The 47,995-nt window shown below is 60.7% G+C and carries 45 protein-coding genes; 20 read left to right on the top strand and 25 right to left on the bottom strand.

What is annotated here, in order from left to right; translation table 11 throughout:
- From PV407_RS18265 to uvrA, 3 genes are all read left to right on the top strand, one after another.
- On the top strand, window positions 1-1,297 hold a 1,297-nt coding region (locus PV407_RS18265; RefSeq protein WP_332091383.1), incomplete at its 5' end, for a YhgE/Pip domain-containing protein.
- Between the two features lie 135 nt (window positions 1,298-1,432).
- Window positions 1,433-2,365 carry a hypothetical protein gene (locus PV407_RS18260; RefSeq protein WP_332091382.1) on the top strand — a complete coding sequence of 311 codons (933 nt, stop codon included), beginning with the start codon at window positions 1,433-1,435 and terminating at the stop codon, window positions 2,363-2,365.
- Window positions 2,366-2,441: 76 nt separating this feature from the next.
- Window positions 2,442-5,369, top strand: coding sequence for an excinuclease ABC subunit UvrA (gene uvrA / locus PV407_RS18255; protein ID WP_332091381.1), 2,928 nt, complete (start codon window positions 2,442-2,444; stop codon window positions 5,367-5,369).
- A 132-nt stretch (window positions 5,370-5,501) separates the two neighbouring features.
- Here the strand turns inward: uvrA and PV407_RS18250 are convergent, their stop codons facing one another.
- The gene (locus tag PV407_RS18250) at window positions 5,502-7,520 is read right to left on the bottom strand and encodes a penicillin-binding transpeptidase domain-containing protein (RefSeq protein WP_332091380.1); all 2,019 of its coding nucleotides are present in this window, start codon (window positions 7,518-7,520) and stop codon (window positions 5,502-5,504) included.
- Window positions 7,521-7,663: 143 nt separating this feature from the next.
- Entirely contained in the window at window positions 7,664-8,170 is a 507-nt protein-coding gene (locus tag PV407_RS18245) for a hypothetical protein (protein ID WP_332091379.1), read from the bottom strand.
- Window positions 8,171-8,324: 154 nt separating this feature from the next.
- Between PV407_RS18245 and PV407_RS18240 the strand changes: the two genes are divergently transcribed.
- Window positions 8,325-8,522 carry a hypothetical protein gene (locus PV407_RS18240; RefSeq protein ID WP_332091378.1) on the top strand — a complete coding sequence of 66 codons (198 nt, stop codon included), beginning with the start codon at window positions 8,325-8,327 and terminating at the stop codon, window positions 8,520-8,522.
- A 123-nt stretch (window positions 8,523-8,645) separates the two neighbouring features.
- Here the strand turns inward: PV407_RS18240 and PV407_RS18235 are convergent, their stop codons facing one another.
- Complete coding sequence (locus tag PV407_RS18235) at window positions 8,646-9,005, bottom strand: winged helix-turn-helix transcriptional regulator (protein ID WP_332091377.1); 360 nt, start codon at window positions 9,003-9,005, stop codon at window positions 8,646-8,648.
- A gap of 160 nt (window positions 9,006-9,165) precedes the next feature.
- On the opposite strand from PV407_RS18235, the gene PV407_RS18230 reads away from it, so the two are divergent.
- Window positions 9,166-10,104 carry an aldo/keto reductase family protein gene (locus tag PV407_RS18230; RefSeq protein WP_332091376.1) on the top strand — a complete coding sequence of 313 codons (939 nt, stop codon included), beginning with the start codon at window positions 9,166-9,168 and terminating at the stop codon, window positions 10,102-10,104.
- A gap of 181 nt (window positions 10,105-10,285) precedes the next feature.
- Window positions 10,286-10,585, top strand: coding sequence for a hypothetical protein (locus tag PV407_RS18225; RefSeq protein ID WP_332091375.1), 300 nt, complete (start codon window positions 10,286-10,288; stop codon window positions 10,583-10,585).
- Here the strand turns inward: PV407_RS18225 and PV407_RS18220 are convergent.
- The 4 genes from PV407_RS18220 to erpA form a co-directional block, all read right to left on the bottom strand.
- Window positions 10,580-11,182: a GNAT family N-acetyltransferase gene (locus tag PV407_RS18220; protein WP_332091374.1), complete on the bottom strand. Its 603-nt coding sequence runs from the start codon at window positions 11,180-11,182 to the stop codon at window positions 10,580-10,582. The two genes, PV407_RS18225 and PV407_RS18220, sit on opposite strands and share 6 nt — an antisense overlap.
- Before the next feature lie 149 nt (window positions 11,183-11,331).
- A complete protein-coding gene (locus PV407_RS18215; RefSeq protein WP_332091373.1) occupies window positions 11,332-13,239 on the bottom strand; it encodes an LTA synthase family protein in 1,908 nt (635 codons plus the stop codon).
- 248 nt (window positions 13,240-13,487) lie between these two features.
- Window positions 13,488-14,285, bottom strand: a complete 798-nt coding sequence (locus PV407_RS18210; protein ID WP_332091372.1) for an alpha/beta hydrolase — start codon at window positions 14,283-14,285, stop codon at window positions 13,488-13,490.
- 1,403 nt (window positions 14,286-15,688) lie between these two features.
- Window positions 15,689-16,048 (bottom strand): iron-sulfur cluster insertion protein ErpA, encoded by a 360-nt coding sequence (erpA, locus tag PV407_RS18205; RefSeq protein WP_332091371.1) that lies wholly within the window; start codon window positions 16,046-16,048, stop codon window positions 15,689-15,691.
- A gap of 223 nt (window positions 16,049-16,271) precedes the next feature.
- On the opposite strand from erpA, the gene mqnE reads away from it, so the two are divergent.
- Window positions 16,272-17,375, top strand: a complete 1,104-nt coding sequence (mqnE, locus tag PV407_RS18200; protein WP_332091370.1) for an aminofutalosine synthase MqnE — start codon at window positions 16,272-16,274, stop codon at window positions 17,373-17,375.
- An 89-nt stretch (window positions 17,376-17,464) separates the two neighbouring features.
- Window positions 17,465-18,529, top strand: coding sequence for an NAD(P)/FAD-dependent oxidoreductase (locus PV407_RS18195; RefSeq protein WP_332091369.1), 1,065 nt, complete (start codon window positions 17,465-17,467; stop codon window positions 18,527-18,529).
- Window positions 18,530-18,544: 15 nt separating this feature from the next.
- Here the strand turns inward: PV407_RS18195 and PV407_RS18190 are convergent, their stop codons facing one another.
- Window positions 18,545-18,799, bottom strand: a complete 255-nt coding sequence (locus PV407_RS18190) for a YuzB family protein (RefSeq protein ID WP_332091368.1) — start codon at window positions 18,797-18,799, stop codon at window positions 18,545-18,547.
- A 97-nt stretch (window positions 18,800-18,896) separates the two neighbouring features.
- On the opposite strand from PV407_RS18190, the gene PV407_RS18185 reads away from it, so the two are divergent.
- The gene (locus PV407_RS18185) at window positions 18,897-19,142 is read left to right on the top strand and encodes a NifU family protein (protein ID WP_332091367.1); all 246 of its coding nucleotides are present in this window, start codon (window positions 18,897-18,899) and stop codon (window positions 19,140-19,142) included.
- An 85-nt stretch (window positions 19,143-19,227) separates the two neighbouring features.
- On the opposite strand, the gene PV407_RS18180 is transcribed toward PV407_RS18185, so the two are convergent.
- Window positions 19,228-21,492: an excinuclease ABC subunit UvrA gene (locus PV407_RS18180; RefSeq protein WP_332091366.1), complete on the bottom strand. Its 2,265-nt coding sequence runs from the start codon at window positions 21,490-21,492 to the stop codon at window positions 19,228-19,230.
- Between the two features lie 94 nt (window positions 21,493-21,586).
- On the opposite strand from PV407_RS18180, the gene PV407_RS18175 reads away from it, so the two are divergent.
- From PV407_RS18175 to PV407_RS18150, 6 genes are read left to right on the top strand one after another with little or no spacing between them, the layout of a single operon-like run.
- Window positions 21,587-22,534, top strand: a complete 948-nt coding sequence (locus tag PV407_RS18175) for a helix-turn-helix transcriptional regulator (protein ID WP_332091365.1) — start codon at window positions 21,587-21,589, stop codon at window positions 22,532-22,534.
- Window positions 22,535-22,594: 60 nt separating this feature from the next.
- Complete coding sequence (locus PV407_RS18170; RefSeq protein WP_332091384.1) at window positions 22,595-22,840, top strand: spore gernimation protein GerQ; 246 nt, start codon at window positions 22,595-22,597, stop codon at window positions 22,838-22,840.
- A 16-nt stretch (window positions 22,841-22,856) separates the two neighbouring features.
- A complete protein-coding gene (locus tag PV407_RS18165) occupies window positions 22,857-23,243 on the top strand; it encodes a spore coat protein (RefSeq protein WP_332091364.1) in 387 nt (128 codons plus the stop codon).
- Complete coding sequence (locus PV407_RS18160) at window positions 23,240-24,376, top strand: zinc-dependent alcohol dehydrogenase (RefSeq protein ID WP_332091363.1); 1,137 nt, start codon at window positions 23,240-23,242, stop codon at window positions 24,374-24,376. The genes PV407_RS18165 and PV407_RS18160 overlap by 4 nt, the downstream gene beginning before the upstream one ends.
- A 26-nt stretch (window positions 24,377-24,402) precedes the next feature.
- Complete coding sequence (locus PV407_RS18155; RefSeq protein ID WP_332091362.1) at window positions 24,403-24,612, top strand: hypothetical protein; 210 nt, start codon at window positions 24,403-24,405, stop codon at window positions 24,610-24,612.
- Window positions 24,609-24,905: a spore coat protein gene (locus tag PV407_RS18150; RefSeq protein ID WP_332091360.1), complete on the top strand. Its 297-nt coding sequence runs from the start codon at window positions 24,609-24,611 to the stop codon at window positions 24,903-24,905. The genes PV407_RS18155 and PV407_RS18150 overlap by 4 nt, the downstream gene beginning before the upstream one ends.
- Before the next feature lie 66 nt (window positions 24,906-24,971).
- On the opposite strand, the gene PV407_RS18145 is transcribed toward PV407_RS18150, so the two are convergent.
- The 5 genes from PV407_RS18145 to PV407_RS18125 all read right to left on the bottom strand — a co-directional run bounded on the left by PV407_RS18145 (window position 24,972) and on the right by PV407_RS18125 (window position 30,348).
- Complete coding sequence (locus PV407_RS18145) at window positions 24,972-25,784, bottom strand: SDR family oxidoreductase (RefSeq protein WP_332091359.1); 813 nt, start codon at window positions 25,782-25,784, stop codon at window positions 24,972-24,974.
- A 37-nt stretch (window positions 25,785-25,821) separates the two neighbouring features.
- Window positions 25,822-26,526 (bottom strand): Cthe_2314 family HEPN domain-containing protein, encoded by a 705-nt coding sequence (locus tag PV407_RS18140; protein ID WP_332091358.1) that lies wholly within the window; start codon window positions 26,524-26,526, stop codon window positions 25,822-25,824.
- Window positions 26,527-26,554: 28 nt separating this feature from the next.
- Window positions 26,555-28,321: a UbiD family decarboxylase gene (locus PV407_RS18135; protein WP_332091357.1), complete on the bottom strand. Its 1,767-nt coding sequence runs from the start codon at window positions 28,319-28,321 to the stop codon at window positions 26,555-26,557.
- 81 nt (window positions 28,322-28,402) lie between these two features.
- Entirely contained in the window at window positions 28,403-29,362 is a 960-nt protein-coding gene (locus PV407_RS18130) for a COX15/CtaA family protein (protein ID WP_332091356.1), read from the bottom strand.
- A 644-nt stretch (window positions 29,363-30,006) separates the two neighbouring features.
- Window positions 30,007-30,348 carry a thioredoxin family protein gene (locus PV407_RS18125; protein WP_332091355.1) on the bottom strand — a complete coding sequence of 114 codons (342 nt, stop codon included), beginning with the start codon at window positions 30,346-30,348 and terminating at the stop codon, window positions 30,007-30,009.
- An 855-nt stretch (window positions 30,349-31,203) separates the two neighbouring features.
- Here PV407_RS18125 and PV407_RS18120 point away from each other — a divergent pair.
- The 3 genes from PV407_RS18120 (at window position 31,204) to PV407_RS18110 (ending at window position 33,230) form a co-directional block, all read left to right on the top strand.
- Window positions 31,204-32,043, top strand: a complete 840-nt coding sequence (locus tag PV407_RS18120; protein ID WP_332091353.1) for an SPFH domain-containing protein — start codon at window positions 31,204-31,206, stop codon at window positions 32,041-32,043.
- Between the two features lie 13 nt (window positions 32,044-32,056).
- The gene (locus tag PV407_RS18115; protein WP_332091352.1) at window positions 32,057-32,266 is read left to right on the top strand and encodes a hypothetical protein; all 210 of its coding nucleotides are present in this window, start codon (window positions 32,057-32,059) and stop codon (window positions 32,264-32,266) included.
- Window positions 32,267-32,405: 139 nt separating this feature from the next.
- Window positions 32,406-33,230: a CPBP family intramembrane glutamic endopeptidase gene (locus PV407_RS18110; RefSeq protein ID WP_332091351.1), complete on the top strand. Its 825-nt coding sequence runs from the start codon at window positions 32,406-32,408 to the stop codon at window positions 33,228-33,230.
- 29 nt (window positions 33,231-33,259) lie between these two features.
- Here PV407_RS18110 and clpP read toward each other — a convergent pair whose 3' ends face one another.
- From clpP to PV407_RS18095, 3 genes are all read right to left on the bottom strand, one after another.
- Complete coding sequence (clpP, locus tag PV407_RS18105; RefSeq protein ID WP_332091349.1) at window positions 33,260-33,838, bottom strand: ATP-dependent Clp endopeptidase proteolytic subunit ClpP; 579 nt, start codon at window positions 33,836-33,838, stop codon at window positions 33,260-33,262.
- 64 nt (window positions 33,839-33,902) lie between these two features.
- On the bottom strand, window positions 33,903-34,196 hold the full coding sequence (locus PV407_RS18100; RefSeq protein ID WP_332091348.1) for a hypothetical protein: 294 nt from the start codon (window positions 34,194-34,196) through the stop codon (window positions 33,903-33,905).
- Window positions 34,197-34,201: 5 nt separating this feature from the next.
- Complete coding sequence (locus PV407_RS18095; protein ID WP_332091347.1) at window positions 34,202-34,846, bottom strand: winged helix-turn-helix domain-containing protein; 645 nt, start codon at window positions 34,844-34,846, stop codon at window positions 34,202-34,204.
- A 151-nt stretch (window positions 34,847-34,997) separates the two neighbouring features.
- Here PV407_RS18095 and PV407_RS18090 point away from each other — a divergent pair, with 151 nt between their 5' ends.
- A complete protein-coding gene (locus tag PV407_RS18090) occupies window positions 34,998-36,299 on the top strand; it encodes a DUF2515 family protein (RefSeq protein WP_332091346.1) in 1,302 nt (433 codons plus the stop codon).
- Between the two features lie 224 nt (window positions 36,300-36,523).
- On the opposite strand, the gene PV407_RS18085 is transcribed toward PV407_RS18090, so the two are convergent.
- From PV407_RS18085 to PV407_RS18050, 8 genes are all read right to left on the bottom strand, one after another.
- Entirely contained in the window at window positions 36,524-38,143 is a 1,620-nt protein-coding gene (locus PV407_RS18085; protein ID WP_332091345.1) for a putative polysaccharide biosynthesis protein, read from the bottom strand.
- A gap of 329 nt (window positions 38,144-38,472) precedes the next feature.
- Window positions 38,473-39,330 carry an SDR family NAD(P)-dependent oxidoreductase gene (locus PV407_RS18080; protein ID WP_332091344.1) on the bottom strand — a complete coding sequence of 286 codons (858 nt, stop codon included), beginning with the start codon at window positions 39,328-39,330 and terminating at the stop codon, window positions 38,473-38,475.
- A gap of 188 nt (window positions 39,331-39,518) precedes the next feature.
- Window positions 39,519-40,568 carry a succinylglutamate desuccinylase/aspartoacylase family protein gene (locus PV407_RS18075; RefSeq protein ID WP_332091343.1) on the bottom strand — a complete coding sequence of 350 codons (1,050 nt, stop codon included), beginning with the start codon at window positions 40,566-40,568 and terminating at the stop codon, window positions 39,519-39,521.
- Window positions 40,569-40,622: 54 nt separating this feature from the next.
- Window positions 40,623-41,357 carry an MBL fold metallo-hydrolase gene (locus tag PV407_RS18070; RefSeq protein WP_332091342.1) on the bottom strand — a complete coding sequence of 245 codons (735 nt, stop codon included), beginning with the start codon at window positions 41,355-41,357 and terminating at the stop codon, window positions 40,623-40,625.
- Window positions 41,354-42,367 (bottom strand): Gfo/Idh/MocA family protein, encoded by a 1,014-nt coding sequence (locus PV407_RS18065; protein WP_332091341.1) that lies wholly within the window; start codon window positions 42,365-42,367, stop codon window positions 41,354-41,356. Before PV407_RS18065 ends, PV407_RS18070 begins: the two co-directional genes overlap by 4 nt.
- A 20-nt stretch (window positions 42,368-42,387) precedes the next feature.
- A complete protein-coding gene (locus PV407_RS18060) occupies window positions 42,388-43,593 on the bottom strand; it encodes a threonine synthase (RefSeq protein ID WP_332091340.1) in 1,206 nt (401 codons plus the stop codon).
- Between the two features lie 101 nt (window positions 43,594-43,694).
- Window positions 43,695-44,375 carry a FadR/GntR family transcriptional regulator gene (locus PV407_RS18055; RefSeq protein ID WP_332091339.1) on the bottom strand — a complete coding sequence of 227 codons (681 nt, stop codon included), beginning with the start codon at window positions 44,373-44,375 and terminating at the stop codon, window positions 43,695-43,697.
- A 1,319-nt stretch (window positions 44,376-45,694) separates the two neighbouring features.
- On the bottom strand, window positions 45,695-47,152 hold the full coding sequence (locus PV407_RS18050; RefSeq protein WP_332091338.1) for an arylsulfatase: 1,458 nt from the start codon (window positions 47,150-47,152) through the stop codon (window positions 45,695-45,697).
- A gap of 155 nt (window positions 47,153-47,307) precedes the next feature.
- On the opposite strand from PV407_RS18050, the gene PV407_RS18045 reads away from it, so the two are divergent.
- Window positions 47,308-47,973: a FadR/GntR family transcriptional regulator gene (locus PV407_RS18045; RefSeq protein WP_332091337.1), complete on the top strand. Its 666-nt coding sequence runs from the start codon at window positions 47,308-47,310 to the stop codon at window positions 47,971-47,973.
- Window positions 47,974-47,995: the final 22 nt, after the last annotated feature.

Here is a 47,995-nt window from a genome sequence, read left to right as displayed (position 1 = left end):
CACGCTGCGCGACGGTCTCGCCGATCCGGCCGCATCGTCGGCGGCGCTGGCGCAGCTGTCGCGGCGGCTCGCCGTAGCCGCGGACGCGACCGGCACGCTGCTCGCCCTGTTCGAGCGGCTGGACGGCTTCGCCGGGGCGGACCGGCTGAAGCCGGCGATCGCGAAGCTCGGGCAGGCGCGGGACCGGCTGCAGCGGCTGAAGGCGATCGCCGACACGGCGTCCGCGGCGGCCGCCGCCGGCGACAAGCTGTCCGACGCGCAGCTCGCCGAGCTCGAACGGCTGGCCGGGGAAGCGTCCGCCGCGCTCGGCGACTTGGCGGGCCGCTACGAGCCGGAGCTGCTGCCGGCGATCGTGCAAGGCTTCGCCGCGGCGAAGCAAGCCGCCGACACGGCCGCTTCCGCCCTGCGGCAGGCGATCGCCGCCCTCCCGGACGTCCGGCGCATCGTCGACGACGCGGCGCAAGGGCTCGCCGCCGCCGACCAGGCGCTGCAGGAGACGATCGCCCGCCTGCCCGACGCGGCGGCGAAGCTGCGCGAGCTGGCGGACCGGATTCGCGCGCTGGAACGGCAGGGCAGTCTCGAGGAGCTCATATCGCTGCTGCGGAAGGATGCGACGAAAGAGAGCGAATTTTTCGCGGAGCCGGTCGTGCTGAGCGAACACCGGCTGTTCCCGATCCCGAACTACGGGTCCGCGATGTCGCCCTTTTTCAGCACGCTGTCGCTGTGGGTCGGCGCGCTGCTGCTCGTCTCGCTGCTGACGGTCGACGTTCACGCCGCCGATGCCGATTCGCCGCAAAGCCATCACGTCTATTTCGGGCGCTTCCTGACGTTTTGGACGATCGCCCTGCTGCAATCGCTGTTCGTCACGGTCGGGGATATGGCGCTGCTCGGAACGTACGTGGCGGATCCGGCGCCGTTCGTCCTGTTCGGAGCGCTCATCAGCACGCTGTTCATGCTGATCGTCTACACGCTCGTTTCCGTATTCGGCAACGTCGGCAAGGCGCTGGCGATCGTGCTGCTCGTCCTGCAGCTGTCCGGCTCGGGGGGAACGTTCCCGATTCAGGTGACACCGGCCTTTTTCCAGGCGATCTACCCGTTTCTTCCGTTCACCTACGCGATCAGCCTGATGCGGGAAGCCGTCGGCGGCATCGTGCCGGACATCGTCGTCCGCGACCTGTGCTTGCTCGGGGTGTACGCGGCGCTGGCGCTCATCCTGGGCGTCACGCTGAAACATTGGATCAACCGCGTCAGCGCCAAGCTGGTGAAGAAGGCGAAGCAAAGCGGACTCCTCCATTGATGCGAACGTTTTTCCGCGGACGGGGCCAAGCTTGAAAAATATTTCCATGGAACCGATTTACATGCGAACAAATGTACGGTATATTGGAAACATGCTTGGCAAAGTCCGCCTATCGCAAAGGAGCTAGGGATCCCCATGGAAAGCGCCGTCAATACCGCCTATCGGGAAGCTTTGCACGCCTTCGTGGAACGGCTGAAGCAGGACGATCAGATCGTGGCCGCCATCCTGCTCGGCAGCTTGTCGTACGACCAGGTTTGGGAAAAGTCGGACATCGACATGAAGCTGATCGTGCACGACCAGAAGCTCGTCCGGCACGGCATGTGCTTCGTCCAGAACGGCATTCCGATCAACGCGACCATCCAGACGCGCGACGAATTCAAGCGCTGGGTCGAGAAATCGGTGTCGACCTCGTTCAACCATTCCTACTTGCTGCGCGGAACGCTGCTGTTCACGCGGGACAAGACGCTCGAGGACTATTTCGACAACATTCGTTACGTCGGCGAGCGGGACCGCCGGCTGCAGCTGCTGCAGCTCGGCTGCCATATTCTCGGGATGCTGGCCAAGGCGGAGAAATGGTTTTACGTCAAGCGCGACGCGGCTTACAGCGCCTTCTGGATCGTCAAGACGATCGACGCGCTCGCGCAGATCGAAGTCATTCGCGCCGGCGACGTGCCGATGCGGGAATGCGTGCAGCAGGCGGCCGCGCTGAACCCCGACTTTTTCCGCGACATCTACGACGGACTCGTTCGCGAAGCGGTCGATGCGGACAAAGTCCGGAACGCGCTCGATCGGATCGCGGACTTTATGCGGGAGCGGGAGCTCGAGCTGTTCCGCCCGATTCTCGACTATTTGAAGCAGGAAGGCGACGCCCGCTCCGTATCGGAAATGTCCGACAAGCTCGGGGCGATCGTACGGCTGGACGCAGGCCTGCTCGAAATGGGATGCAGCTGGCTCGTCGAACGCGAATATATCGTCCAAATCCCGATGAGCGTCAAGCCGACGCCGAAAAGCCGTCTGTTTCTCGACGAGCCCGGGTATATGCTGCCGGAGGAAGACGAATTCGTTTAAACATTGCGGAGGCTCCCCGAAAGCGGCCGGAACGGCTTCGCATTCGGGCGAACCGGGAAGGAGCGAACGCCGTTTCATGAAAACGAGCATCGAAGTGAGAGGCGCCAGACAAAACAATTTGAAAAATATCGACGTCAACATCCCCCGCGACCGGATGACCGTCATTACGGGCGTCAGCGGCTCGGGCAAGTCGTCTCTCGCCTTCGAGGTCATTTACGGGGTAGGCCAGCGGCGGTTTCTCGAATCGCTGTCGACGTTCGCCAAAAGCCGGATGAACCAGCTGAAGAAGCCGGACGTCGACTTCGTGTTCGGCCTGTCGCCGGTCATCGCGATCGAGCAGAAGAAAGGCATTCAAAATCCCCGCTCGACGGTCGGCACGATGACCGACCTGTACGACTTTTTGCGGCTGCTGTTCGCCTCGAGCGGCGAAGCGTGCTGTCCGTTTTGCCGCCATCCGATCGAGACGAAGACGGTCGGCCAAATGATCGACCACGTGCAGGCGCTGCCGAACGGCACCGAGCTGGAGGTGCTCGCCCCGATCTTCAAGCTGTACGACGAAGATTACCAGACGCTGTTCGACGAAATTCGCTCCAAAGGGTTCCGCACGGTCAAAATCAACGGAACGCCCCACCATCTCGGCGATCCGGTCGAGCTGGACGAGGAAGCCGATTACCGGATGGAGGTCGTCGTCGATAAAGTCGTCGTCTCGCCGAGCTTGTTCAAGGCGCTGGCCAAAACGATCGAAAACAGCTTGAGCCTGATCGGCGACGGATTCATCCGGTTCGAAATAACCGGAACGGCGGACGGCAAGCCGGCCGACATGAAAGCGTTTTATCGCGATTTCGGCTGTCCGACGCACCATCTCGTGCTCGGCGAGCTGCATCCGTCCTACTTCTCGTTCAACGATCCGAACAGCGCCTGCCGGACGTGCGGCGGCATCGGGACGTACTTGCGGACCGAGAAGCGCTTCCTGATCCGCAACCCGGAGAAAAGCGTCGCCAAAGGCGCGCTCGACCATTCCCTCTACGGACCGAGCACGAAGAAGTCGTACCGCGGCATGATCATGCAAAGCTTGTTCGCCCATTACGGCTGCAGTCTCGATACGCCTTTCAACGAGCTGCCCGAGCACTTTATCGATATTTTGTTCAACGGAACGAGGGGCGAGCAGTTTCCGCTCATCATGACCGAAACCGACTCCCGCCACGCGAAACGGCAGGTCGGGCAGCTTCGGCGGTACCCGGGGCTCGTCGCCGAGGTGAACCGCTGGTACAAATGGTTCGTCAAGAAACGGGCCGGAAGCGGCGGCGACAACGAGTTTTTCAAACGGGTGATGGTCGAGAACACGTGTCCGGACTGCGAAGGGAAAAAGCTGAAGCCGCAGCGGTTTTGCGTGCGCATCGGCGGCAAAGACATTCACGAGCTGTGCAGCGTTCCGCTGAAGGAGCTGAAATCGTTTCTGGACGGCGTCGCGTTTCCGGAGCATAAGCGGCAGGTCGGCAAGCAAATCGCGTCCGAGATCGAGACGCGGCTGTCGCTGCTGATCGACATTGGCCTCGAATATTTGAATCTCGGCCGAAGGTCGGACACGATATCCGGCGGCGAGGCGCAGCGCATCCGGCTGTCGACGCAGATCAGCTCCGGGCTGATGGGCATGCTGTACGTGCTGGACGAGCCGAGCATCGGGCTGCACGCCCGCGACAGCCTGAAAATCGTCCAGACGCTGCAAAAGCTGCGCGACATCGGCAATACGATCATCGTCGTCGAGCACGACATCGATACGATCCGCAGCGCCGATCACATCATCGAGATCGGACCCGGACCCGGCGAGCGGGGCGGGCAGGTGATCGCGCAGGGGACGGCGGCGCAGCTGCGCAGGTCGAAGCAGTCGCTCACCGGCTCGTTTTTGTCCGGAGCGAGACGGATCGAGGTGCCGTCCAAGCGGCGCGTTCCCTCCGGCTTGTATTTGCGCATTCGCGGCGCGCGCGCCAACAATTTGAAAAACGTCGACGTCGATATCCCGCTGGGCGTTTTGACGTGCGTCACCGGCGTGTCCGGCTCGGGCAAAAGCACGCTGATCAACGAAGTCATGTACAAGCAGCTGTACGCCGTATTCCAGGATCAGCGAATCGTGCCCGGCGAGCACGATTCGATCGAAGGCGCCGAACATTTGACCGGCATCATCAACATCGACCAGTCGCCGATCGGACGGAGCACCCGCTCCAACCCGGCCACGTACGTCGGCTTCTTCGACCGGATCCGCGAGCTGTTCGCCGAATCGGACGAAGCGAAGGAGCGCGGACTCGGCAAAAACGAGTTCAGCTTCAACCAGAAGACGGGCCGGTGCGAAAGCTGCCAGGGCGAAGGCATCGTCACGACGCAGCTGCAGTTTATGGCCGACATCGAATCGGTATGCCCGGCGTGCAAAGGCGCCCGGTTCAACAACGACGTGCTGGAGGTGCGGCTGAAAGGCAAAAACATTTCGGAGGTGCTCGACATGAGCATCGAAGAAGCGATCGCCTTCTTCACCGACCAGCCGTACATTTTGCACAAGCTGAACGTGCTGAACCAGCTCGGGCTCGGCTATTTGAAGCTCGGCCAATCGTCGACGACGTTGTCCGGCGGCGAGGCGCAGCGCATCAAGCTGGCGACGGAAATCGGCAAGCTGAAGCGCGGCTCGCACAACCTGTACATTCTCGACGAGCCGACGACGGGCCTCCACCTGCACGACATCCAGAAGCTGATCGACTGCTTGAACCAGCTCGTCGAAAACGGCCATACCGTGCTCGTCATCGAGCACCATCTCGACGTGATCAAAGTATCCGATCATTTGATCGACATGGGGCCGGAGGGCGGCAAGGACGGCGGCAGCGTCGTGGTGCAGGGGACGCCGGAGCAGGTCGCGGCGGTCGAACAGTCGCATACCGGGAAGTTTTTGAAGGCGGTGCTGAATACCGACAACCGGTATTGGGACGAGCGCGAGAAAGTGCTGCAGACGAACGGCTAGAAGCGCGTTCTTGGCGGAAGCAATTTCCGTTATTCGCGAGAAATGATGCGAAATCGCGGGCATTGCGGCATCATTTTCCGCTATTTGCAAAATCGAACGGACCGGCACTCGCTGCCGGTCCGCTTTCGCCGTTTATCGCTTCATCGCAAACTGAAAGACGCGTTTCGCTTTGGCCGTCACATACCCGCTCCCGCCGCGGCCTTTGACGTCCTCGACCATGACCGCCAGCAAAAGCTGCGGACCGGCGGCGTCGAAGCCGACGAACCAGCCGTTTTCGAGGCCGTCCTCCTCCTTGCTCCGCTTGAATTCGGCCGTTCCCGTCTTGCCCGCGATCGAAGCTCCCGGTATGTAAGCGCCGTGACCGGGGGCCCCCGGGCCGGCGACCGCCTGCACCAAATCGCGTCTCAGCAGCTCCGCCGTTTCCGGCGCCATCGCTCCCGGCTTCCATCGTTTCCCGCGACCCGCCGCCTCCTCTTCCGTCAGCACCGGATACGCCATATCCCCTTCGTTCACGAGCGCGGAAAAGACGAGCGCGGCGTGCAGCGTCGTCATCGTCACTTCCCCTTGGCCGTAGCCGGAATCGGCAAGCTGAATGTCGCTGCGAATGCCGGTATTGGAAAGCTGCGACTTTTGAAACGGGTACGAAACCGGCAGCCGCTCGCCGATGCCGAACTTGGCCGATCCGGCGGCAAACGTCTGCCGCCCGAGCTCCAGCGCGACCTGCGCGAAATAGATGTTATCCGAGTAAACGAGCGCTTTTTGCAGGTTGACCGGGCTCGTCTCGTTGACGCGCTTGACATAGTAGTTTCCCCACGACCCGTCCTTGCTCCACTTCAGCCCGGTTATCGGCTTCTCCTCGGCCGGATCGAGCACGCGCGAATCCAGGCCGATCGCGGCCGTTACGAGCTTGAAGGCGGAGCCCGGCGCGTACGCTTTCGTAAACCGGTTCAAAAACGGCTGCTTCGGATCCCGGTTCCACGCGTTATACCGCTCCGCGGACAAGCCGCGCTGAAACGCGTTCGGGTCGTAGGCCGGACTGCTGACGAGAGCCAAAATGTCGCCGGTCGCCGGCCGGATCGCCGCGGCGGACGCCGCATCCTGCTTCAGCTCGTCGTACAGCGCCCGCTGCACGTCCGCGTCGATCGTCAGCCGGATCGTTTCCCCGGCCGAGGCGTCCTTCCGGGCGATCGTTTCCTTCGTTTTGCCCGCGCCGTCGACAATGGAAATGCGCGCCCCGTCCTTGCCTCGCAGCCGCTCCTCGAACAGCTGCTCCAGCCCGGCTTTGCCGATCAAGTCTCCCGCCGCATAGCCTTGCTCTTTGCGGCGTTCCAGCTCCTCGGCGCTGATCTCGCCGATATATCCGGTTACATGCGCCGCCGACTCGCCGTACGGATAGACGCGAACGTCTCTGCTCTGCACGTCCGCGCCGGGAATGGCCCGGAACTGCTCGGCGGCCGATTCGGCCACGAACGCGAGCGGGACGAACGAATCCGGCTTCACCCATTTGGCGCCCAGCATGCCGTTGATCGCCTCGACGCTGAAGCCGAGCTTGTCCGCGAGCGTCGCCTTCGTCCGTTCCGCCGCGTCGCCGAGCCGGCCCGGCACGATCCCGACCTGCGGCGCCGTACCGTTCACGGCGAGTCCGTTCCCGTTCCGGTCGACGATTTCGCCGCGCACGCCTTTCGCGGTCGTCACCCGAACTTTATCCCCGTCCGCCATATGCGGAAACAGCAGCGACGGCTCCCAGGCGATCGTCCATCTCGGCCCGTCGGCGGTCTCGGCTTTGACCAGCTTCGCTTGATGGTCGAACCGCAGCGGACCCGCCACCGTTTCCATCGCGACGCGGTACGGAATCGTCACCTCGCCTTTGTCCAGCTCTTCCTTCGCCGGCTCCTTCGGCATGATGTCGACGGCCAACCCGCTCGCTTCGATCCCTTCATAGATGGCGCCGTACCGTTTCGCGAACTCGTCTTCGGTTATGCGCGCCTGCGCATCCGGCGACAAAGCGCCGTACATGCCGGCATAATTCAGCTGCCGCCAGGCCGATACGTACGCTTCCATTACGGCCGCGGGCGGTTCCGCCTCCTTTTGGCAGCCGCCCAGCGCCGCGGCGAAAACGACGGCGGCGATATACCCGATCCATCTGTTCATGATGCATCCCCTCTTCCGAAACCGATTCGGGCACGACCCGCTTTCGCGGTCACGTTTCATCTTAGTACGGCGCGCCGGGCCGTTCAATGAACGGACGCTCATCGTCCGGTGACGGCTTCCTGTTGAAGGGGGATGAAGGTCGTTTATTTCCGGGAGGCGAGGTCGGAGGGGGACGGCGGTATGGAACGTGCGCCGTTCTTGGTCCAATAGCCGGTCATGGCCGATTGAACGAAAACGGCGGCGGACAGAAGCGCGCCCGCAAGCAGGATAGCGGGATGCGTCTGGTACCCGATCGCGATACCATGCATGTCCGTCGGAAAGAGGCGCGCCAAAGCCGACGCAATCGCTCCCTCGAAAACCAAGACGACCCAACCGAGCGCCGTCAAAACGGAGCCCGCCGTTATCGCCGCGATCGCCGTCGCACCGATGCCCGGTCTGACGCGGGCATACAGGGCGGTCAGCGGCGAGGTAGCCAGAACGGACAGCCCAGTCACCCACAATCGCAAGTCCAGAATGGAGAGGCGCACCGCATGAAAGATTTCGCCGGACGTACGAACGCCGTGATAAATCGCCCCGAACGAATACATGCAGACGAGCGTCGATATTCCCAATAAGGCTCCCAAGAGCAGCGGATAGCCGAACGGTTTCATTCGCGGCCCCCTTTTCGCAACATATGATCGGCATTCCGGACTTCCCGAATCGTTCGAATGTTCGTTTTTAAGCCGCCGCTTCGAAACGGCAGGAATCGATCCGCCCGGACGAGAATAATAAAGATACGATACCAATGGAAACGGAAGGTTCTTTATGGTCGAAAAGTATCCGCTCCTGGAGGAGCCCGGCAAGACGATGTTCGTGTTCGCCGCGAACGGCAAATATTACGGTCATATTATTAAAGACCGGACCGATAAAGGGCCGGCCAAATTTTTGTTCGAAACGCCGCGCTACGAATCGGTCGAAGCGCTCAAAAGCGACTATCCGCCGGCGACCGCGTCCGGCGGTTGAGCCGCGTAAATTTTCCGCGATGCTTCGCCGGAACGATGCGTCTTGTCCGGTACCCGTCTCCGTCCTCCGCTTCCTTCGAAACGGCCGTGCGCCCCGTCCGCGCGAAGCGGCGGGGCCGTCCGGCTACGCCCATTTGGCCGCCCACAGCTTCATGCTTTTAATAATCGGGTGCAAATCTTGCCCTTTCGGCGTAAGCGTATATTCGACCGTCACCGGCACGGTCGGGTATACCTTCCGCTCCAGTACGCCCTTCTCCTCCATATGGCGCAGCGTGTTCGTTAGCGCCGTCGGACTGATATGATGAATGCTCCGCTGAAGCTCGCCGAACCGCTTCGTCCCGCCGAACAGCTCGCGAAGGACGAGAAACGCCCATTTGCCGCCGATGACGTCGAGCGTTTTTTCGATCGAGCATTCGATGCATACCGGTTCTTTCGGGATATAGCCTTTTCGGTGAGGCGCCTTGTCTTCGCTCAATTTCTCCATGTCGATCCTCTCTTTCGTCACATAGTTAGTTAACTGGACTTGAGTAACTCGTTCCGATTTCACTTCTTTTAAAAGTGTACCAGCTTTTTTTATAATAGAAAAGTATCGTTCTACAGGCGGACGACAAGTCCGCTTCATTTTGCTACGGGGAGTGAGTTGCATGAAATACCGCAAACTGGCGAAAACCGGATTGAAAGTGAGCGAAATCAGCCTCGGCAGCTGGCTGACTTACGGAGGCTACGTCGAACGCGAAAACGCCGTCGGTTCGATTCGCCGCGCATACGACCTCGGCATCAACTTTTTCGATACCGCGAACGTCTACGAGCGCGGCGCGGCCGAGCTTGTCGTGGGCGAAACGCTGAAGGAATATCCCCGCGAGTCTTACGTGCTCGCGACGAAAGTGTTTTGGCCGATGGGCGACGGTCCGAACGACCGCGGCTTGTCGCGCAAGCATGTGTTCGAGCAGCTGCACGCGAGCCTGAAGCGGCTCGGCACCGACTACGTCGACATTTACTATTGCCACCGGTTCGATCCCGAGACGCCGGTCGAGGAAACGCTGCGGACGATCGACGATTTCGTCCGGCAGGGCAAAGTGCTGTACGTCGGCGTCAGCGAATGGACGGCGGCGCAAATGGCGCAGGCGCTCGGCGTGGCCGACCGGTACTTGCTCGACCGCATCGTCGTCAACCAGCCCGTTTACAACATGTTCAACCGCTATATCGAAAAAGAAGTGATCCCGTTCGGCACGCAGAACGGCATCGGCCAAGTGGTGTTTTCGCCGCTCGCCCAAGGGCTGCTGACGGGCAAGTATAAATCGGCCGCGGACATTCCGTCCGACAGCCGCGCCGGCAAGCTGGAAGGCGTGCGCAAGTCGATCACCGAAGAAAAAATCGCCAAAGTCGCCAAGCTGACCGACATCGCGAATGAGCTGAACATTACGGTCGGCCAGCTGGCGATCGCCTGGATTTTGCGCCAGGCGAACGTCGCCAGCGCGCTTGTCGGCGCGAGCCGCCCCGCCCAGGTGGACGAAAACGCGGCGGCGTCCGGCATCGAGCTGAGCGCGGACGTCATCGAGCGGATCGAAACGATTTTGCAGTAAGATCGAAAAAAAGAAGAAAGCGCCGGGAGAACACCCGGCGCTTTTTTCGCATTATGCAATGGGATAGCACCCAACGATTGGAAGGGGCCGCTCCTGTTCGATCCTACATTTCCGCGAATCCGCCCCGCTTTGCTATAATGAAACAATGAACGCTGTCCGCACATTGCAGGGGGGATTCGACATGGCTTTCGGCATTACCCGCGACGAGCTGAACCGCTGGAAGGAAACGGTAGCCCGCGGCGAAATCGCGTTTTTGACCCATTATTGGCTGGACCCCCGCTTTCCGGGCAGCCGTACGGTGACGAAGGTCGGCTGCGCCGACCTGGAGCGGCTGACCGCCTGGTGCGAGGCCCATGGTCTGAATCCGCGCTACATCCATAACCGTCCGCCGTTCCCCCATTTCGATCTGATCGGCCGGAAGCAGGCCGACATTTTGCGCCGGGAGCGGCTGTGGGACCATTTGGAACGGTTCCGGCTATAGCGCTTTGTCGACCGTTTTTCGCATGTACAGTCTGGCGTTGAACCCCGTCCGCTTGCGGAACAGCCGCTGTTTTTTCGTGCGGAATACGGCGAACCCCTGCTTTTCGTACAGGCGGATCGCCCGCTCGTTCGTATCCGTCACTTCCAGCGTAAATACCCGGTACGGCAGCCGCTCGAGCAACTGATTCAACAGCGCGGTCGCCACGCCCTTTCCCCTCGCATTCGGATCGGTAGCGACGGCTTCGATATAGCATTCGCCGTCCGCCAAACGAAGCGGCGCATGAAGCTCCCGGGCGAAGAGGGCGTGCAGCAGCCGCCCTTTCACGGCCCCGGCGATCTGCATCATGTCGCGCTTCTCGAACCGGATCGCGCGCGTCCGGTTCGTCGAGTAGGCCGTAATGCCGACAACGCGTCCCTCGCTGACGGCCGCGAAAAATTGGGCGCGGATGAACGATTTTCGGATAAGCCCGACCAGCGCGTCCCTATCGCGCGACAAGTAGGAGAGCGAATCGAAATAGCTGTCCACGAATACGCCCGCCGCCTGCTCCAAGCCGGCATCGTCCAATTCGTCCATCCGTTTGATCGCTAACGCCTTCACAGGCAACACCTCCGCTAGCCCGACTATACCCGAATCCGATGCGAACGTCATACTGGCTGCGGAACGAAACGCGCCTCGTTCCGCGGACCGATTTTTGATGCAGCCGCCTGTCGGAAAAACGACCGAAAGCTGACGCATCCCTTCGAAGCTTATTCCGTTTCCCGCTTCGGCAGAACTTTCATATACTCGTCCGACGATTTCATCAGCGCCATCGTATAATAATAGTCTTTTTTGTACGGCGTCACGTCGGCGACCGGCTCCAGCGTATCCAACCGGACGGCCGTACCGTCCTCGAAGCTTTCGCCGGGAATGAACAAAATGTCGTCGTTGATGAACGAGCCTGTCGGCAAATAGTAGCGAATGCCGAAAACGTTCCGTTCGATGTTCAGCAAGTCGCTGCCGAAGTGGACGAAATTCCGCTCGCCCAGCGATATGCCGAGCAAATTCGCCACTGTCGGCATCATGTCGAGCTGACCGCCGGCCTGGCCGATCGTTTCGCCCTCCGTCTGTCCCGGCACGTGCACGATGAACGGAACGTTGAAGCGCGTCACATATTCGTGATACGGGATGCCGAGCAGCCGGGTGAGCTCATCCGGATCGTTGTACTGCGGCTTCAGCCCGGAATGGTCGCCGTAAACGACCAAGATCGAATTGTCCCACAGCCCGGTCGCCTTCAGTTGGTCGATGAACGTGCCGAGCGCATAGTCCGCGTAATTGACGGCCTCCAAATATTCGCCGACCTGCGTGTTTTTGTACTTGTCCGCGGGCAGCCGTATTTTTTTCTTATCGTCCGGTATGACGAACGGATGATGGCTCGATGCAGTGACGAACTGCGCGTAAAACGGAACGTTCGCGTCGCGCAGCGCCGTCAGCTGCTTGATTCCGGCACGGTACAGCTGCTCGTCGGAAGCGCCGAACGCGTTGAATTCGTCGTTCGTAAAGTACGGCTTGTCGAAATAGCGGTCGAAGCCGAGAGCCGGGTACAGCTCGTCGCGATCCCAAAACGTCACGTCGTTGACATGGAACGTCATCGTTCTGTAGCCCTGCTCCCGGAGCAGTTTCGGGAAGCTCGGCAGCTCGCGGTTGCCGAAGCCGGTCGACATCGGAATGCTGCCGGCGGGATAGAGCGACGTATTGAACATAAATTCCGCGTCGGACGTGTTGCCCTGCCCGATTTGCTGGTATACGTTGTCGAAGTAGAAGCTTTGCTCCGCCAGCCCGTTCAGCACCGGAGTGAGCGGCTGTCCGTCGACCGTATAGCCGATCGTAAAATTTTGCAGCGATTCGATCTGCACGACGATGACGTTTTTCCCTTTCTGGGAGCCGAACAGCCTGGACTCCGACGCCGTCTCCGCGTCGTCCGGCTGCGGACGGTACGGAAATTTGGACCGGATTTTTTTAATCGTGTCGGCCGCCTGCTCCGTACTTGCAAATTTCGTTTCGCGGCTGTTTTCCCACGCTTCCAACGCGAACGAGCTTTGGTAGTTGAAAAAGCCGAGCTTTTCCGCGCGGACGAGCTCGTTGCGCACTTTGCCTTCGACGCGGATCGACAGCGCCGAAACGGCGACGGCAATCAGCACGACCGCGGCAATGGAAGCTTTGCCCGGGGAAATGCCGCTCCAATGCGGGAGACTGCCGCGCTTTTTCCGATACAGCCACAGCAGCGCGGCGATCGCCATGTCGATGAAAAACACGTAATTTTCCGGGTGCATCGCCCGCTTGACGCTGCTCGACACTTGGAGTACCTGCTTTAAGCCGTACAGCGACGTGTACGTGACGATCGATCCGAAATGCGTAAAATAAAGCGTCGCCGCGAACAAAATGAGCGAGCCGAGCGCGTTAAGCCCCCAAAACGCCGCCTTTTTCACCTTGCGCGGCACGAGCAGCTCGACCGCTCCGGCCGCCGCGAGCACGGACGCCAAATCGAGCGCCGCGCCGCTCCAATCGATTTTATGATAGATGAAGACGCGCAGCACGATGAGCTTGAGCCAAAGCAACAAGGCGATGCGGAAAAACATGCTTTTCCAAAACGACGATGCGGCTCTGTCGTTCTCCATCCCCGACTCCTCCTGTTCCGGAAAGAAGCTTGGAACCCGCGGCCCCCGTTCCCGTTCCCGTTCCCGTTCCCGTTCCCGTTTCCGTCCGGCAAATTATTCATCGGGGTATTGTAACCTTCAAACCTTAAAATAAGATGAAAGAATGCGCGGTAAATCGTTCCTTCGGGAAAAAAAGAAACGCTCTGGACGAATATGTTCGTCCGAGCGTCTCCCGTTCCATGCCGTTTCCTTCTCCGCAGCCGCGCCGATCACCAGATCCCCGCGAAAAACCGCTCGATGGCGGATATCGCTTCGAGCTGCGCCGGAGTCGACGCGCCGTAGCCGAAGCCGTGACGCACGCCGGGCAATACGCAAAGCTCGGCTTTGACGCCATGGCGGACGAGCTTGTCGTAATAACGCCGCGAATGGTCGACGGGAATCGTTTCGTCGGCGTCGCCGTGAATGAGCAGCGTCGCCGAAGCGCGCCCGTCGATCCGGTCGTAAGGCGATCCCAACGCATACGACTCGGGGATTTCCGACTCCGGGCGGCCAAACAGCTTTTCGATCGAAGGCTTCAGGCTGTCGACGTTGTCCGCGAGGCGCAGATTCGTCGCGGCGCAGTACAGCACGGCCGCGGTCGGTCTCGTCTCGCGGATGCGCACCTCGGACGTATAGCCGAGCTCGTCCTCCGCCGGTATCGTCGCCAGCATGGCGGCCAGATGGCCCCCGGCGGACGAACCGATCGCGGCGGTCCGCTTCCCGTCGAAGCGGAACCGGTCCGCGTTTTCGAGAAAATACGACATCGCCAGCCGCACGTCCTCGACGGGCGCCGGGTAATGCCAGTCCGGGGCGAGCCGGTAGCCGACCGAAGCGCAGCTGTAGCCAAGCCCGCAAAAGCGTTCCGCCACCGGGTGCCAAGCCGTGCGGCTGCCGGCATGCCATCCTCCGCCGTGAATAAACAGCAGCCCGATCCCGTTCGCGTTGTCGCCCGGCACAAATACGTCCATTTTTCGCCGCTCCGCGTCGTTTTCGCTATACGCGACGTCCGGCCATCGTTCCATCGTCATCGTCATCGTCTCCATTCGTTTCGCAGCTTCGTGTCACCGCATTACTTTCAACGCGCCCGGTTCGAAATCCTGTTTGCCGATGCGTCCCGGACTACGATCCTGTAAAGGAAGAAACATTGACAACACGGACGATTGCGTGTATAATTACAAAATGTGTTATTCGAGTCACCCTTCGGACATCCTCGAAAGTCCCCGCAGCAACCTGCGAATATTCCATGAACGACAATATCCCGAAGATTGGCATGAACCTGATTCACACTGGCGCGATCAAGGAGTCGTAAGGATGAAAGAGAGGCAGGGCTTTCATTGTTTTAGGTTTATCATGGCTTGTACCGTTTGCGAGCTTGCTGCAACATGTAAGGTTGACGATATCTTGAGAACCCCATGACCGACAAGGTCAGTCAGATATAGGTATAACACAGCAACTTAACGCCGCTTCCGCGACAACGAATGTCGCAGGGCGGCGTTATTCCGTTTCGCGGCGAAAGTACGAATAAACAGTAAGAAAAACGTCTATCGTCGACGTATTTCGGGATGAACGAAACAGCGGCTTCCGAAACGTAACGGACACCACGGCGCTTATTTCGCGAGAATCGGCCGTTTTCCAATCGTAACGGACACCATTGCTCCTATTTGCCCCGAATTGCCATCCAAAAGGTTTTTTTTCGCCAAATAGCTGCATCTGTGTCCGTTACAAAAAAAAATAGGCCGAAATGAGGCTCCATAGCGGCCGCCATGTCCGTTAGACGCATGGGCCAGTCCCGCCGCCGCCCCATGCTCGCCCCCGGCTCCTACTCTCGACGACGCCGGCGCAGGTCATACGAGCCGGAATCGCCGTTTCCCGCCCGCCGTCAGCAGAAAACCCGCTCCGGTTTTGACGCTTAAGCGAAGGGCGGGACGAACGATTTTTCGTGCAAACCGATCCTTGTTGCATGCCGAAACGGCAGCAGAGCGGGGATCGAGATGGAAATGATCCCGCTATTTTCGGTCGTTTCTCGTTTCCGGGTAAAACAACGGGAAAACATCCCGCTAAAATCGTCCATACCGTGCATTTCGCCGATACAGCGCCATTTTATCGGGAGCTTCTCCCGGTATTTCGACACTATGCCACTAGGAGAGCAAGTTAGCAGGAGGTTTTCCCGTCCGGTTGTATTCCAATGGCTCGGCAGGATTCGGACACGCCGGTCGTGGAAACGAAAGGCCCCGCGCTCGCCCCATGCTTAAGCGTTCTTTTCGTTTGCTCTTCGAAAAAGCTTCATAAGGCTCGCATCCATACCACGGGAAGATCAAAAAAGAGCCCGAACAGATATAAACCCTTTACTACCGAAAAAAACGCCTTTTTGCTTGGACGGCCTTGGGAGGCCCCAGTCAAAAAGGCGTTTTGGCGTTCGTCGAGGAAGCGATCAGCATTGCTCCGGATTCGGCTTGCCGGCTTCTTCCTTCGTGCGGAAGCTGCTGCCGCAGCCGCAGGTTGCGATGGCGTTCGGATTGTGGATGGTGAACCCGCCCCCCATGGCCGCATCCTTGAAGTCGATCTCGAGACCGCGCAAATATTTCGTGCTGTCGGAATCGACGACCACCTTCAACCCGTTAATAGTCAGCACTTCGTCGTTGCCGTGCTCTTCGTCGTCGAAGCCCATTCCATATGAAAAACCGCTGCAGCCGCCTTCCTTCACGCCTACGCGCAAAAACAGGTTCGGCGTTTCCTCGGCCGCAAGCATCTCTTTGATTTTATCGACTGCTTCATCCGTAATGGTAATCATTAACGTTCCCCTCCTTCGATACGTTCTATTTTCAGTATACTCCTATTCCTATCGCTCCTCAAGAGGGATGCGGCCCGGCCGGGCGCGCGCCGCACGGACGAAAACCTGCCATGACTGTTGCCCGCAAACCGGAGTAGGTTTATAATAGATAAGTCATCGAAACGGTACGGTCAAGCTCGGCAACCGACACAAGCAGTTCAATCGACAACCGAGGAGGAGCATCATGCAAACGATAATGACGAACCCGGACAACCGTATGGCCGAAATCGCCGAGAAGGTGGAACACGGCGAGCGGCTTACGCTCGAGGACGGCGTCTTCCTGTACGAATCCGACGACCTCCTGACGATCGGACAAATGGCCAACAAGGCGAACATGCGCAAAAACGGACGGAACGTGTATTTTATCGAAAACATGAGCCTGTATTTCACGAACGTATGCGAGGACCGCTGCGCTTTTTGCCATTTCCGCCGCGACGAAGGCGAAGAAGGCGCCTATACGCTGTCGCCGGATGAAATGCTGGAATACGTCGCGAAGCATTTTCGCCCGGGGATGCGCGAATTCCACATTACCGGCGGCCATAATCCGAACGTCCCGTTCGACTATTACGTCGAATCGATCCGAGCGCTGAAGAAGCATTACCCAGACGTGACGATCAAAGCGTACACCGGAGCGGAAATCGACTTTTTCTCGCGCATCAGCGGCCTGTCGTACAAAGAGGTGCTGCAGCGGCTCATCGACGCCGGTCTCGGCACGCTTCCGGGCGGCGGCGCGGAAATTTTGACGGAACGGTACCGCTCGAAAATGAACGTGGAAAAAGCGACGTCCGAGCAATGGCTCGATGTGCACCGGACGGCGCACAAGCTCGGGCTGCGGACGCACGCCACCATGCTGTACGGATCGATCGAGACGAAGGAAGAACGAATCCGGCATATGATGCAGCTGCGCGAGCTGCAGGACGAAACGAACGGCTTTATGGTATTTATTCCGAACGCGGTGCAGCCGCCCAACACCGGCATGGGCATCAAACGGAGAACGTCGGCGTTCGACGATCTGAAGACGATCGCGATCAGCCGCCTGATGATGGACAACGTCCAGCACGTCAAAGCGTATTTCATCAACCTCGGCACCCAGCTCGCCCAATTGGCGTTTACGTTCGGCGCCTCCGACGCCCACGGCACGATCGTGCAGGAACGGATCAGCCATTCCGCGGGCGCTCTCTCCCCGGAAGGACTGACGCGGGACGAGCTGATTCATATGATTAAGGGCGCGAACCGGATACCGATCGAGCGCGATACGTTTTACAACGAGATTCGGGTGTACGACTGACGGGATCGCTTATAAAGTTCCCACCGGCGTGACATTCTAATACAACAACCTTTAACTTTAAGGATTACGGAAAGGACCGCTATTTTCGAATGAGCAGATTCGTCATATTGGGCGGAGGGTACGGCGGGCTGACGCTGGCCCTCCATTTGTTGGAGCAGGAGCCGCCGGCGGGTACGGAAATCGTGCTTGTCGACCGAATGCCTTATCAAGGACTGAAAACGGAATATTACGCTTTGGCGGCCGGGACCGTGTCGGAAGCGGAAATTCGCGTCTCGTTTCCGAACGATCCGCGGCTGCTGCTGAAGTACGGCGAGGTGACCGGCATCGATCTGGAGCGCAAGCTCGTGCTGATGGACCAGAACGATCCGCTTGCGTACGACTGGCTCGTCATCGCGCTCGGCTGCGTGGACAAATACCACGGCATCGCGGGGGCCGAGCTGCATTCGCACAGCATCCAGACGCTGTCCGGATCGCGCAAGGCGTATCAGGCGATCAACGATTTGAACCCGTACGCCCAAGTGTCCGTCGTCGGCGGCGGGTTAAGCGGCGTCGAGATCGCTTCCGAGCTGCGGGAAAGCCGTCCGGATTTGAACATACGGATTATCGACCGCGGACCGAGCATTTTGTCGTCGTTTCCGCCGAAGCTGGTAGACTATGTACGCGATTGGTTCATCGAGCACGATGTGGAGATGCTTTCCCGCGTAACGCTCCAAAGCGTGGAGCAAGGCGTGCTGCAAAACGGGAACGAACGAATTTTGACCGACCTGACCGTATGGACGGCCGGCATTCAGCCGAGCCCGATCGTGCAGAAGCTTCCCGTGCCGAAGGACGGGCAAGGCCGCGTGCTGCTGAACGAGTATCATCAAATTCCCGCCCATCCCGACGTATTCGTCGTCGGCGACTGCGCCAGCCTGCCGTTCAGCCCGAGCGCCCAAGCGGCGGAGGAGCAAGGCAAGCAGGTGGCCGAGGTGATGCATGCGCTGTGGAAAGGCGAAACGCCCCGGCTCAAGCCGATCAAGCTGAAGGGCGTGCTCGGCTCGCTCGGGAAAAAAGCCGGCTTCGGCATGATGGGCAAAAAAACGGTCATTATGGGAAAAGTGCCGCGCGTACTGAAAAGCGGCGTGCTTTGGATGTCCAAACATCATTTCGGCTGAAGCCGCCCCGCCCGTTTATTCGGGAGGCCAGGCGAACTGCGCTTCCCACTCTTCGATTTTGGCCAATATCGCTTCGTACAGCTCGTCCGGAGACGATGCGGCGACGATTTCCCCGTTTACGAGCGCATAGGGCTCGACATAGCACTGTCCGCAGTTGCCCAGACAGCCGTACTCGATCACGTCCAGCTCGGGGTTCTCCTCCAGCTTGCGCATCGTCTCGTCGGTACCGTGGTGCATATTGTTCGTGCAAAATTCGACGATCGGTCTCATTGTTCGTTCACCATCCGGCCTACGCAGTGTCTAGTGTCGCACCGTTTTATTTTTGTTTATAATGTACTATAATAATACGTGAAGGGAGATGAGGCAAATGAGCAACGCACAGCAAGAAGCCGTTTACGACGAAGTGCTTGAGGTGCTGGATAAATTGCGTCCGTTTCTGCAGCGGGACGGCGGCGACGTCGAGCTCGTGGACGTCGAGGACGGAATCGTGAAGCTGAAGCTGATGGGAGCTTGCGGAAGCTGCCCGAGCTCGACCATAACGCTGAAGGCCGGCATCGAACGGGCCCTCCTCGAAGAAGTGGAAGGCATTACCGAAGTCGTGCAAGTATTTTGATGATGACAAGAGCGGCCATGCCCAAAGGCAGGTCGCTCTTTTTTTTGTTCCGCGGGCTCGAGAACGATGTCCCGGGGCGTTCCCTCTACGCCCGGTTTACCGCCTCTTGTAAATAAGCGCCGGTTATGGAGTCGCGACAGTCGACGATCCGGTCCGGAACCCCCTCGTATAAAACGCGGCCTCCATCCTCCCCCGCCCCCGGTCCCAGGTCGATCAGCCAGTCGGCCTGGCAAATGACGTCCACGTTATGCTCGATGACAATCAAGGTGTTGTTCCTTTCGACCAACCGATTCATCATGCGGAGCAGCCGCTCGACGTCGGACAGGTGAAGACCGGTTGTCGGTTCGTCCAGCACATAAACATTCCCGTTCGTTTCCAGCTCCGCCGCCAGCTTGACCCGCTGCAGCTCGCCGCCCGATAACGTGCTGAGAGGCTGTCCCAACGACAAATAACCGATCCCAACCTCGTGAAGCCGTTTCAGCGCATCCGTTATATGGGTATCGTGGAAAAAATCCAACGCCTCGTCGACGGTCATGGACAACACATCGCTGATCGTTTTCCCGCGATACGTCATCGACAACACATGCGGCGTGAACCGCTGTCCTTGACATACCTCGCATACGGTCGCAACGGTATCCATAAAGGCGAAATCGGTATAGAGCATTCCCAGCCCTTTGCAAGTCGGACAGGCTCCCCGCGAGTTAAAGCTGAATAGCGCGGCGTCCGCGCCGTTTTCCTTTGCAAACGAGCTTCGGATCGCATCGAAGATGCCGGTATAGGTCGCCATATTGGAGCGGTTGGAAGCCCCGATCGTCCCTTGATCGATGAAAATCGCTTCGGGACAATGCTTCGGCAGCTCATGACGGATCAAGGTGCTTTTCCCCGAGCCGGCCACGCCCGTCACGACGGTAAGGACGCCTGTAGGAATGCGAACGTTGATCCGTTTCAAATTATGACGGTCGGCGCATTCGATCGCGATCCAACCGGCGGGAGTTCTTACCTCGTCCTTGAAGGCGGGCCGTCGATTCAGCGCTTTCGCCGTCCAAGTATTTGCCGCCCGCAGCCGGTGCAAATCGCCTTCATAGACGATTGTTCCGCCCATCGTTCCCGCACCCGGTCCCAACTCCACGATATGGTCCGCGATTCGGATGACGTCGGGATCGTGTTCCACGATCAACACCGTATTGCCTTTATCCCTCAGCTGCCGCATCAACCGATTGATGGTGCGGACGTCGTGGGGATGGAGCCCGATACTCGGTTCGTCGAATATATAGACGATGTCCGTCAGGCCGTTTCCGAGCTGGCGCACCATTTTGATTCGCTGCGATTCGCCCCCCGATAAAGTGGACGTTTCGCGATTCAGGTGCAAATACCCCAGTCCGATCGATTCCAGATGACTCAGCCGTCTCGCAATCGCCTCGGTGATCGTCCGCGCTCCCGGTTCGTCGACGGCTTGAATAAACCGGATCAACTCGTTAATCGGCATGCCGCAGCAGTCCGCGATGCTTTTCCCGTTTAAGGTGCAGGACAGCACCGTCCGGTTCAGCCGGCCGCCGTCGCACACGGAACAACGCTCCTCCGTCACCACGCGGTCGATGGCCTCTTTGTACCTCGCGGAATCCCGCGAGTCCTTGTCCAAAAAAGTGCGTTTGATTCGCGGGACGACGCCTTCGTACAGCGAGGTCGGCGGCCAGTCCTTGGTCGGATGCGGAGGCTTGAATCCGGATTTATACAGCAGCGTGTCCATTTCCTCTTCCGTGAAATGCTTCAGCTTTTTGTCGTTGTCGAACAGGCCGGAGCTTACATATCTTTTCCAGCGGAAGTCGCCGGGACGAAAAGTAGGGAACAAAATCGCTCCCTCATGGAGCGACTTCTCCTTATCGAGCAGCCGATCGACGCGGACGGCCTTCGCTTTGCCCAATCCTTCGCATTCCGGGCACATCCCTTGCGGATTGTTAAACGAAAACGCGTCCGAATACCCGACGAAAGGCGTTCCGAAACGGGAAAACAGCAAACGCAGCAAAGCATAGATGTCCGTCGCCGTACCGACGGTCGATCTTGCGTTTCCTCCGATTCGTTTCTGATCGATGACGATAGCCACCGGCAGCCGTTCGATCGACTCCACTTCCGGTTGCCCGTAATGCGGCAGCCGGTTGCGGACAAAGCTGGAATACGTTTCGTTCAGCTGCCGCTGCGATTCCGCCGCGATCGTGTCGAATACCAGCGCCGATTTCCCTGAACCGGATAAGCCCACGAATACCGTAATCTTTTTTTTCGGGATCGTCACGTCAACGCCTTTTAAATTTTTTTCGGTTGCGCCGGTCACTTGAATGGAATCCTCTTTTCCCATAAACGGTCTCTCTCCTCCTTTGTCAAGCTGCCGTGAACATTGTACACTTTAACCATGCCAATACCTGTCATGGTTTCGAGAAGGGGAGAATCCGATGTCCAAAGCCAAAATGTTGTTCGATCTGATCTTATACGTCAACGCCAAACGAAACTTTACGGCTCAGGATGTCGCCAACGAATTCGGAATTTCCGTCCGAACGGCCCACAGATATTTGACCGATCTGGCCGAAATGGGCGTTCCGCTGTATACCGAACCCGGCCGGGGCGGCGGTTATCGGATTCTGAACAACCGGCTGCTGCCGCCCGTTATTTTTGACGAGCATGAAGCGTTCGCTATTTTTTTTGCTTTCCAATCGCTGAAATATGTTCGAACGCTCCCTTTCGACATCAATATCAGCTCGGTTTCCAGGAACCTGTATGCCGGTCTTCCCGACGACACGAAACGGAAAGTGGATCGTCTCGATTCCGTAATGTCGTTTTGGAATCAAAAAAGAAGCGTCCCGTCGCCGCATCTCGAAGAAATGATCGAGGCCGCCGCCGAGAACCGGGTGCTGGTTATGGAATACGTCTCGAGGTCGGAAAATACGATCAGGGAAATCGTTCCTCTGGGCGTATATGCGTACAAAGGCTTTTGGTACATGCCCGCCTTCGAGCCGGTGTCGGGCGAAATCCGACAGTTTCGGACGGACCGGATCGTGTCGGTGGAACAAACGCAAACCATCGTCGAGCCCCCCATGAATCTGACCGACTGGTTGAATCGTCTGACCGCTCAGGACCCGAAAGCTCCGGTGCGGTTATATGCGGAGCTGACGCGGGAGGGGCTGCGGCAATGCCGCAGCCAGCCTTGGCTCGAGCCTCATATCGTGACGATCGATTCGGAACGGGGCTATGTCGACGCCGTTATCGACCGAAGCGAATTCGAATTCGTGTCCGACTATTTTTTTCAGCTGGGCACCGCGGCCAAAGTCATCGAGCCCGGCGAGATGGCGGATCGGATCGGCAGGAAGGCCCGGGAGCTGTCCGTCCATTACGGGAGAGAATAAGCCGGCCGCAAGAGGTAACCCTATCACTGACCGCCGCGGTCGGAGGAGGTGATGCGGATGGTGCAAGCGCAGCCGCTCGCGCCGCACGAGGCGCTGGACATTCACGAGGCGATCAATTTCAAGACGTTATGCCTGGCCAAGTCGAAGCTGATGCAAGGTCTCGTATTCGACAAGGAGCTGAAGCAGCTGCTGCAAAAAGACGTGGAGCAATCGACCCGGGCGCTCGACGACCTGAAGGCCGTATACGCGAGAGCGCCGTTTCAGGCGCCCGTGCCGGATCGTCGGCCGACCCCCATCCTCAATTAAAAGGCGGATACCTATTATGAAAATGGACGAACTGGACCCTTCCGGCGCATTGAACATGCCGGAGACGGCCGACATGACGCTGGCGATGGATTTTCTCGTCCGCGCCAAGGAAGGCGTCCGCAACACGGCCGTCGCTTTGACCGAAACGGCTTCGCCGGACGCCAGAGCGCTGCTCCGCGCCCAGCTTCATCAGGGGATCGCGCTCCATCAAGAGATCGCCGAGCTGATGATCCGCAAAAAATGGTTTCATCCGTACGAGCTGCGCGAACAGTTCAAGCTTGACCTGCTCGGGGCGGAGCAAACGGCGCAAATCGCGCAAATGAACCTGTTCCCGGAAGACACGTCGCGCAAAGGCATGTTCGATCGGACGCCGGACGAGCGCACCGGAGGACATGACGCATGAAAGCCGTAACGTATCAAGGCGTCAAAAACGTCGCCGTCAAAGAAGTGCCCGATCCGAAAATCGAAAAGCCGGACGACATGATCGTGCGGCTGACGACGACCGCCATATGCGGCTCCGACCTCCACTTGCTTCACGGCATGATTCCGAACTTGCAGGAGGACTATGTGATCGGCCACGAGCCGATGGGCGTCGTCGAGGAGGTCGGCCCGGGCGTCGCCAAGCTGAAAAAAGGCGATCGCGTCGTCATTCCGTTCACGATCGGCTGCGGCGAGTGCCGGTATTGCCGGAGCCGCCTCGAAAGCCAATGCGACAATGCGAACGAAAACGGCGAAATTGGCGCTTACTTCGGCTATTCGGGCACGGCCGGCGGCTATCCCGGCGGGCAGGCGGAATTTTTGCGCGTGCCGTTCGCGAACTTCACCCATTTCAAAATTCCGGAAAGCTGCGAGCTGCCCGACGAAAAGCTGTGCCTGATCTCCGACGCGATGCCGACCGCGTTCTGGAGCGTCGACAACGCCGCGGTCAAGGACGGGGACACGGTCATCGTGATCGGCTGCGGTCCGGTCGGGCTGCTGACGCAAAAGTTTTGCTGGCTGAAGGGCGCGAAGCGGGTCATTGCCGCCGATTGTTTGAGTTATCGGCTGGACCACGCGAAACGGACGAACAACGTGGAAACGGTCAACGTCGAAGAGCACGAAAACGCGGGCGCGTATATGAAAGAGCTGACGAAGGGCGGCGCGGATGTCGTCATCGACTGCTCGGGGATGAGCGGCAAAATGACTCCGATGGAGACGCTGGCGTCCGGCCTGAAGCTGCACGGCGGCGCGATGGGCGGCATCGTCATCGCCTCGCAGTGCGTTCGCAAAGGCGGCACGATCCAAATTACCGGCGTTTACGGCGGCCGTTACAACGCGTTCCCGCTTGGCGATTTGTTTATGCGCAACATTACGGTGAAGACAGGGCAGGCGCCCGTCATCCACTATATGCCCCATATGTACGAGCTGATCGCCACGGGCAAGGTCGATCCGGGCGACGTGGTGACGCACGTCCTTCCTTTGACCGAAGCGAAACGCGGCTACGAGATTTTCGATACGAGGCAGGACAATTGCATTAAAGTCGTGCTGAAACCGTAACGTTTGACGACAGGAGGATGCGCCGTATGGAATACGCGTGGCACGAAGCGCTGGAGGTTCATGAACTAGCCGCCTTCAAGACGGTATGCATGACGAAATCGAAAACGATGCAGGCGCTCGTTTCGGACCCGGCTCTGAAACATATATTGCAGCGCGACGTCGATGTGTCGACCCGGCAGCTGCGGGAGCTGGGCACAATTCTAAGCAAAGCCGTCGGACAGGAGCAAAACGGATGAATACGATCGTCGAATATTTGACGGGCATGAACAAGCTGACCGATCAGGTCATCGCGATGGACTTCCTGATCGCCGCCAAAACCGGCGTGCGCAACTACGCGATGGCCGCGACCGAAGCGATAACGCCGGAGATCAAGGCGACGCTGACGAAGCAGCTCGACGAGGCGATCGATACGTACGAGCAAATCGCCGCGTATATGATCGAACGGGGATGGTACAAGCCGTGGAATGCGGTGGAGCAGTTCCGGATGGACGTGCAAAACATCGAGACGGCGCTGACACTGCCGGGCTGAAATCAGTAAAAGCCTCCGGGCCGCCGCGCGTATGCGGGCGAAGCCGGAGGCTTTTTTCGAGCATGTTCATGTCTTCTCGCCGCTTCGGACATGATCGTCCCGCCTCCGCAGCCCGGACAAGCTGCGGATCGGATCGAAGCCGCCCGATATGTCCATGACGTTGCCGGTCAAAAAGTCGGACTGCGGCAGGCACAGAAAGGCGATGACGCGCGCGACGTCTTCCCCGCTTCCTTGTCGGACGCCGGGAAATTCGTCGTCGTCCAGGTGAGCGACCTCGGCGATCGATTTCTCCTTGTTGACGCCGCGAATGTCGCCCGGGCATACCATGTTAACGGTTACACCGAAAGCGGCCTGCTCTTCCGCGAGCGTCTTCGTCAGCGAAACGAGACCGACCTTGGCCGCCGCATAGACGGCCCGGTGCGGCCAGCCTCTCGCTTCCGCCGCCCGGCCGAAGCCGAAATGGATAATGCGCCCCCATTTGTTCCGGCGCATGCCGGGCAGGACGAGACGGTCGAGCTGCATGACGCCCAGCAGGTTGCCGCGCATCAAATAGTCGATTTCGTCCGGCTCGTATTCGTCGAACGTCCGCCGCTCCCGCACGAACGGTCCGGCGTTGTTGACGAGAATATCGACGGCGCCCCACGCGCTGCCGATCGTTTCGATCATCCGCTCGATATCGCCGCGGTCGGCGATATCGGCCCGGACCGCCATCGCCCGGACGCCTTTCGCCTGCAGCGCCTCCGCAAGAGCGTGCGCCTCCCGCTCGCTGTTTACGTAGTTGACCGCCACAGCGCAGCCGAGCTCGGCCAGCGCGAGCGCCGTCCGTTTGCCGAGCCCTTTCGCGCTTCCCGTGACAAGCGCGATTTTGCCGTGAAGCATCGGAGCGCCTCCTTCTTCCTCTCGTTTGGCCGCCGGGCTAAACTCGTTTTTTCTTGTGCGCGTACGCGAAAAACGTCGCGATCGTTTCGCACGCCATCGCAAGACCCAGCCGCAAATCGTCCATGCTCGCGTCCAAATCTTCGATGTACGTCCGGTCCGTGCGGCATGCGTCGATATGGAGCAGGTCGTCCAGCATTTCGGCGTTGACGAGATGAATGTCCATATTGCGTTTATGGCGAAGCCGGGATAGCGGCTCGCGGTACCGCTCCTTGATGTCCAGAAGCGGACCGGCAAGCGCCGGATCGGCGTGCAGATGCTGCATTTGCCGCAGCACCGTGAAGTACGAAAACTTCCGCTTCACCCGCTCCGTGCGGAGCCGCAGCAAGTCGTTCATCAAATAGCCGAGCTTGTCGAGAATCGAGAACAGCCGAATGAAGCCGTTTTTCGCAAAATAGACGTGACGCCGGTAATTCGCCAGCTCCTCGCCGTCCATCCTCTCTTCCTGACGGTGCGTGACGAGCGCGCCGAACCGGCCGGCGCAGTAAACGCTCTCCTCGAGCTCGTCCAGCGCGTTTCCGAGGCCGCGCGACCAAAGCTCGTACCGGGTGTAGGTTTCGCATTGCGGCGTCTGTTTCTCGATCAGACCCGCCAGCAGCGCGCGATAGTCGCTTATGGCGCTGAACGCTTGCCGCAGCGTGCCGGAATCGATCCGCTCCGGTTCGCCGAACCAACTTCTGAACATGGTTCACCGCCTTCTATCCCGAAAATAGTTATACGGTCGCAAAATATTCGCTCCACCGGTCGGATACGAGCTTCACGATGTCGTCCCGCGGAATAAGCTCGTCCGGATAGCCCGGTTTCATGCGCGCATCGATGACGATCGGCAGCTCGTAGCCGAGATGATGATGCTGCACCCGGCTTTCCGCATAAATGTCGGTCGCCGGATTGAACCGCGTGAAAACCGTCCACAGAAACGGCGTTTGTCCGCTTGTAATGGACGTATCGTCGGCGAGCACGACGAGCGGCCAGCGCTTCAGCCGTTCGGCATGAAGGCTGACGATCCGCTTCGCCAGCTCCGGGTCTTCCTCATAGGATGCGCCGGAGACGACCAAACAACCCGCGCAGTACGGCACGGCGTCCGTAATGCCGTCCAGCTGGCCTTCCGCGTATGCATGCGGCAGCTCGCGGACCGGATCGCCGACGCCGAGCAGCACGGCTTTGCTGCCGTGGTTCAGCTTAAGCCCGGTATAGTCGAGCGTATCGTGCGACGTATGGTTGAAGATGAACAGGTCGGTCCGCGGATCGAACCGCTCCAGCACGGTCGTCAGCAGCGCGCGGAAATCGGCCAGATCGACGGAACGGTCGGTCAAGATCAAAAACTTCGTCAGCGACAGCTGGCCTTCGCCGAGAATGCGGAACGCCGAGCCGAGCGCCTCGCGCGAATAGCTTTCGCGGACGACGGCCGCCGCCAGCGGATGAAAGCCGGTTTCGGCGTATGTCCACAGCTCTTTGACGGCCGGCATGACGAGCGGAAACGCGGGCGAAAGGAGCCGCTGCAAAAACTCGCCCAAATAGTAATCTTCCTGGCGCGGCTTCCCGACGATCGTGGCCGGGTAAATCGCGTCTTTGCGGTGAAACATATGCTTCACCTGGAAAACCGGAAAATCGTGCTGCAGCGAGTAATAGCCGTAATGGTCCCCGAACGGCCCTTCCGGCCGGCGCACATGCGGCGGCACTTCGCCGCAGATGGCGAATTCGGCTTCGGCGACGAGCCGATGCCCGCCGAGCGGATTGTCCGCCATCGGCAGCTTTTGCCCGAGGATGAGCGACGTCAGCAGCAGCTCCGGCAAATGCTCCGGCGCCGGGGCGATCGCCGAAGCGATGAGCGCGGGCGGGCCGCCGAGAAAGACGGTCACCGGCAGCGGGCGGCCCCGCTTCTCAGCTTCGTGGTAATGGAAGCCGCCGCCCTTCTGAATTTGCCAATGCATGCCGGTCGTGCTGCCGTCGAATATTTGCATCCGGTACATGCCCAAATTGTGATCGCGGCCGTCGACATGCTCCGTATAGACGAGCGGCAGCGTGACGAACGGTCCTCCGTCCTCCTGCCAGCTCGTCAAAGCCGGCAGCTTCGACAGCGGATCGGTGCGGTCGCACACCTCCAGCACGGGCGCCTGCGCGTGCGACACCGTTTTCAGGCCGACCTTGAGCAGGTCGAACAGCAAATCTTTTTCGTTCCAGAGCGCCTTCGGCGTCGGCGGGATGAGCGTGTCCTTGGCCGCCATAAGCCGGTTCATGATCGCTTCCGGCTTCGGGCCGAAGGCGAGATCGACGCGCCGGCTCGTGCCGAACAAATTCGTCGCCACCGGAAACGGGCTGCCCTTTACGTTCGTAAACAGCAAAGCCGGCCCGCCCTCTTCGATGACGCGCCGGTGAATTTCGGCGATTTCCAAATACGGGTCGACCGGAGCGGATATGATCGCGACATCCCGCTCCGCGCGAAGCGTATCGATAAACGTGCGCAAGTTCGGAAAATTCATGTTCTCTCCCCTTTTAACGGCCTGTCCTCCAAACTTCGATTCCGGCTCCCCCGTCTTCGCGGCGGCGGGCGTGGCTTTCGGTCAGGCCGACGCTCTGGCGGACCGCCAAGCCAGCACGCTCATGTAGCAGAGCACGCCGAACATCCCGGATACGAGCACGACGTGGATGAGCGCGGTCAACAAGTACCAGTCCGTGGCGAGCGTCCAGACGACGGTCGCTCCGCTGAACACCTGCAGCACGGTGAGCAGCAGCGCCCATAGCGACGCGAGACGAAGCTGGACCGACGAATTGGACGGCCGCGTCGCCTTATGGGCGATGACGGCGATGACGACCAGCAGCAGCGCCGCCGCCACCCGGTGGGCGAAGGCGATACCGGTCGCCCCGTGAAGCCCGGGCACGACTTCCCCGTTGCAGAGCGGCCAGCCGAGGCAGCCGCCGGACGATTCCGTATGGCGGACGAAGGCGCCGACATAGACCACGATATAGCTGTATACGGTCGCTCCCCAAATCCATTTGCGCATGGAGGGAGCGATTGCCGGCTTCGGGACGGCGGAATGGATCGCGCCGCCGTTACGCCCGTTCGTTTTCGCCGAACGGGGAACGTAAGCTCCCGTCTTCAGCCCGATGCTGAGCAAAAGCGCGCTCGAAAAAGCGATCAGCGAAAAACCGAAATGAAGCGCCATGACGGCGTCCGACTGCGGAAATACGACGGCGAGCGCCCCCAAAATCGCCTGAAGCACCGTGAAAAACAGCGTGCCGTAAGCGAACAGCAGCGCTTCCTTGCTGTGGCGGAGCAGCATGTAGGCACCGACCGCGGCGCCGAGCACGAACAGGCCGACGACGCCGGTGACGAAACGGTGGCTGTATTCGATCATCGATTCGATCGTATAGGCCGGAACGAATTTGCCGTTGCATAGCGGCCAGTCCGTCCCGCAGCCGTCGCCCGAGCCCGTCTTGGTCACGAGCGCCCCCATAAACAGGACGAGCCCCATGCCGATCGCGGAAGCAAGCGCCAGTCCATACATCCGTTTTCCCATCATGATGCACCTTCTTTATGTTCAATCGCGCCCTCGAAAAAGTCGATAAATGCGTCAAACCAATTATAGCGGTTATCGACATGCAAATCCATTTCGGAAATGTGAACGTGGGCCGAATCGCGTGGCGAAACGATGACAATTCGGACGAGGGGGCGGGTATACAAGTTCGTCGGCAATTAGCGGTCTTTTGCGACTCTTATTTAAGTTCAAAACGGCTATGTTGGAAACATAGCGGACGTTCGAGACTCGGCCGTGATCGTTCCGCGCCAGTGCCCATTCTCTCCGAACTCCCGAGCTCGCTGATTCCGACTTTCATTCGGTTCTTCCGGTTTTCGGACATAAGGCTAGCGAACCGAGTCATCGTTATCGGAGCCGAATCCGGGAGAGTGAATGGGTTTACGAACTCCAGTATCGCTATTGCCGGGAAATCGGATCGTTTCCTGCCATTTTCGGCTTAATAGCGATGTCCGGATTCGTTAGCCTGAAAAACGGACGTTTTTTCCGCCGATAAGCATACTACGATTCGTTCCGACGCTTAAGCGAAGGGTAAACTATCTTTTTCGATAAAAAAATCCTTATCCGCACGAAACGGATAAGGATTTATGGCGGCTCGTCCGTCCGGAGAGGCGCCGCCCTGCTTCAAGTCGTTACGCCTTCGCGCCGGCGGCCTGCACGACCCCGTCGAGAAATTGCTCGATTTCTTCGCGCGTCTTGCGCAGCTTGCTGACGAAGCGGCCGATCTCTTCGCCTTTGCGGAAGCCGAGGAAGCTCGGAATGCCGAGAATATTGTACGTTTCGCACAAATCCGGCAGCTCGTCGCGGTCGATCTGGACGAACGTCAGCCGGTCGGCGTACGCCTTCTCCACATCCGGCATAAACGGCTCGATATAATGGCAGTCTTTGCACCATGTCGTCTTGAAAACGGCGACGGTCGGCTTGTCGCTGTTTATCGCTTCTTGGAACGATTGTTCCGTACGGATCTGTTCCATGCGCGGACACCTCCTTCGAACCTCGTTGCCGGGGCTTTGTATTAAAGCTTGTTATAGCACGCTGCGGCCGACTTGTCAATGCGCTCAGCGCGGGGCGCAGCGAGGGCGGCGGGAGCGGGCGGGAGCGCGGCGGGAGCGCGGCGGAAGCGCGGCGGGAGCGCGGCAGGAGGCAAGCCGGGAGCACGGCGGGAGCGCGGCAGGAGGCAAGCCGGGAGCGCGGCGGGAGCGCGGCAGGAGGCAAGCCGGGGAACCGCATCGGTACCGACCGGGAGCTTGTTTGCCGGACCGCGTGCAGCCCCCAACGTGCGGTTTTGGCATCGCGCAAGCCGCCGGTCAACCCCATGCCTTCGATAACACGTCCGGCTTTTCCCTTCCTACCGCCCAGTTCGAAAGTAACCGGAATTCCTCCTGTTGGTTCGTGCCCGAAAAAGCATCGGTTCGCAATAACGGGATAAGCTCCGATAAGCTCCCGATAAATCCGCTTACTTTCGGCCTTAAGCGGGGTTGGCCCAAGGTACCGGGAGGTTTTCCCGCTACATGTACCTGCGTGAGGGGAACCGGCAAAATTAGCTGGAGGTTTTCCCGTCATGCCGAGCCTTTTCAGACGTTACAGCGAACCGCGGCCCCACCGCCCACCGAGCCGAAAACAGGCTGCCGCTGAAACACGGGCGTACTCCATCGGCAGGCCTCGATCCCGCTTTCCGACTGCACGCAGCAGGCTTTCTCCCTGAACTCCGCGATCTTCCCCGCCCGGCATGCGATCCAAAAAAATGGATTTTACATTAAATAGAAAAAGTGATATCATATAAATATCAAAACAACATCAACACAGATCACGGCAAAGGAGAACTGCACATGAAAGAAACGAAAACTTGGCGCTTGAACGGATTTGTCGGCTTGGTGCTGCTGCTGGGCTTGATCGCGCTGGCCGTCTACGCCTTTGCGAACGACCGTCCCGCGATCGGAGTGCCGCTTGTGGTCGCAGCCGTTTTGCTGCTCAGCTCGATTACCGTCATCCAACCGAATCAGTCGAACGTCGTGACGTTTTTCGGCAAATATTTGGGAACGGTGCGCGAAGGCGGATTTTGGCTCGTCACTCCGCTCAGCAGCCGCCGCAAAGTGTCGCTGCGCGTCCGCAACTTCAACAGCGCGAAGCTGAAAGTGAACGACATCGACGGCAATCCGATCGAAATCGCCGCGGTCGTCGTCTTCCGCGTCGTCGATACGGCGAAAGCGCTGTTCGACGTGGAAAACTACGAGCAGTTCGTGGAAATTCAAAGCGAGACCGCGCTCCGTCACGTCGCCAGCAAATACCCGTACGACAGCCTGGACGCCGTCGGCTATTCGCTTCGCGGAAATACGGAAGAAATCGCGGCCGAGCTGGCCAAAGAGCTGCAAAGCCGATTGTCCGTCGCCGGAGTCGAAGTGATCGAAGCGCGGCTGACGCATCTCGCCTATTCGACGGAAATCGCCAGCGCGATGCTTCAGCGCCAGCAAGCCGCGGCCATCATCTCCGCAAGGGAAAAAATCGTCGAAGGGGCGATCGGCATGGTGCAAGCCGCCATCTCCCAATTGGAAAGGGACGGCTTGCTGCTCGACCCGGAGCGCAAAGCCGCCATGGTCAACAATTTGATGGTGTCCATCGTGTCCGACCGGTCCGCGCAGCCGGTCGTCAACACGGGCTCGCTGTACTGACTTTCAGGGCGCCATGTCCGGGAAAAAAAGCTTCCCGCTGCGCATCGATCCGAAGCTGTACGAAATATTGGAGCGATGGGCGGCGGACGAATTCCGCAGCGTCAATGCGCACCTGGAATATTTGCTGCGGGATGCCGCGTATCGGGCGGGACGGATGGCCGGCGGCCGGCCGCAGCAGGCCGCGCCTCCCCCGGCCTCTCCGTCAGCCCCGCCGGAAGAATGAACCCGCTTAACGCAAACGAGCGCAACCCGAATGGGCTGCGCTTCGTTTTGAACGGCCGGCTGTTTCGGCCCGGCCGACCGGGCGGACGGACCGCGCACGAACTCACGTGCGTGCAACGAAAGACGAAGGGAGAATGCAAATGTCCAACTTTGAACGAACAAACGCGCCGGACGCGGCGATCCCCCCGCCGAGCGCCGCGAAAAAGGGCCGGCTCGTCGGGCTGTTCACGCTGTGCGGCGTGCTGGCCGTCGCCGCGATGACGCCGTACCAGCTGCAGGCGGGGATGCTCCAATCCGTTTCGAACGCCAGCGGCGTTCCCGTTGCCGCGCTGATCGCCGCAACGGCGGCCCAAACGGCCGTTTTTTGCTTGATTGCCAGCTGGATCGGCTTGACGCTCGCCTCGCGAGTCGGATTGGGCGCGCCTTCCTTGACCGCCTGGCTGTACCGCGGCGGCCGGACCAAGCTGTCCGGAGGCTGGCTCGCCGCGGCCGCGATCGGCAGCTTGATCGGCACCGCGATCGTCGTGCTGCTGGAAGTCGCCGTGTTTCAGCCTCGGCTCGGCGGGATCGCCGCCGCTCCCCGCGTCGACGCCTGGAAGGCCGCGCTCCTGATGTTTTACGGCGGCATCGTCGAGGAGGTGCTGATCCGGCTCGGCCTGATGACGTTCGTCGTCTGGCTGCTGTCGATCCCGCACCGCCGCCGGCAGCGGCCGATTCCGCCTGCCGTGTACGGGACGGCGATCGTGCTCGCAGCGGTTTTGTTCGGTCTCGGCCATCTGCCGGCCACGCTGCAGCTGTTCGGCGAGCTGAACGGGCTGCTCGTCATGCGGGCGATCGCGCTCAACGGCTTGCTCGGCGTGTTTTTCGGCTACTTGTATTGGCGAAAAGGGCTCGAATACGCCATATTCGCCCATATGATCGCGGACGTGCTGCTGCATGTCGTACTGCCTGCGCTAACCGCCTAGCGTCCGGACAGCCGGCGAGCGGCGTACGGTTATCGAATGATTTTATCGATCAGCCCGTAGGCGAGCGCCTCTTCCGCGGTGAAAAATTTGTCGCGGTCGGTATCCCGCTCGATTTTTTCGAGCGGCTGCCCGGTCCGCTCCGCCAAGATCGAATTCGTGACGGCGCGGGTGCGCAGCATCCACTCGGTACGGATTTTAATATCCGCCGCTTGCCCCTGCGTTCCGCCCCACGGCTGATGAATCATCACCTCGGCATTGGGCAGCGCCGCCCGTTTGCCTTTCGCCCCGCCCACCAAAATGATCGAGCCCGCCGAAGCGGCCATGCCGACGCAAATCGTGGCGACGTCGGGCTTGATGAACTGCATCGTATCGTAGATCGCCATGCACGCCGTCGTCGATCCGCCGGGCGAATTGATGTACAGGCTGATATCCTTCTCCGGGTCGTCCGCCGCCAAAAACAACAGCTGGGCGACGATCGCGTTCGCCATCTGGTCGTTGAATTCGGTTCCGACGAAAATGATCCGGTCTTTCAGCAGACGGGAGTAAATGTCGTACGACCGTTCCCCCCGGCTGCTCTGTTCGATTACGATCGGCACATAATGACTCATGCCGCGCACCCCCTGTTCGAATTAGGCGTAACCGCCATGCTCCCGCCCAACAAAATTTAAAAATTTATGCCGCCATACGCGGAGCCCCGCCGCCGGAAACGATTCCGCCCGCCTTGGCCCAGAAGCCCGAGCCGACGTACGTGACCGTCGCCGCAGGCTTCGCTCCGCCGCCGCGGCCCGGCATCGCCTGCGTGACGACGGTCGGCTCGGATTCCGCCGCCGCGCCGCCGGCCGGTCTGAAGACGACGACGTTTCCCGCCGGCTGCGCGTCGGGCGCCGCACCGTTCCCCGCGGCCTGCCGAAGCGGCCGGCTTTCCCAGACGACGACGGCTTGCTCGCCGGATTTCGACTTCTCCATACGCTTCAGTCCTCTCCTTCGCGAATGTGCGGATATACCGCCACCACTACTTCATAAGATGCGGCATCGCCGTCCCGCGCGCCTCGACCGCTTCCGCCTTCGGCGGCGTCCGCGTCGCCGGAAGCGGCACCGTATTTCTCCGTCAGCCGCCGTACCGCCTCCAAATAGTCCTGCACGAACGACTGCCTCGCCTCCTCGTCCGCCAGGCGGACCGACGCGGAAAGCGTCGCGCTGTGCACGTTCTCCCCGGCCTCCGACCGTTCGAGCAGGCGAAGCGCGTCGCGCTTCAGCTTGTCGGACGTGTGAACGAGATGGGACAGCGCCCCGTCCTCCTTCATCCGCCGCGCCGTTTCCGGCTCGAAGCCGAGCGCGTCCGACAGGACGAACGATTTGGCGATCGCCTGGTACAGCACTTCGACGAGATTGCGCACTTGCCGGGAGCCGGTTTTGCGCACGAGTCCGACTTTTTCCAGCGCCTTCAAATGGTAGTTGATTTTTTGCGGCGTTTCCCCGATGAGCCGGCCGATTTCCGCGGCGGAAACCGGCTCGTGCATTTGCGCGAGGATGTGCGCGCGCAGCGGGTTGAGCAGGGCGACCGCCTGCTGCGGATCGTGGACGACGATGCGCTCCGCCGGTTGCTCAGCTTTCATTGGCCATCACCATATACAACAATTTTGTTACGTAAAAATATTTTATTACGTTAGAAACGTTTTGTCAAACGCGTTTCCGTCCGCCGCATGGAAAAACGGCCGTATCCATATACTGTAATGAATAAATCTCCGCGGCGGGAGGCGGAAACGGATGAGTCGGACGGAGGAGCGCCGGCGGTTTCGCGGCTTGTGGCAGCGGCTGCAAACGATGCCGCTGAACATCGTCTCGTATATTACCGGCAAATGGGCGGGCTGGTGGCAGTCGGAGCAGCTGTCGCAACATGCGGTCGCGCTGACCGTCTCGAAGGAGGAAGTGAAGCGGCTGAAGGAACGGACCGCCCGTTACGCCGGGGCCGGATCGAACAACCCGCGGCTGACGCCGGAAGAGCGGGAGCTCGCCGAATCGATCCGCGAGGAAACGAAGCGGCTCAACGCGAACAACGTGACGCGCACGGCGGCTTACCTGCGGGTATACGAGCGGTCGCCCGAGCTGCATTGGGCGTTTCTCGCGCATATGGTTTCCCGCAACGGCGGCTGGAATATGACCGATTTGAAGGGCGAGCTGGTATCGCGGCTGATGAGCGCAAGCCGGGCCCGCTCGTTTTTCGAATTTCTCGAACGGTCGAACTCGTTCATTTTCCACGACGCCTACCCCCAGTTGCGGCTGTACGAGCTGTCGAAGGAACGGAAACGGGCGATGTTTCATTTGCTGCCCTTCTTAGGCGTTTCGGCGTTTATGCGCCCGATTTGGGAGCAATTTTGGCTGGAGCGGCAGCCCGCGCTGCTTACGGTCGGACTGATCGTCAACGAACAGCATTACATCGAGCGGCGAATCGTCCGCAGCGAGCGGTACAAACGGGCCGTGCTCGATACGCCGGCTTTCGCGGCGCAATCGCTGCTGCAGCTGAACGCGGTCGTCTTTCCATACTACAGGAAGGAAGGGCCCGAACGCCCCGATGCCGGCGGCCAAGAGGACGAATGCCGGCTGGCGGGACTCGTGATCGAACAATTCGAACGTTTGCGGGAACGAATCGAGTTCGGCAAAAAGCTGTACGCCCTCCTGTTCGGCGTCCCCGCCGTCGGCGCCGGCGTCCGCGCCTTCGCGTCGTCCCGTCCGCACAGCGGGTCTCGCGCGGACTATTGGCCGCATTTGTTCGCTCCGATCCGAAAAGACCCGCCGTCGGCGGCGCAGGCGGGCTATGCGGAAAAGCTGGACGGCGGCAAGCTGCTCCCGGGTGCGGCTCCGCTGTACAGCCCGAAGCTCGAGCTGGCGTGGCCGAACGTCCCGTTCGAGCGGCCGGAACCGTTCGACTGGTACGTCGAAGGGACGAATCCGTTCCGATATTTCGCGACGATGCGCCCGCCGTCGTCGTTCGAGATGACGAACGAATACCGGTTTATTTTGAATAAGCTGGAGCTGGCCGTCATGGCGGGACAAATGCTGTTCGAATGAACGGCCGCGGTGCGGGCGAAAAAAAAGAAACCCGCATGGCTGCGTGCCGCGGGTTTGCGAAATGTATATATTCAAAAAGGGGGTCGACTTTTATTATAGGCCCGTTTCGTTAAAGGAAGATGAAACGAATGTTTCAATTCGATTACAAATGCGTAAAGGATACGTAAACGCCGTAATCCCGTTCGCAAAGTCGCGGGCGCTCGACCGTTATGCCCGCAGCCCGGTCAGCCGCCGGCGGCGCCGGATTTTCGCGCGAATTTGCGCATCCATTTTTGCACGGGAGCCGGCAGACGGGCGGCGTCTTCGGCGGTGACGACCTTCGTCGCGGCAAGCAGCGCGGCATAGAGCGCGAGCACGACGCCCCCGACGATGATCGCGTCCAGCATATGGCTTAACCGGTAGCCGAACGGCTGGACGAACCGATGGGTCAGCTGCTCGAGCCCGAAGCCGGCGGCATAGACGATGATCGTCGTGATGACGAGACCGATCCATTTTTTTCCGAGTATCGTGTAATCGACATGCTTGCGCAGGACGACCAGGTTCAATTGGGTCATGACGATAAAGCAAAGGCCCGTTGCCGCGATAATGCCGTAAATGCCCAGCACGGGCGCGAGCAAGTAGCTGCACGCCACCTTGACGACGATGCCGATGACGACGTGCGTGACGAGCGGACGCATTTGTCCGATGCCCATCAAGATCGCTCCCGACGTCTGCATGACGATCTGGAACATGGCGATCGCCGTCAGCAGCGCGATCGTGCCGGTGCCGTCGTCGTTTTCGAACATGAAAATGTTGACCGGACGCGCCGCGGCGCAAATCGCCAGCACGAGCGGCAGCCCCGTAATGACGGAAATATACAGCGCCTTCGACGCCTGCGCGTTGACGGTGGCGGTATCTTTCTTCGCGAATGCGGACGAGATGACCGGAACCGCGGACTGGCTGAGCGCGATCGCCAAAATGATCGGAATGCCCGCCAGCGATTGCGCCCGTCCGCCGAGCACGCCGAGCGCGTCGACCGCCGCCTCGTGGGACAAGTCCGGCTGCAGCAGCGCGACCGTAATCGTCGTGTCGATCGCGTTGATCAGCGGCACCGCGAGCGAGAACAGCACGATCGGTACGGACACTTTGAACAGCTTGCGGAAAATGTCCCCGTAGCCGAGCGGCCCGGACGCGGTCCGGTTTCCGGTTTCGCCGTTTCGCCGATCTTCGCGGCGCAGCTTCAGCCCGTAATACAGCATGATGAGAAACGCACCGACGCTGCCGGCCACGCCGCCGAACGTAGCGCCGGCGACCGCCCAGTCGTGCCCCCACCCGAGCTGCAGCATCGCGTATGCGAGGCCGACCGCGACGACGATCCGCACGATTTGCTCGACGATTTGCGAAATGCCGTTCGGGGCCATCCGCTGTCGGCCCTGAAAATAGCCGCGCATAATGGCGATGAGCGGAAACAGCAAGAGCGCCGGCGCGAGCGCGCGAACCGAGAGCGCCGTTCCCGGCACCTTCGAGACGCTTTCGTAGGCGGGCGCGAACGCGAGGAGCAAAATCGTCATCAGCGCCCCGGCGCCGAGCGCGAACAGGACGGCGGCCCGGTAAATGCGGTTCGCCTCGGCGTACTGCCCGAGCGCCGTTCGCTCGGAGACGAGCTTGCTGAGCGCGCTCGGAATGCCCGCCGTCGCGAAGACGAGCAGCATCATATAAATGTTGAAGGCGCTCGAAAACGTCGCCATCCCGGCGTCGTCCAGCAAATAGACGAGCGGAATGCGCTGCGCCGCGCCGAGCACCCTTGCGATCAGCGCCGCGAGCGCGAGGATGATCGTGCCTTTGACCAAAGAATCTTTCGACAAGTGCTTGTACCTTCTTCCGGGTTAAGGATGACTGTTCCATTATACACGATTCGCCGGTTATCGCCTATCGACGACGTGTTCGCTGAAGAGACTTCGAAGACTGTTGTTTTGTGGCGCAAAACTCGGAACCGTCCGTCGATTCTTCGGCCCATGTTCGCGTACTGCGCTATCGCAAAAAAAAGAGACCCGCTAAGCAACGGGCCGCGGGTCTTTCCAAATATATATATTCAAAAAGGGGGTCGACTTTTATTATAGACGCGCTTCATTAAGCGAAGATGAAAACTATATTTCATTTGTGTTACAAAATTTCGCGGCCGGCCCGACGGCCGTCACCAAATGCTCCATCCTCCGTCGACGACGAGATTGTGGCCGGTTACGTATTTCGAAGCTTCGGAAGCCAAATAGACGACCGCCCCCTTCAAATCCGCCTCGTCGGCCATCCGTCCGAGCGGAGTGCGCTCGTTATAGCTGCGGACGAACGACTCGTGGGGGATTTCGTTCGGCGTACCGACCGGATTGTATCCTCCCGGGCTGATGCTGTTGACGCGAATGCCGTGTTTGCCGTAATAGGCCGCAAGCCACTTCGTCATGCCGACCATCCCCCATTTCGCATACGTATATTCGATGCCGCTCGTCATCCCGGTGTCGCCGTAAACCGGAAAATGGGGGCCGAGCACGCCCTGGATCGAGGCGATGTTGACGATGCTGCCCCGGCTGCCGGAACCGGTGCCCGCGCCGCCCTTGTCCGCGATACGGCTTGGGCGGCCGCCGCCGGTTTCCCGCATCGCCTTCACGACCGACCTGCACATGAGCATCAGGCCGAGACCGTTTACTTGCTGCGCGGCCGACCAGCCTTCGGCCGTCGTCTCTTCGATATCGGCCAACCCGGTCCGGGAGACGGAGTTGTTGATCAAAATATCGATGCCTCCATATTCGGTCCGCACCTGACGGACGAACGATTCGATGCTGCGTTCGTCGGCCAGGTCGAGCCGCATGCCGTACGCGGCATAGCCTTTGCCCGAGAGCTCGGCGGCTTTCGCCTCGCATCGCTCCAGGCCGCGCGAGGCGATCAGCACGGTCGCGCCCGCCTCGCACAGCGCCTCGGAAATCGCGGCTCCGTACAACCCGGAGCCGCCGGTGACAACGGCAATTTTCCCGTCCAATCGGAACATGCGCATGACGTCCATGCCCGTTTCCCTCCCTTATTTCGCTCCGTCAAGAGACGGACTGCTTGCAGCTTTCGGAACTCGAACCGTACGCGACAAGACGGGCAGCTCCGGCATGACGCCGCTTGCGATGCCGATTGCGGCGGCTCGGCAGCGCCGGACTCAATCCGAAATCGGATCGGTCTATAAGCCGGGCTCCCCGCCTAACGCTAAAGTCCGTCATCGGAATGCGAGCCGCACGGCTCGGTCGGCGCGATCAAAAACAGCGGCTCCCCCGCCCGTACCGCAGGCGTGCCCGGCAGCATGACGACGACGCCGTCGCGGGAGGCCAGCACGCGCTGCCGTTCCTCGCCGTCGAAGCCGTATATCGCGCCGACCGGCTCGCCGGCGCGAATCGCCGCTCCCAGCTCGGTTTGCGGCACGAAAAAGCCGCTTGCTCCCGCCGTCTCCGAGCCGTCGAAGTTGCCGTCGCCGTAAATGCGGCGCGCCGGCGCCGGCTCCCGAGCGGATCCCGGTTCCCCGCGATCCGGCAGCATGCCGAGATGGCGCATCACATTGCGCGCGCCGTTATAAAACAGCTCGGCGTCCTGTCCCCGCACCCGCCTGCCGCCGTACGCCTCGGTGTACAGCCACGGCACGCCGAGCGCCGTCGCCGACGAAACGGTGCGCCCCGGGGCGACCGATTCGTGCGCCCACAGCAGCTCCGCGCCGAACGATTCGGCCGCCGCCCGGCTGCGCCGGCCGACGTCCGTCCCGTCGTCGTGGCAATAGCCGACAAGCGTCGAAACGGCGTAATTCGCGCCGCCGCTGTGCAGGTCGAGCAAAAAATCCGCGCGCGCGATAAACCGATGATGCAGCTGCCAGGCGAGCCGCTCCGTCGGCCGGCCGAGCCGTTCGCCCGGAAAGACGCGGGCCATATTGAGGCCGTCCTCCGGCGAATGCCGCGTGCCGCCGCGGCAAGCGAGCGGGTTCGCCGCAGGCGCCATGACGAGCGTCCCGGCCAGCGTCTCCGGGCGAATGTCGCGATAAAGCCGCAATATCGCGTCCATCCCTTCGTATTCGTCGCCGTGAACGCCGGCCAGCACGAGCAGCGTCCGCCCCTCATGGGCGCCGGCGATCAGCAGCGCCGGCAGGACCGGCCCCGGCTCATCCCGATTCGAACCGTCAAAGCCGTAATCGACGGTCAGCTCGAAGCTTTGCTTCGTTCCGCGAGCCGCGGATTTGGCGTCGAAACGGTCGATACTCATACGAACTGCCATTTTGGCGTATCCCCTTCCGAAATAATCGGATCGATGCCGCTCGCGGCATCCTCCCTACACGATGCTGAGCGGCGGTTCCCCGCGCCGGAAACGGCGCTCGGCCGCAGCGATCGCCTCGTTCCCCCCAACCGCGAGCGCCGGACCGTGTCCGGGATACAGCTCGCGGACGTCCAGCCCGGCGAGCGCCGCGATCGTAGCCCGGTAATCGCCCATGGAAAAGTCGGGCGTTCCGAGTACCGCCAGCTTGCCTTCGGCGAAGACGGCGTCGCCCGCGAACAGCGCCTTCAGCTCCGGGCAATAGTAGCAAACCATGTCGAAGCTGTGGCCGGGCGCGGCGACGACCTGCAGCGTCAAGTCCCCGGCGGCGACCGTTTCGCCGGCGCGCGCGATCCGGTCTACCGGGCACGGAACGAGCCGGTACGACGGCGGATACGTGCCGCTTGCGCGGGCGGCCGCGAGCGACGTCCGGATTTCGTCCCCGGAGGCGACCATATCGGCGGTCGCCGCGGAAGCCGCGACCTCGACGCCGTACCGCCTCTTCCACGCGGCCGCGCCTCCCGCGTGATCGGCGTGGGCGTGGGTGAGCAGCAGCTTGCTCACCTTGTTTTCCGGCAAGCCGTCCTCCTCCAGGCGGCGGAACAGCCGCTCCGGCTCGATGCCCGAGCCGGCGTCGACGACGACGATTTCCGACCCGGCATCGAGCGCGTATACGTTGCAATCGTAATAGCTGCTCAAGCCGTAGCCGAGTCCGCCGCCGCCGATGACGCATACTCGCTCCGTCAGCCTCACGGCGCCCCGCCCGCCGGCTCCAGACGGACCGGGCCGCCCCGTGCGGCCGATTCGCGCACGGCCGCGGCGACCCGCACCGCTTTCCAGGCGTCGATCGGACGCAAAATGTCGGACGGGCGGCCGGCGCGGACGCATTCGACGAAATGCGCCAGCTCGTCGGCCAGCGGCCCCCGCGTCTTGCCGTGCACCTGGCCGCCGCCGAGCAGCGACGCATATTCCGTAGAAGCGCCGCCGACGAATGCCAGGCCGCGCTCCGGATCGCGGACGATCAAGCTTCCGGCGTCGCCGGTAATTTCCGTCCGCACGTCCGCGAACGAAGCCGCTCCGTCCGGCAGCAGCCAATTGTTTTCCAAAATGCCGATCGCCCCCCGGGAAAACTTCAGCATCGCCCAAATCAAATCTTCCGTCCCGCTCCCCGGGGAAGAACGCGCCGCCGTCACTTCGACCGCGTCGTCTTCAAGCAGCCAATGCATCAGGTCGATGTCGTGAATGCCGAGAATGAATACCGGAGAAATGCGGTTGTAAATCGGGAAAAACCGTTTGCCGTTGTTCCGTTTCGCGTAAATCGAACGAATCGTGCCGGCATCGCCCCGCGCAATGCGCGTCTTCGCCTCGGCGTAGCGGGCGTCGAAGCGGAGCACGTGGCCGGTCATCAGCACCCGACCGCGCGCCTCCGCCGTGCGGACGAGCAACTCCGCTTCGGCCGGATCGGCGGCGAGCGGCTTCTCCACGAACGCGTGCAGCCCGGCCTCCAGCGCGTACTTGACCGGTTCGGCGTGCAAATGCTCCGGCGTGAGCACGTCGATCGCATCCAGCCGCTCCGCATCGATCATCCGCAGCGGGTCCGTATAACGGCTCGCGTCCGGAAACAGCGGCGCGAAGGCGTCGATCGCCTCCGGGCTGCGGTCGCATATCGCGACGACGCGAACGTCCGGAAGCTCTGCCAAAACCCGGGCGTGAACGGCCGCGAATCGGCCCAAACCGACAATCGCCAATCGGATCGCCGTCATAGCCATCTCCTCCTTGTTCGTTAAAGTCCGAGCCGGTCCGCCTCGAGCAGCGGCACCTCCCGATCCGCCGCCATCTCGAGCAGCCGCCGGACGTCCTTGAAGCCGACGCCGCTGACGATGCAGACGACGCGCTCCTCCGCGAAGCTTTTTCGGTCCCGCGCGGTCCGGAGCAACCCGGCAAGCGCCGCCGCACCGGCAGGCTCGCAAAACAGCCCCTCCTCCTCGGCCATGAGCCGCTGCGCCTCCCAAATGTCGGCATCGTCGACCGCCACGGCCGAGCCGTCGCCGCGCGCCATAATGTCGAGCGCGAGCGAGCCGTCAGGCGGATTCGGCACCTGCAGGCCGGAAATGCGCGACGTCGACGCTCCCGGAGCGGGGACGCGCCCGCCGGCCGCGTACGCGCGCGCAATATTCGAGCAGCCGGCCGATTGGACGGCGACGAGATGCGGCTTGGCCGCGATCGCTCCGAGCGAGCGCAGCTCCTCGAACCCTTTCCAAATGCCGACGTACAGGCCGGCGCCGCCGACTGGCGCATACACGGCCGTAGGCGGCTCAGGCAACTGCTCGGCCAGCTCGAACGAGATCGTCTTGACCCCTTCCATCGCGTACGGATTATACCGGAACGCGGTAACGGTCGATTCCCAGCCGTGCCGTCGCACCGCCTCCATAACGCCCGCGAACACGAGGTCGCCCACTTCGGCGTGCGTGCCGAACCCTTTCACCTTTCGCACGTTCGCCCCGTAAAGGAGCACTTGGGCGAGCTTCGCTTCCGCCATATGCTCCAGGACGAACAGATGATACGGGATGCCGGCCGCGGCCGCGTAGGCGGCGTAAGCGGCTCCCGCATTGCCGGACGTCGTCCCGACGCAGGCCGCCCGCCCGGCGGCTATCGCCCGCGAAACGCCGACCGTGGCGATCCGGTCTTTGTACGAGCCGGTCGGATTGCCGCCCTCCAGCTTGAAATACAGCTCGCCGACGTTCAACCGCTTCGCGATCGTCCGGCTTCGCACAAGCGCCGTCCCGCCTTCCCCCAAATAAAGCCGGTGCGTCTCGGGCACGTCGGGCAGCAGCCGGCGATATTTCCACAGGCCGCGCTGCGTCTCGTCCTTGACGGCGAGTCCGCGATCGTTTCCGTAACGAAGCATCAACGCGCCGCCGCAAACGGGACACGCGTACGCGCGATCGTCCTCCGCCGGCCGGCCGCAATCCCAGCAATACGCTTCCATCGCGCTCTCCCCATTCTATCATATACTATGGTATGACCACTTGACGTCGGAGAGCGGCGCCGCGCCGCGTTTTCCGCGTCATATCGCAAAGCCGGGGCGCGCTACTCCTTCATGATCCGCTTGAGCGGCATCAAGTGCCGCTCCATTTCGCGCTTCGCTTCCGCCGTATTTTTGTCCCGAATATACCGGATCAAATTGCCGTGCTCGATCCAGGACTGCCTCGTTTCTTCCACGTTGCCGAAATGACGTTCGCGGACGCTGGTGAAAAAATCGGTCAGCACCTCGCTCAGCTCGAAAAACGTTTTGTTGCCGGTAGCGCGGAACAGCGCGCGGTGAAACTGCAAATCCTCGTCGATCGGCAGCCTCCCGCTTTCGATCGCGGCGGCCATTTCCCGGTTCCACCGCTCCATCTCCCCGATCGCTTCCAGGTCGTACCGCTCGATCGCCATCTCCACGGCGCCGAGCTCGAGCACGCGCCGCGTCGCCCACAGCTCCTTCATCCGCCGCTCGTCGCGCATCCAGCGGAACGACACCTGGTCGAGCACCGGCTTCAGCGACAGCCCGTGGACGTAAATGCCGTCGCCCGTTTTTATTTTGATGAAGCCGACCGTTTCGAGCGACTTGAGCGCTTCGCGCACGACCGTCCGGCTGACGCCGAGCGAGTCGATCAGCTGCTTTTCGGAAGGAAGCTTGTCGCCCGCCTTCAGGTCGTTTTCCAAAATGTAGCTTTTAATCCGCTCGCAGACGATTTGCGACAAGTTGACTTTTTCCGGAATGTCCATGCGACTTCCTCCTTTCTTCGGCAGCTTCGGCAGCTTCGGAAACCCGGAACGATATGCGGATACGGGCAAAACCCGATACTCGCCAAAAAAAGACGAACCGCAACCTTCCGCGCATCGTTCATGAGCCCGCGACGCCCGAACGAGCTCCGGCGGCATCCGAATCGTCCCCCGCCCGCTCATTGTACGAACCGGTCGTCTTCCGCCGGTACGGAACGGGAGAAGGCGGCCGAGACGCAAAGCGAGAAATCCATGTCTCCTTACTTAGTTCGCGGCCGTCGCTTCGGTTCCTGCCTTCGTTCCTATCGCACGATTCGAAAAATAGAATGAACCGCCGAAACGCCGGTATGCGAATAATGACAGCCCGGGGCATCAATATAGAATATGGTTGGACCATTATAGATTCCACATGAATTACTATAGTCCGTTCGTCTGTCGAAAGTCAATGAATTGTTTGCGAACATTGTCAAAGCGCTGCGTCTCATAAGAAACACGTCTATCGGCGTATATCGGGGATGAGCGAAAACAGTCGGCTCCCGAAACGTAACGGACGCCACGGCGCTTATTTCGCGAAAATCGGCCGTTTTCCAATCGTAACGGACACCACCTGCGCTTATTTGCTTCGAACCGCCGTCCAAGAGGGGTTTTTCGCCAAATAGCCGCGCCTGTGTCCGTTAGAAAGTAAATAGGTCGAAATGAGGCTCATTAGCGGCCGCCGTGTCCGTTAGACGCTTGAAACTTGGGCCCGTCCCGCCGTCGTGCCATGCTCGCCCCCCGCTCCAACTCCCGACGACGCCGGCGCGGGTCAACCGGGCCGGTATCGCCGTTTCCCGCCGCCGGCAGCAGGAAACCCGCTCCGGCTTTGCAGGTCGGGACGGACGGTTTATTCCGCGCAAACCGATCCTTTTGGTGCGCCGAAACGGCAGCAAAGCGGGAAGCGAGATGGAAATGCTCCCGCTATTTTCCGTCGTTTCCCGTTTTCGGGCAAAATAACGGGAAAACATCCCGCTACATTCGTCCATGCCGCCCTTTTCGCCGATACTACGCCATTTTACCCGGAGCTTTTCCAGGTATTTCGAAACGACGCCGCTAGGAGAGCGAGTTAGCGGGAGGTTTTCCCGTTCGTTCGATTCCGGCGGCCCGGCAGGATTCGGATAAGCCGTACGCAAAGACGAAAGGCGCTTGCTTGCCGCATCCTTTCTCGTACATTTTCAGTCATCTGAATATCACGAGATCATCAAAAAGGAGTCCGAAACGAGCTAACACAAAAGGCGGCAAGCCGGGACTTTCCGTCCCGGCGCCGCCCGACGAATCGCCGCCGGTTACTGTGCCTCCAAATGGGCCAAACACGCTCGCGGCGGCCGACCGGCTATGAGCTCGCCGTTTTGCGCATATCCTTCCTCGCGCCCTTCCAGCTCGGCCGCGACCCGCTTCCGCCATAACGACACCCGCGCACGCGCTTCCTTCTCGTTGGCCAAGTTGCGCAGCTCCTGCGGATCGGCGACCAAATCGAAAAATTGCTCCTCGCCCGTTTGCGAAAACCAAATATATTTTTCCCGGCCGTCGGTCGCATAATGGTTGGACAGCGCGCCGAACGAATGCTCCCCGTGAATGTAGCCGCGCCACGGCGTCCGCTCCCCTCTGCAAAGCGGCAGCAAGCTGGCGCCTTCGACCGTGTCCGGGATCGGAACGCCAGCCGCATCGAGCAGCGTCGGCATAATGTCGCGCAGCTCGACGACGCTTTCGACCCGGCCGCCTTTCGCAAGCCCGAGCCGGTTTCCCGGATCGTAGACGAGAAACGGCACCTTGGCGCTGCCTTCGTACGGAAGCGCTTTGCGGAAATAATGATGATCGCCCATCAGTTCGCCGTGATCGGACGTAAACAAGACGACCGTATCGTTCAGCACGCCGTGCTCGCCCAGCGCGTTCAGCAGCCGGCCGATCTGGTCGTCGATATGCGTAATGAGCGCGTAGTAGGCCGCTTTGGCCCGGTCCAGCCTGCGCTTCGGCAGCTTGCCGACGATCGCGTTCGGCGCGGGAGCCGCCCGCAGCGCCGCTTCTTCGTCGACCCAGTCGCCGACGGGACAGTCCGGCATGTCCGCGTCTTTGTACATGTCGAAATACGCTTGCGGCGGATCGAGCGGCGAATGCGGACGAACGAACGACGTCCACAAAAAGAACGGCTTGCCGGTATCGCGGCGGCGCAAAAAATCGATCGACTGGCTGACGCACCAGTTCGTCGGATGCAAATGCTCGGGCAAATGCCACGGTCTCGCCACAGTGGAGGCGTTGCAGTCGAGACCGAGATCGGTGATGTCGAGCTCGCTTCCGGCCGTTTGCCGCAGCCAGTGCAAGTAATCGTCCGCCTGGTCGAAATGGTCCCCGTACGCCGTATGGCGGCTCCGGTTGTAATGCAGGTACCCGTCATGAAGCACGATATTGTGGAAGCCGCACAAATTGCGGGCCGGGTAAACGTGCATTTTGCCGACGCATTGCGTATGGTAGCCGGCATTCGCCAGCTCCCCGGGAAGCGTATGCGCATAGTTCCACGGGACTTTGTCCTTGTACCCGACGCGTCCGTGCGATCGTTGGCTCATCCCGGTAATGATCGCGGCTCTCGCCGGTATGCACGACGGCGTGGCCGAGTAGGCGCTCGTGAACGCGACCCCGCTGCCGACGAGCTGATCCAGGTTGGGCGTCTCCACGACGGGATGGCCGATAGCGCTTAAACAGTCCCAACGCATTTGGTCGACGGTAATGAGTAGAAGATTCGGTTTCAAAGCGATATCTGCCTCCCCATACGGTTTGATACGAAAATATTGCCCCCGGCGCCCGGATTTGTCAACCGGTTCGCAGCTTGTTGACACGGCCGAAGCAACGTTATACGATGACAGTATTGTGGTCTGACCATTGAAACAAGGAGCATGACGAACCGATGAAACCGATCGAGAAAGCGGAACGATATACGCTCAGCAAGCTGGTTGTGCAAAATTTGAAGCAGTACATCGCGGAACACCGTTTGACCGCGGGCAGCAAGCTTCCCGCCGAACGGGAGCTGTCGCAGGTGATGCAGGTGAGCCGGGCGATCCTGCGCGAGGCGCTTCGTTCGCTCGAAAGCGCCGGCATCCTCGAAATTCGCCATGGCGAAGGGGCGTTCATCGCCGCGAACGGCATAAGCCCGCTGCTCGAGCAGCTAGCGTTCGCCGCCCGCCTGTCCGCCGAAACCGGCCGCGAGATGCTCGAAGTGCGCTACCTGCTCGAAGCCGCCGCCGTCGACGAAGCGATCCGGACGGGCGCCAAGCTGCCGTTCGCCGACCTCGCGCGTTGGGCCGAGACGGCGCGGGCCGCGTCGCCGGAGGAAGCCGCCGAAGCGGACGTCCGGCTGCATCTGGCGATCGTCGAGGCGCTGCGCAACGAATCGCTGTCGAGGCTGGCCGAGCTGTTCGTTCGCCAGGCGGCGGAAGGGAGCGGCCGGACCGCCGACACGCCGCGCATCGCGGCCGAGCACGAGCGCTACTTGAGCGCGCTGCGCCAAGCGGACGCCGACGCGGCGAAGCGGGCGCTGCGCGAGCACGTGTTCGGCGCGCCGGCAGGCGCGTAAGCAGGCGCGGCGGCGGCGGCGA

This window comes from Paenibacillus sp. GYB003 (genome assembly GCF_036577625.1).
Classification (GTDB): Bacteria; Bacillota; Bacilli; order Paenibacillales; family NBRC-103111; genus Paenibacillus_AB.
This window is presented reverse-complemented; position numbering and strand designations above follow the sequence as displayed.

Bases quoted from the DNA above. Each gene is read 5' to 3' on its own strand.
- PV407_RS18260 (WP_332091382.1), top strand. From the start codon at position 1,433: ATGGAAAGCGCCGTCAATACCGCCTATCGGGAAGCTTTGCACGCCTTC.
- uvrA (WP_332091381.1), top strand. From the start codon at position 2,442: ATGAAAACGAGCATCGAAGTGAGAGGCGCCAGACAAAACAATTTGAAA.
- PV407_RS18250 (WP_332091380.1), bottom strand. From the start codon at position 7,520: ATGAACAGATGGATCGGGTATATCGCCGCCGTCGTTTTCGCCGCGGCG.
- PV407_RS18245 (WP_332091379.1), bottom strand. From the start codon at position 8,170: ATGAAACCGTTCGGCTATCCGCTGCTCTTGGGAGCCTTATTGGGAATA.
- PV407_RS18240 (WP_332091378.1), top strand. From the start codon at position 8,325: ATGGTCGAAAAGTATCCGCTCCTGGAGGAGCCCGGCAAGACGATGTTC.
- PV407_RS18235 (WP_332091377.1), bottom strand. From the start codon at position 9,005: ATGGAGAAATTGAGCGAAGACAAGGCGCCTCACCGAAAAGGCTATATC.
- PV407_RS18230 (WP_332091376.1), top strand. From the start codon at position 9,166: ATGAAATACCGCAAACTGGCGAAAACCGGATTGAAAGTGAGCGAAATC.
- PV407_RS18225 (WP_332091375.1), top strand. From the start codon at position 10,286: ATGGCTTTCGGCATTACCCGCGACGAGCTGAACCGCTGGAAGGAAACG.
- PV407_RS18215 (WP_332091373.1), bottom strand. From the start codon at position 13,239: ATGGAGAACGACAGAGCCGCATCGTCGTTTTGGAAAAGCATGTTTTTC.
- PV407_RS18210 (WP_332091372.1), bottom strand. From the start codon at position 14,285: ATGACGATGGAACGATGGCCGGACGTCGCGTATAGCGAAAACGACGCG.
- erpA (WP_332091371.1), bottom strand. From the start codon at position 16,048: ATGATTACCATTACGGATGAAGCAGTCGATAAAATCAAAGAGATGCTT.
- mqnE (WP_332091370.1), top strand. From the start codon at position 16,272: ATGCAAACGATAATGACGAACCCGGACAACCGTATGGCCGAAATCGCC.
- PV407_RS18195 (WP_332091369.1), top strand. From the start codon at position 17,465: ATGAGCAGATTCGTCATATTGGGCGGAGGGTACGGCGGGCTGACGCTG.
- PV407_RS18190 (WP_332091368.1), bottom strand. From the start codon at position 18,799: ATGAGACCGATCGTCGAATTTTGCACGAACAATATGCACCACGGTACC.
- PV407_RS18185 (WP_332091367.1), top strand. From the start codon at position 18,897: ATGAGCAACGCACAGCAAGAAGCCGTTTACGACGAAGTGCTTGAGGTG.
- PV407_RS18180 (WP_332091366.1), bottom strand. From the start codon at position 21,492: ATGGGAAAAGAGGATTCCATTCAAGTGACCGGCGCAACCGAAAAAAAT.
- PV407_RS18175 (WP_332091365.1), top strand. From the start codon at position 21,587: ATGTCCAAAGCCAAAATGTTGTTCGATCTGATCTTATACGTCAACGCC.
- PV407_RS18165 (WP_332091364.1), top strand. From the start codon at position 22,857: ATGAAAATGGACGAACTGGACCCTTCCGGCGCATTGAACATGCCGGAG.
- PV407_RS18160 (WP_332091363.1), top strand. From the start codon at position 23,240: ATGAAAGCCGTAACGTATCAAGGCGTCAAAAACGTCGCCGTCAAAGAA.
- PV407_RS18155 (WP_332091362.1), top strand. From the start codon at position 24,403: ATGGAATACGCGTGGCACGAAGCGCTGGAGGTTCATGAACTAGCCGCC.
- PV407_RS18150 (WP_332091360.1), top strand. From the start codon at position 24,609: ATGAATACGATCGTCGAATATTTGACGGGCATGAACAAGCTGACCGAT.
- PV407_RS18145 (WP_332091359.1), bottom strand. From the start codon at position 25,784: ATGCTTCACGGCAAAATCGCGCTTGTCACGGGAAGCGCGAAAGGGCTC.
- PV407_RS18140 (WP_332091358.1), bottom strand. From the start codon at position 26,526: ATGTTCAGAAGTTGGTTCGGCGAACCGGAGCGGATCGATTCCGGCACG.
- PV407_RS18135 (WP_332091357.1), bottom strand. From the start codon at position 28,321: ATGAATTTTCCGAACTTGCGCACGTTTATCGATACGCTTCGCGCGGAG.
- PV407_RS18130 (WP_332091356.1), bottom strand. From the start codon at position 29,362: ATGATGGGAAAACGGATGTATGGACTGGCGCTTGCTTCCGCGATCGGC.
- PV407_RS18125 (WP_332091355.1), bottom strand. From the start codon at position 30,348: ATGGAACAGATCCGTACGGAACAATCGTTCCAAGAAGCGATAAACAGC.
- PV407_RS18120 (WP_332091353.1), top strand. From the start codon at position 31,204: ATGAAAGAAACGAAAACTTGGCGCTTGAACGGATTTGTCGGCTTGGTG.
- PV407_RS18115 (WP_332091352.1), top strand. From the start codon at position 32,057: ATGTCCGGGAAAAAAAGCTTCCCGCTGCGCATCGATCCGAAGCTGTAC.
- PV407_RS18110 (WP_332091351.1), top strand. From the start codon at position 32,406: ATGTCCAACTTTGAACGAACAAACGCGCCGGACGCGGCGATCCCCCCG.
- clpP (WP_332091349.1), bottom strand. From the start codon at position 33,838: ATGAGTCATTATGTGCCGATCGTAATCGAACAGAGCAGCCGGGGGGAA.
- PV407_RS18100 (WP_332091348.1), bottom strand. From the start codon at position 34,196: ATGGAGAAGTCGAAATCCGGCGAGCAAGCCGTCGTCGTCTGGGAAAGC.
- PV407_RS18095 (WP_332091347.1), bottom strand. From the start codon at position 34,846: ATGAAAGCTGAGCAACCGGCGGAGCGCATCGTCGTCCACGATCCGCAG.
- PV407_RS18090 (WP_332091346.1), top strand. From the start codon at position 34,998: ATGAGTCGGACGGAGGAGCGCCGGCGGTTTCGCGGCTTGTGGCAGCGG.
- PV407_RS18080 (WP_332091344.1), bottom strand. From the start codon at position 39,330: ATGGACGTCATGCGCATGTTCCGATTGGACGGGAAAATTGCCGTTGTC.
- PV407_RS18075 (WP_332091343.1), bottom strand. From the start codon at position 40,568: ATGGCAGTTCGTATGAGTATCGACCGTTTCGACGCCAAATCCGCGGCT.
- PV407_RS18065 (WP_332091341.1), bottom strand. From the start codon at position 42,367: ATGACGGCGATCCGATTGGCGATTGTCGGTTTGGGCCGATTCGCGGCC.
- PV407_RS18060 (WP_332091340.1), bottom strand. From the start codon at position 43,593: ATGGAAGCGTATTGCTGGGATTGCGGCCGGCCGGCGGAGGACGATCGC.
- PV407_RS18055 (WP_332091339.1), bottom strand. From the start codon at position 44,375: ATGGACATTCCGGAAAAAGTCAACTTGTCGCAAATCGTCTGCGAGCGG.
- PV407_RS18045 (WP_332091337.1), top strand. From the start codon at position 47,308: ATGAAACCGATCGAGAAAGCGGAACGATATACGCTCAGCAAGCTGGTT.